Origin of the sequence: Jeotgalibaca dankookensis, from assembly GCF_002005405.1 — a bacterium.
Classification (GTDB): Bacteria; Bacillota; Bacilli; order Lactobacillales; family Aerococcaceae; genus Jeotgalibaca; species Jeotgalibaca dankookensis.
Genome location: NZ_CP019728.1, coordinates 1,095,757 through 1,153,427 on the forward strand (window position 1 = coordinate 1,095,757; position 57,671 = coordinate 1,153,427).

The window sequence follows — 57,671 nt, forward strand, 5'->3', positions numbered from 1 at the left end:
ATCTGTAATGAATGGCATTCTATTCTCTCCTTTTTGAAAACAATTTTTATGTTTTACATATTAATTTTAGACAATTACCTTAGTAATTGCAACAAAATCTTCTAGTCGTTGCTTATTTAACGATTAAAGACGAACCTGTCATATCTTCTGGTTTTTCAATATCTAGCAGTTCAAGCATCGTAGGTGCAATGTCAGCTAACTTCCCATCTTTGCGAAGTGTGACACCCTTTTTCGTCACAATAACCGGAACGGGTACTGTTGTGTGAGCTGTGTGTGGTTTTCCTTCAGGCGTGATCATTGTATCTGCATTCCCATGATCAGCAAAAATAATTGCATAACCATCATGTGCTAAGATATTATCAACGACTTTTCCTAAGTTTTCATCCACTGCCTCAATCGCCTTAATGGTTGGTTCTAACATTCCTGAGTGACCCACCATATCCGGATTAGCAAAGTTTAAGATAATGGCATCGTACTTATCTTCATCAATTGCTGCATTCAGTGCGTCACCTACTTCATAGGCACTCATTTCAGGTTTTAAATCATAAGTAGCTACTTTTGGTGAAGGAATTAAAATTCGGTCTTCACCTTCAAACGGCTCATGTTTACCACCATTCATAAAGAAGGTAACATGCGGATATTTTTCGGTTTCCGCGATATGCAATTGTGTTTTTCCTTCCTTACTTAGAACTTCAGCTACAACATTTTTCAATGGAATAGGCGGGAAAGCGACATCTGCAACAACAGACTCTTGATAAAGGGTCATGGTCACAAATTTAACATTATTCGGAGTTGCACCACGATCAAATTCTGAAAATTGTAAGTTTGTAAAGGCGTTTGACATTTGAATCGCACGGTCCGGACGGAAGTTAAAGAAGATGACAGCGTCATTATCTTTAATAGTTCCAACAGGTTGACCATCCTTTACAATGACACTTGGTAAAACAAACTCATCGGTAATGCCATTGGCATAGCTATCTGCAATAACTTCTTGAGCCGTATTAAACATTTTCCCTTGACCATGAACAATGGCATTATAAGCCAATTCAACACGCTCCCAGCGATTGTCACGGTCCATTGCATAATAACGACCTGAAACCGATGCAATTTCTCCTAAACCGACTTCTGCCATTTTGTTTTCAACTGCTTCGATGTAGCCAGGTGCGGCGTGAGGATCCACGTCACGGCCATCTAAGAAAGCATGTAAATAAAGTTTTTTAACACCTTTTTTACTAGCACTTTCAATTAAAGCAAAAACGTGTTGCAACTGACTATGCACACCACCATCTGAAACAAGTCCAAATAGATGTAAGGCAGAGTCGTTACCAGCGGCATGGTTATAGGCTCCGACTAATGCTTCGTTAGTTAAGTATTCACCATCTTCAATCGCTTTATCAATACGTGTCAAACTTTGGTAAACCACGCGTCCTGCACCAATATTGGTGTGTCCAACTTCTGAATTACCCATTTGACCTTCTGGAAGACCAACAGCTAAACCTGAAGCAGCAAGTGTTGCATGAGGATATGAATTCCAATAGCGGTCAAAATTAGGTTTTTTTGCTTGTGCAACCGCATTTCCCATCACTTCACTGCGACAACCGAAGCCATCAAGAATAATAATTGCTACGGGTTTCTTCTTCATTATTTTACTGCCTCCAATAATTTCAAGAAAGATTCTGGTTCTAGACTTGCGCCACCTACTAATGCGCCGTCAATGTTGTCTTTGGCCATATATTCTGCAATATTTTCAGGTTTTACACTACCGCCATATTGGATACGTACCGCATCAGAAACCGCACGGTTGTAAAGATCCGCTACTGTTTCGCGAACGACACCACAGGTCTCATCGGCTTCTTCTGCTGAAGATGATTTCCCTGTTCCGATTGCCCAAATTGGCTCGTATGCAATAACTAGATTAGATACTTGTCCTTCTGTTAAATCTTTCAAAGCATTTGTAATTTGTCCTTTAATCCATTCAGCAGTTTCACCAGCTTCACGTTGTTCGAGTGTTTCACCACAACATACGATTGGTGTCATTCCATTACGGAAAACAGCATGAACTTTCTTATTGACATCTTCGTCTGTTTCATGAAAGTATTCTCTTCTTTCAGAGTGTCCGAGAATCACGTAATCAACGCCTAATTCTCCTAAAGCATATGGACTTACTTCACCTGTAAACGCACCAGAATCTTCAAAATAACTATTTTGAGCAGCTACTTTTAATTCAGTACCTTTTGTATCTTCAACCATTTTTTCTAAAAATAAAGTTGGAGCTCCCACTACAGAATCCACATTGTCATTACTTGGAATCTTATTTTTTACAGCTTCAATAAAAGCATGTGCTTCTTCAGCTGTTTTATTCATTTTCCAGTTACCTGCAATAATTGGTTTACGCATATTTCTCCTCCTAGTTTTACTATTATTTATCAGAAATTGAAGCTACACCTGGTAAGGTTTTACCTTCTAGATACTCTAGAGATGCACCACCACCGGTAGAAATATGAGTAAAGTCATCTGCATAGCCTAGTTGCATTGCTGCTGCTGCTGAATCGCCACCACCGATAACTGTGATTGCATCGTCAAGTTTCGCGATTGCTTCGCAAACACCAATTGTTCCTTTAGCAAAGTTTTCAAGTTCAAAAACGCCCATTGGTCCGTTCCAGACAACTGTTTTTGCACCTTCTAGCTCTTTAGCAAAAAGTTCAACTGTTTTTGGTCCAATATCTAACGCTTCCATATCAGCTGGAATATCATCTATAGACACAACGCCTTCTAATCCTTCATTACTGAATGATGACGCAATGGTTGCATCTACTGGTAAGATCAACTTATCGCCAGCACGCGCCATTAAGTCTTTAGCAAGATCAATTTTGTCTTCTTCGAGAAGTGAATGACCAATTTCTTTTCCTTGGGCTTTCAAGAATGTATAAGCCATTCCGCCACCGATAATGATTTTATCTGCTTTTTCAAGTAGATTCTCGATAACACCAATTTTGTCACTTACCTTTGCGCCACCTAAGATTGCTACAAATGGACGCGCTGGTTCGTCAACTGCTCCACCGATGAATTTGATCTCTTTGTCCATCAAGAAGCCTGCTGCTGTTTCTAAGTTTGATGAAATTCCTACGTTAGAAGCATGCTCACGGTGAGCTGTACCAAATGCATCATTCACAAACAAATCACCGAGACTAGCCCAATACTTACCGAGTTCTGGATCATTTTTACTTTCTTTTTTGCCATCAATATCTTCAAAACGCGTATTTTCAAATACTAATACATCGCCTTTTTCCATAGAATCGATAGCAGATTCAAGTTCTTCACCGCGTGTTTCGGCTACAAACTTCACTTCTTTATTTAATAGTTCACCCAAACGTGTTGCAACAGGACGAAGGCTCAAAGAAGCCTTGTCTGCTTCTGTTTTAACTTTACCTAAGTGTGAAAACAGAATAACTTTGGCATTATTCTCAATTAAATATTCGATAGTTGGTAAGGCTTGAACGATACGGTTATCATTCGTGATCGCTCCGTCTTTCATTGGTACATTAAAATCCGCACGAAGGAGTACTTTTTTTCCTGAAACATCTAAGTCTGTAACTACTTTCTTTGTCATATGAGAACCTCCACTCAAATTTATAAAAAAAAGCAGGAAGCGCGTCGCTTCCCGCCTATTTTACGAGTACATTCAAAATTATTTTGCAGCCATATAAGCTAGTGTACTTACCATGTTTGCAACGAAACCATACTCGTTGTCATACCATGCTACAGTTTTAACCAATTGGCCATTTTCACCTTCGATGATTTTTGTTTGTGTTGCATCGAAGATAGAACCAGCTGGAACACCAATAACGTCAGAAGATACAATTTCATCTGTTTCATATAGGAATGCATCAGATGAAGCTTCTTTCATTGCTGCATTGATTTCTTCAACAGAAGTTTCTTTTGAAAGTACTGTATAAAGTTCAACCATTGAACCAGTAATAACTGGAATACGTACAGCAGTTCCATCAATTTTACCGTTCAATTCTGGAATTACTTTGCCTACTGCTTTAGCTGCACCAGTTGATGCTGGAATAGCATTTGCTGCACCAGCACGGTTTTTACGTCCGCCTGGAGAGTCTTGTAGAGCTTGAGTTGCAGTGTATGCATGAATTGTAGACATCAGTGCACTTTCAATTCCAAATTTGTTGTTTAATGTGTTAGCAAGAGGTGCTAAACAGTTTGTTGTACATGATGCTGCAGAAACAATTTTATCTTCTGCTGAAATTTCTTCATGGTTAACACCATAAACGATTGTTTTTAGATCGCCTGAAGCTGGTGCAGAGATAAGAACGCGTTTTGCGCCTGCATCAAGGTGCGCTTGTGATTTTTCTTCACTAACGTAGAATCCTGTACATTCTAGGACAATATCAATTCCAAGGTCTCCCCATGGTAATTTGCTCGCATCTTTTTCTTCGTAAGATTTGATTGTTTTACCATCTACAACTAGGTCGTCACCTTCAACTGATATAGAGTATGGGAAACGTCCTTGTGCTGTATCATATTTTAGTAGATAAGCTAAGTCTTCGTTACTTGTTAAGTCGTTAATTGCTACAACTTCCATACCTGTATTTGATTCTAGAATACGACGAAGTGCTAAACGTCCAATACGTCCGAAACCATTAATCGCTACTTTTACTGTCATGTTTAAAAAATCCTCCTTCAGGATAATTAATTTATTTTAAAGGGTTTACCCTTTTAAAATCAAGTTAGCTGCACCTTCATCTGTCACTAACCATGTATGATCAGGTGCAATGTGTGAAAAAGCTTTAATTGCGTTACTTTTTGAACTTCCCCCTGCGATAGCTATGGCATAAGGGATTCGAGCAACGTCTTCAATTTGCAAGCCAAATCGTGATAATCGATGGACAATTTTACCTTGTTTATCAAAATAGCATCCGAACGCTTCACCAACTGCTTGCTTGGCAATCAATTCATTCTTTAAATCATCTGCCAGTTTTCTTCGTTCCATCATAATCTTAGCATTTCCGACACTATATAACAAACAATTCGCTTGCTTCATCATATCTAAAGTATGACGAATAGTCGGTTCGTCTTTAAGAAGATTAAGAACTGCTTCACTCAAATTATCGGGTACAAACAAAGCGGTATTAGCGCCGCCCGTTTTCTGAGCCATCAAATCACTAATGGAGTTAGCTTGGATAGACATTAAGTCTCCTAACCCTCCCCTAGCTGGAACAAAGGTAAAGTGCCTGTTATCAGAAAGTTCAAAGGTCATATTCTCAGCCATTGCGGCTAAAGAACTTCCTCCCGTTACTGCGACAACAAACTCACCTTCCGGCAAGAGTTCATTAAACATCCGAGCCGCTTGGATTCCTAATTCGTTTAAAACGGATAAAGATAAATCGCTATCACCCGGTACAATACGACAGAATTGGATATTTAACTTCTTAGCAAGCGTCTCTTCTTTTAAATCCATCTTCATTAATCTTTCTAGAATACCTTCCATTTGATTAAAGACTTGTTTGCCTTTTGATGTCAACGACATGCCGGATTTAGAGCTGAATAACAAACCCTGACTTCTCAAGAAGCTTGTTTCAGTTCGAAGCGTTCGTTCTGAAAGGTTCATTACTTCCGACAGCGCACGTCTACCAATTGGTTGGTGTAAAGAGATAACTTCCAAAATACGATAGCGGCTATTTAAAACAGCTAGCATGTCTGGAATAATATTTTGTAGAACAGAAATGGTATCTTTCATAATCAATCCTCAATTCTAGGTGTAGGTCCATAAATGGCCAACCAACCATAAAAGATTCGACTATCGTATAGCTTTTAAAACTATTCACTCAATAAAAAGTAAAATAGTAATATATGCCTTTGCCCTACTACAGACATTGTACCAACATAAGAAAAAATTTACAACTATTTTAGCACTTTTTTCTAAAAATCATTGCAAAACGTAGTAGGTCTTATAATGTCCCACATAACAAAGTTTAGCGCAGAAGGTTGTGAAGCGCTTTCAATTTAATCTTAAATAAAAGAGGTCAGCCTATTAAAGGTTAACCTCTCTTGTGAAAATATTTTATTAATGTAAATTTTTAGAACTTTCCATCACTTTATCAACAATACCGTATTCTTTGGCTTGTTGCGCAGTCATATAGTTATCACGATCTGTGTCTCTTTCAATAACTTCTAGCGGTTGACCTGTTCGTTCAGCTAAAATTTTATTGAGACGTTCACGTGTGGCTAAAATATGACGAGCAGCAATTTCAATTTCAGTCGCTTGTCCTTGTGCTCCACCTAACGGTTGGTGAATCATAATTTCAGCGTTTGGTAATGCAAAGCGTTTGCCTTTAGTTCCTGCTGTAAGCAAGAAGCTACCCATTGACGCTGCCATCCCCATTGCAATTGTTTGGACATCAGCTTTAACAAAGTTCATGGTGTCGTAGATTGCTAGTCCTGCAGAAACAGATCCGCCTGGAGAATTGATATAAATATAAATATCTTTTTCTGGATCTTGTGCATCTAGAAATAAGAGTTGTGCAATAACTGAGTTTGCCACATTATCGTCAATAGGACCACTCAGCATAATAATACGGTCTTTTAATAAACGTGAATAAATATCATAAGCACGTTCGCCACGAGATGATTGTTCAATTACTGTAGGTATTAGATTCATTTAAGTTCCTCCTGAATTTAAAATAATTTACTTTACAAAATAAATTGTACCCCATTGGTCAATAAAGGTCAATGATAATGCTTAGAATGTGTTTACCAATTCTTTATAGCAATCTGGATAAAAACCCCCGCTCTAGTAGATTAGAACGAGGGTTTAACTCTGCTTATAACGTCGCCTGAGGGAATCGAACCCCCATTGTAAGAACCGGAATCTTACGTGATATCCATTACACTAAGGCGACAAGAGTACTGCTATTATACCACTAAACTATAGGTGGGAGCAATACTTTTATTCATCTACTTCTTTTTAAAGTCTAATTAAATAAGAATTCCACTCAACTGCTACTGACTGATGTAATCGGTAATATGGTGCCACGTTTCAGGCTTGAAAATGTCAAACGTACTCTGTCCACCTACCACACCATAACCAATCATTAAGCCGACAGCAAACAGAACGACTGCTAGTACTATAAATAATGCAATCCAAAAGAGTGCTCTAAATATAGGTTTCGAGTTGAATTTCATAGGAAACGTCCTTTACGATTAATTTATTTGAAAATATCTTTATGGTCGTAACTATTCGTTTATACGAATAAAGCATCTAACTCTTTAGCAGAGAGAGCTTTCTCGGAATCTTCGTTGATACGCTCAACGTCGGCTCCTAAATTACGAAGCTTTTTATCAAACTCATAATAACCACGATCCAAATGTTCTAAAGCAGTTACACGGGTATAGCCTTCTGAGACAAGACCTGCAATAATTAAAGCTGCAGCGGCACGTAAATCTGTTGCTGCTACTTCTGCTCCTTGAAGTTCAGAGTTTCCATAGAGTAAAACTGTTTGACCATCGATTTTAAAGTTGGCATTCATACGACGCATTTCTTCTAAATGCATAAACCGATTTTCAAAAACTGTTTCAGTCATGGTGCTAGTTCCTTGAGAAACAAGTTGTGCAATTGTCATTTGTGCTTGCATATCAGTAGGGAAACCTGGATGTGGCATCGTTTTAACGTCTGTGGCTTTTAGTTGTTCTGGACCGATAATCCGCAAACCATTTGCTTCTTCTTCGATACGAACGCCCATCTCTTTTAGTTTAGAAATAAGTGGTTTGTTGTGTTCAGAAATAGCATCTTCAATTAATATATTACCATTGGTTACAGCAGCTGCAACCATAAATGTTCCCGTTTCAATCCGATCAGGAATGATTGAATGCGTTGTTCCTACCATTTCTTCTACGCCTTCGATACGAATCGTTTCTGTACCGGCACCATAAACTTTAGCACCCATATCATTTAGGAATCTTGCTAAGTCCACAATTTCTGGTTCACGTGCAACGTTTTCTAAAATGGTTGTTCCTTCGGCTTGCACCGCACCCATCATCAAGTTTTGTGTTGCGCCAACGCTTGGGAAGTCGAGGTAAATGCGTGCACCCTTTAGTTTATCAGCATATGCTTCAACAAAGCCATTTTCAATTTTTATGGTTGCTCCCATTGCTTCAAAACCTTTTAGGTGAAGGTCTATTGGACGTGTTCCAATCGCACATCCTCCAGGTAAAGCTACTTTTGCTTTACCTAACCGAGCTAGTAAAGGACCCATAACTACAATCGAGGCACGCATTTTACTAACATACTCGAATGGGGTTTCCCAGCTAACATCTCCAGTTGCATCTGCTACAAAGACATTACTTGCTTCATCAAACTCTACATCAATATTAATATTATTTAGTACGTTTTTAATAGTATAAACATCTGATAATACCGGTACATTTTTAAGAACCGTTCTACCTTTAGATGCTAGGATTGTTGCAGCAACGATAGGCAATACAGCATTTTTGGCACCTTCTGCTTTTACTGTTCCTACGAGTCGGTTGCCACCTCTAACAATCATTTTTTCCATTATGTTATCCCTCCGAAATTGTTTTACCTGTGAGTCTAAGCGATTTTCATTTAATTAGCCATTTAAAGTTTACCTTTGTTCATATCTTTTTTTTAATTGGCGAATAGGAACGCTAAACTTCGGGATAGTGACGTAAATTCTAAAAAAAATGAACTTACATTGTATCCTAAAGCAATTGCTGTGAAAAAATAAAGCAATCTTGCTTGTGGAATTTTATTTTTCCTTATCCACATCTCAATTCGCGTTGCTCGCAATGCCCAAAAAGACAAAAAAATAAATACCATGTGGGAGATAATTTCTAGTATACCGAGTGAAAGTAGTATGTTCATCTTTCAAACCTCCTCATAGTCTTAGCCCATACTACCATAAAACCGAACAAATAAAAATAAGAAACTCTTTAATATCAGTATAAAGGTGTTTTATTCCATTAAAAAACTTAACTATAAAATTTTAAGTAAGTGTTTTCAAGCTACTAATCACTAGTTTCCTATTAAAAAAAATTAGAAGAAATCAACGAATTGATTTCTTCTAATTTTTTATTTTTTGATTTGTCAATTTAAGCTAGACAAAGTAGATTCATTTATGTAACTCAAAAATACTTCCAGCGGCGTCTGGTATGCCAAGGATTTTCGTGGGATATTATTTCGCTTGTTCGCAACCGATGAGACAAATGTTTGGTCCACTTGATTGAAGTCCATTTCTTTTGGCAACCCATCTTTTCGCAGCAATCCGTTGGAGTTTTCATTTAATGCGCGCTGTGATGGCGTTCCAGGATCGGCAAAATAGATGGCGATATCATGTTGGTTGCTTAGGTTTTTCCAATTGGAGAATTCTTTTCCACAATCAAAGGTGATGGACTTAAATAGATGTCTAGGAATCGATTCAAACCACTGATTCAGTGTATTCTCGATATCGTTTGCCTTTCGCCCATGGGGCTTCAAGGTGATAATGACTTTGGAAAGTCGTTCTACCAAGGTGATGACGGCACTTTTGTGATGGACACCAACAATAGTATCACCTTCGATATGACCAAATTCTTCCTTGAATACCGGATAATCCTTTTCCCTTTCAACGATATTCCTCTTGAAAGCCTGTTTTCCCCGACGTTCTTGATGGCCGTTTGGTTTCCGCTTTCCCTTCATGGGTAAAGTTGTTTCATCGAATATCTTTTCTTTGAAGCGACGATAGAGCGTCCGCATGGAACATGCGATTGGCATTTCTTGGCGACCAATGATGACATCTGGCGTCCATCCCTGTGCAATTTTTTTATTGATGTACACTTGTTGTTCCTCGGGCAGGATTATCTTGTGCCGTCCACAACGCGCCTTGTTTTTCTTATATTGTCGGTAATAATCCAAGGCCGTATGGCCTTTCTTCAGGAAGTTGATGACGTTGTAGATGGTCATTCTAGAACGTTTTAACTGAGCCGATATTTTTGTTACAGCGATATTTTGGTGGTAGTAAGCCTCTATCATCACTAGTTCATCCATGGTAAGATGGGTGTAGGTCATTCGTGATCACTCCTTTGTATTCTTTGGTAGGAATTACAATTTGAGTGTACCACGAATGGCTTATTTATTTGTCTAGCTTAATTTTACAATCGGCGTTTTTAATACTTTTTATTATAGACTCCAATACGGTTAATCGCTTTTGCAAGCGACGCACGGGCACGTTGGAATTCTTTAGTATTTTGTGTTTCACGTATTTCAGCTAAGGCGTCTTCAGCCTCGCGTTTAGCTACTTCTGCTCGGTCTAAATCAATATCCCGTGATCGTTCAGCGGTATTCGCAATAATGTTCACTTGATTATCACGCACTTCCATAATACCACCACCGACAGCAATATAATTTTTATCATATCCCTCTGTCAAACGCGTCACTACCAGCTCACTAATTGCTAGCGGAACAATGATTGGTGTGTGGTTGGCTAAAATGGTAATACCGCCATCAGGTGTTCGAGCATCAACTGCTTTCGCGCGATGTTCAAAAACAGTTCCATCCGGTGTGATAACTGATACGTGTAGTTCAGCCATATCCTTACACCCCTTTATAACCTAAATTCTTTGCCTTTAATAATACATCATCAATCGTACCAACATTTCGAAAGGCTTCTTCAGGGACATCATCATGTTTCCCTTCAATAATTTCCTTAAAGCCTCTTACCGTCTCTTCAACGGTTACATAAGAACCTGGTATACCTGTAAAAGACTCGGCTACGTGGAAATTTTGTGATAAGAAAAATTGAATTCTTCTAGCACGGCCTACGATTTCTTTCTCATTCTCAGACAATTCGTCCATACCTAGTATGGCAATAATGTCTTGTAACTCATTATAACGTTGGAGAATAAATTGTACTTCCGTTGCAACATTATAGTGCTCTTCACCGACAATTTCTGGAGAGAGACCACTTGAAGATGAACCTAATGGATCAACGGCTGGATAAATCCCTTGTTCGGTTAAACGACGCTCTAAGTTTGTAGTAGCATCTAAATGGGCAAAAGTAGTGGCAGGAGCTGGGTCTGTGTAGTCATCCGCCGGTACATAGATCGCTTGAATCGATGTAATCGATCCATTTTTTGTAGAAGCAATCCGCTCTTGCAGTTCACCCATTTCAGTTGCTAGTGTAGGTTGGTACCCAACAGCTGAGGGCATTCTTCCGAGCAGCGCGGAAATCTCTGAACCAGCTTGTGTAAATCGGTAAATATTATCGATAAACAAAAGCACATCTTGTTTTTCTTTATCGCGGAAATGTTCTGCCATGGTTAAACCAGTCAAAGCCACACGCATACGTGCTCCTGGTGGTTCATTCATTTGACCAAATACCATCGCTGTTTTTTTGCCCACTCCAGACTCTTGCATTTCATTGTAAAGGTCATTTCCTTCACGTGTACGCTCACCAACACCGGTAAAGACCGAAATCCCACCGTGTTCTTCAACGATATTATGAATCAGTTCTTGGATTAAAACTGTTTTCCCTACCCCAGCACCACCAAAGAGACCAACTTTACCACCTTTTAAATAAGGTGCTAATAAATCTATCACTTTTATACCTGTTTCGAGAATTTCATAATTACTACTTAATTCATCATAAGTTGGTGCTAACTTATGGATTCCTTCGCGTGGATAGTCATCAGGAAATTCAGACTTCAAATCGATTGTGTCTCCCAGGACATTAAATACTCTTCCTAGTGTTTCTTCCCCTACAGGAACCCGAATTGGTTGCTTGGTATTCAAAACTTCTTGCCCACGCTGTAATCCGTCCGTTGACTGCATCGCAATCGTCCGAACAGATCCTTGTGCAATCTGTAAGGCTACTTCTAAAACAACCTTTTCAACGGTTCCATCTGGACGCTCTTTTTTTATTACTAAAGCATCATGGATTTTTGGTAGTTCTGTGTCTAGGGGAAAGTCGACATCAACGACAGGCCCAATAACTTGAACGATATGTCCTTTTTCCATTTCTATACGCATCCCCTTTATTTCTCTTCTTGTGCACTTGCACCAGAAACAATTTCCGTCAATTCTTGCGTGATAGCAGCTTGACGCATTCTGTTTTGTTGCAAGGATAGTCGTTTAATTAAATCACCCGCATTGTCTGTCGCGCTCTTCATCGCTAGCATGCGAGAAGCATGTTCCGATGTTTTAGCATCGATGATCGCACCATAAATCAGACTTTCTGCATATTGCGGCAGTAATACTTCTAAAATATCTTCTTCTGTTGGTTCAAATAAATACTCGACTTCATATTCTTGCGTTTCTGACGTATCGAGGTCAGACAATGGTAACATTTTTTCAGCTCGAAATTCTGAAGACATTGCGTTGATATGATGCGTATAACAAACGTATAGTTCATCAAACTCGCCATCTCTATAGTAATCGACGAGTAGTGTCACAATATCTCGAACGTCTCCAAATGATGGTTGGTCTTTTAAATCTTCAACCACATGAGCAACATGAATGTCACTTTTTTCTAAATCTCTCGCTAATGTTTCACCGATTGTAATAACCATATACTCTTTAGGTAACTCATGGTCGTCTAAAATCATTTTACGTGCATGTTTAAAAATAGACGAGTTATAACTTCCAGCTAGACCTTGATCCGTTGAAATAATTAAATAGCCAGTCTTTTTCACTTCACGTTCAATTAATAAATCATGAAAATTTATTACTTGTTGACTTTGTGCAACTGCATGGCCACTTTCTTCTAATAAAGATAACTGGCCGCCTGCGATATGAGTCACCATTTCTCTAATTTTACTTGCATACAGCTGGTATCGCTTGACCTTCTCTTCTGACCGATTCAGTTTTGAAGCGGATACGAGGTGCATAGCATTAGTGATTTGACTTGTTTTTTTTGTAGAAGCAATGCGCTTCTTTAATTCAATTAATGACGATGCCATTTCTTCACCTCTTAAAGACTATGTGGTATAAATCCGGATGCAAATGCTTTGATAGCCGCAAACAACTCAACTTCTACCTCATCTGTCAATTTTTTGGTTGTAACAATTTCCTCAATGACATGCGGAACAGCGAAATGTAAATTGGTCATTAATTCTGACTCGAAACGAGGAATATCTCTAACTGGCACAACATCTAAGAACCCTTTTGTAAGAGCGTATAAAATAATTACTTGCTCTTCCATAGGCATCACTTGGTGCAGACCTTGTTTTAATACTTCAACTGTTCGGTGGCCACGGTTTAATCGTTGTTGAGTAGAGGCATCTAAATCGGAACCAAATTGCGTAAAGGCTTCTAACTCTCGGAAGGTTGCTAAATCTAAACGGAGTGTTCCAGAAACCTTTTTCATGGCTTTCGTTTGTGCAGATCCACCTACACGAGATACTGATAAACCTGCGGAGATAGCCGGACGTATTCCAGAAAAGAATAATTCACTTTCTAGGAAAATTTGACCATCCGTAATAGAAATAACGTTGGTAGGAATATAAGCAGAAATATCACCCGCTTGTGTTTCCACAATCGGAAGTGAGGTAATGGAACCTCCTCCTAAAGCATCACTCAGTTTTGCAGATCGTTCTAGTAAGCGTGAGTGTAAGTAGAAAATATCTCCTGGATAGGCTTCTCGACCAGGTGGCCGTTTGAGAAGTAAGGACATTTCGCGATAAGCTGCCGCTTGTTTAGATAAATCATCATAAACAATTAAAACATGTTTCCCTTCATGCATGAACTCTTCTGCGATTGCAGTTGCTACATAGGGTGCAATATACAGCATAGGTGCTGGGTTAGAAGCACTCGCTGATACAACAATCGTGTAATCAAGCGCTCGGTATTTCTTAAGTGTCTCGGTCATATTCCGAACTGAGGATTCTTTTTGACCAATTGCTACGTAGATACAAATAACATCTTTGCCACGTTGGTTTAAAATAGTATCCATTGCAATGGTTGTCTTTCCAGTCTTACGGTCACCAATAATCAACTCACGTTGTCCTCTACCAATTGGCACAAGCGAATCAATCGCTTTAATCCCAGTTTGTAAAGGCTCTTCTACTGGCTGTCTGTCCATAACACCTGGCGCTTCATTTTCAACTGGACGTTTTTTGGAAGTCTTAATAGGGCCTTGGCCATCAACAGGATTTCCAAGTGCATCTACTACGCGTCCAATTAAGGCATCCCCAACAGGAACTTCCATGATATGTCCGGTCCGTCTAACTGTTTCCCCCACACGAATATTAAAGTATTCACCAAATATGACAATTCCGACGTCTTTTCTTTCTAAGTTTTGGGCCATACCAATGGTCCCATCTTCAAACTCGAGCAGTTCCCCACTCATAACATTCTCTAAACCAGTCGCACGAGCAATTCCATCTCCTAGATAGGTCAGTTTTCCAATTTCCTCCATTTCTGAAGTCGATTGAAAAGAGCTGATTCTTTGCTTGATCAAAGAATGTAAATCTTCTTTGTCTAATGCCACATTCTTCACCTCTTCAATCTTATTGGTCTTGTAATATATGTTTCTTCATTTGTGATAATTTATTACGTAATGTGTTGTCGTAGGAAAAATTATCTGATTCGAGGTTTACTCCGCCGAGTACAGACTCATCGACAACTTCAATAACTTCGTATTCATCCGTGTAATTTATCTTATTGAGGAAAGCTGTAACGATGCGTTCTTTTTGCTCAGGACGTAATGGAACGGCTGATGTCAACTTAATAATTTTAGACTGATTTTCAGGTTCAAGTTCATCTAAAAATTCGTCAATGTAACTATCAATAAGAGATTCTTCAATTTTGTCCATATTATTTTTCCAGTCCTTCGATAAACTCATTAACCAATCGATCTTGATCTTCTGAACTCAATTCTCTGCCAATTATCTTTTCAGCAAGTGCAATCGATAACCCACTAATTTCAGTTCGCATACTTTGGAGCATACGTGTTCGTTCAAGTTCAACTTCTTGTTCAACTTGTTTTCGAATCCGTTGTGCATCTTCGTTTGCTGTTTTGATAATTGTTTTTTGTAATTCTTTACCTTCAATTTGTGCTTTACTTAATAATTCATTTGCACTATTACGTGCTTCTCGTAACTGCGCTTCTGTTTCGGCACGATCTCTCAAAGCAATTTTTTTTGCTTCTGATGCTGTATCTATGTCAGAATTAATCGTCTTTTCTCTTTCTTCCAATACATTCATTAGTGGTTTCCAAGCAATACGCTTTACTAGCCAAAGTAATAATAAGAATGAAACAAGAGTAACGATTGTATTTCCCAGTGCTGTGGAAGTAGCTCCCAGCAACATTAGTGGTTTCATATAAACCCTCCTATTTATGTATCATTCTTTTTTTATTGAAAAATTAGTAAGAATGCGATAACGACTGCCATAATTGGAACAGCTTCAATCAGTCCGACACCGATAAACATTAGGGTCTGTAAGCGACTTTGTAATTCAGGTTGTCTGGCAATAGCTTCAATTGTTGTAGAAATAACTCTCCCGTTACCTAATGAAGCACCAATTGCCGCACCGGCAACTGCTATGGCTGCTGCTATAAAATTCATTTCGATTTCCCCTTTTTATTTAAATTAATGTTCGATTTTATGAGATAAATAAACCATTGTTAAAGTTGTAAATACAAAAGCTTGAATAGAGCCAATGAATACTGAGAATCCTTGCCAAACCATTTGTAGAGGAATACCAATAATCCAAGTCCACGGTCCAAAACTTAATGCCAGTGATGCTATTAAACCGAGTAAAATTTCACCCGCAAAAACGTTACCGTATAAACGCAGAGCTAAAGTAAGCGTATTTGTGAATTCTTCCAAAATTTTAATTGGGAATAATGCTGGCACAGGACGTATGTAGCTATTCATAAAGTAATCTTTAAAACCTTGTTCACGTACTCCATAGTAATGTGTCATTAAAATAACCAATAGTGCAAGAGCTAATGTGACAACCGGACTAGCGGTAGGACTCTTAAAGTAAGAAAAACCACCTATGTTTATAACCAAAATTAATCCTACGATATTTGCTACCCATATGAATAAAAAGAGAGTAAAACCTAGTAGATAAAATTGTTCGCCAACTTTCCAATCCATTGAACTGGAAATCATATTCTTTACAAAATCTGCAATATATTCGATAGCGAGCTGTGCTTTCCCAGGCTTAACAGACAATTTTCTTGTCGTGATATAGGAAAAAAGAAGGATAATTATACACGTTACAATAACACTGATGATGATACTCAAATCAAAACCAATTCCCATAAACTCAACAATAACAGATTCGTGTTCCAATCGTTTCACCTCTTTTCAACCAAATTAAAACAAACCATAAAAAGACACACTAAATAAAAGCGGCTTGCTTGCTTGCTCAATGATATCATCTTGTCGTAACATTTTCAAAGTTTTTTGAAAAAATTAAGAAAATTTCTTTACTATAACATATAATAATATTGTTTAAAAGCATTGTGACAAGGTTATTTGTAATTTTTATCTGCAACATCATTTCAATCCACTTCATAATGTGGATTTAGTCATAGCTATTTAATGACATTATCATTTATTGACAAAATAAAAAAGAGGGAAAGAATCGCTTTTTTTCCTCTTCGATGTTTAACTATTTCGTTCCAAATAGACGGTCACCAGCATCTCCCAGACCTGGAAGAATATAACCAATTTCATTTAATCGATCATCCAAAGCAGCAACGACGATTTCTACATCCGGGTAAGCATCATTAAGTGCTTTAACTCCTTCAGGTGCTGCAACAAGACAAACAAATTTAATATTTGAAGTTTTAGCTCCTCGTTTTTCAAGCGCTTCGATTGCAGCAATAGCTGATCCGCCTGTAGCTAACATAGGGTCAACAACGAATAATTTACGTTCAGAAATGTCTGCTGGTAATTTTACGAAATACTCATGTGGTTGAAGTGTTTCTTCATCTCGATATAACCCAACATGGCCTACTTTCGCAGCTGGTAACATTGCTAAGAAGCCGTCGACCATCCCAATTCCCGCACGGAGAATAGGAATAATAGCAACTTTTTTACCACTTAACGTTTTTTCTACTGATTTTACAAGTGGTGTTTCAATTTCAATATCCTCTAAAGGCATATCACGGGTGACTTCGTATGCCATTAGCATCGCAATTTCACTTACCACTTGGCGAAAGTCCTTTGTTCCTGTTTCTACTCTACGAATAATTGTCAATTTATGTTGAATCAACGGATGATCCATTACTGTTACACGTCCCATTTGTATTCCCCTCTCAGTTTTCACTTGTTACATTGTATAAGATTACCAGCCATTTTGCTAGGTATTATTTACTTTTTTCGTATAAGCTAAAATTCTCTGTTAATTCATGTACGGAATTTCTGATGGCTTCTAATTGTTCGGGCTTATCTCGATTTTCTAGTGTCTCAATCATCAATTCGGCAACTTGCACGGCTTCTTTCCTACCAAATCCGCGCGTAGTTATGGCTGGTGTTCCAATTCGAATACCACTTGTTTTTGATGGTGGTAATGTATCAAAAGGAATCGAATTTTTATTAACAGTGATTCCTACTGAATCAAGTAACGTTTCTACTTCTTGACCATTTAATCCAAACTCTGAGACATCCAGTAACAGCAAATGATTGTCTGTTCCGCCACTAATCACTCGGAATCTGGACTGTTTTAAAACTTCTGCCATTGCCTTAGCGTTTTCGACTACTTGACCGATATATTCCTTAAAGGAAAGGTCCATTGCTTCGTTGAACGCTACTGCTTTTGCGGCAATTACATGTTCCAAAGGCCCGCCCTGGATTCCTGGAAAAACAGCGGAGTTTAATTTTTTCCCATATTGTTTTTTGGCCATAATAATTCCACCACGTGGACCTCGTAAGGTTTTATGAGTCGTCGAAGTAACAACATCGGCATACGCTACCGGATTTTGATGGTGTCCTGTTGCGCAGAGTCCAGCAATATGAGCCATATCAACAAGTAATTTAGCGCCTACTTCATCTGCTATTTCACGAAATTTTTTGAAATCAATTTGGCGGGAATAAGCACTAGCACCTGCAACAATCAATTGCGGTTTTTCTTGGATCGCGATTTCTTTTACTTTTTCATAATCGATAACTTCTGTATCTTTATCAACCCCATACGATACAAAGTCATACGTTTGTCCACTAAAATTAACTTTAGACCCGTGCGTTAAATGTCCACCATGATTAAGGTCCATCCCTAATATTTTACTACCTGGTTCCAGAAGCGCCCGATAGGCGGCCATATTCGCTTGACTGCCAGAATGGGGTTGTACATTGGCATACTCTGCTTGAAATAGTTCTTTTAATCGATCGATGGCTAAATTCTCAATCACGTCCACAAACTCGCAGCCACCATAGTAACGTTTACCTGGATAGCCTTCTGCGTATTTATTCGTTAAAATACTTCCTTGCACTGCCATTACCTCTTCTGAAACAAAATTTTCGGATGCAATCAACTCAATCCCATTTTCTTGTCTTAACTTTTCATTTTCTATTGCTTGGAAAACTTGCTTATCATACATCTTATCACTCCTGAAATAATCATTTTATTAAAATACGATTAGAGCTCGTGCCAAGTATAGCACAGAACCTATTCTGGATAAATGGTTGTTGCAGCTTTTTCTAGTCGATTCATAACGGCAATTCCAATTCCCTCTTTAGGATAGACTTCGGCTAAGATGATATCAACGTCTTGACCATCAAAATAACGTAACCCTGCATACAATTTTTTCGAAGCTAGCATCGGTTCTTTTATAGAACCTAGTGAATAAACTGACAGTTCTGATTTTTCTGTCAGTTCAGCTATTTTTTCATCAGAAGCTAGAATACCAATTCTTTTATTTTTTTGCAGGAGCTCCTTAATCTTTCCTTGCCAATCACTTTTTATTAAGACGACAGGTTGTTCTGGTGAGTAATGGATATATTTCATTCCAGGTGCTTTGGGGGCACCTTCTTGATTTTTCTGGCTTACTTCGTGATTCATCCAAACTTTCTGATCAATAACGATTTGAATTTGTTCTCGAGTAATGGCTCCTGGGCGCAAAATAATTGGCCCTCTTGAATCAGTCAAATCAAGAACAGTTGATTCCACACCGATATTGGTCTCACCGCCGTCTACAACCCCTACAATTTTTCCTTCAAGGTCGTGTAATACATGTTCTGGTTTAGTCGGACTGGGTTTTCCTGAGGTATTCGCACTTGGCCCTACTAGGGGAAATCCAGCTTCTTTAATTAATTGTAAAGTCATTGGCTGATCAGGCATACGCAAAGCGACTGTTGTTTGATTGCCAGTTACAGATGGCGCAAAGATATCTGGTTTAACATTGAAAATCAATGTTAAAGGACCGGGCCAATAAGCACGCATCAATTTTTTTGCCATAGGAGAAACCTCGGCCACATAAGAGGCAATGTCATCTGAAGCAACATGAACAATCAAAGGGTTATCACTAGGTCTTCCTTTTACTTGGTATACTTTTTTTACAGCAGCATCATCTGAAGCAATTGCTCCCAGCCCATAAACTGTTTCGGTTGGAAAAGCGACTAACTCCCCTGCTTTCAAATAATGACTCGCTTCCTCTAAATTTTCAGAATGAAACAATTTTGTTTTCATTTTTCTTAGTCCTTTCTCAAAAAAAAACCAAGACAAATGTCCGGCTTTTTTATAGTGCATCATTTTACAATTAACATACGATCTAATCCGTTAATGTCTTGTTGGATCAAAACTTCTTTATCTGGAAAAGCTTTTTTATAGAGTTCTAAGAGTTTTTCCCCTTGTTGAAAACCTATTTCCATAAATAAACAACCATCCGTTTTTAAAGAAAATGGCAATGAATAAGCTAGACGCTCATACAAGCTCATTCCTTCATTTCCGGCAAAAAGTGCTGAATGTGGTTCATACTCTAACACAGATTCATCCATTAATTCCGTTTCGCTATAACTGATGTAAGGTGGATTGCTAATAATACAATCAAAGGTTTCCAAAGAAACTGGTTCTAGTAAATCGCCTTGTAAAAAACGGATATCTAATTGATGATTTCTAGCATTTTCTTCTGCGACTCGCAAGGCTTTCTCAGAAATATCAGTTGCCGTTACACTATCTTGGTTTCGCTCATGTTTCATCGTAATGGCAATTGCACCGGAACCAGTCCCAATGTCTAATGTCTTTAGAGGTTGCGTTCCCACTTTTTTATTCAGGTGTGTCAGTGCTATTTGGACTAACTCCTCTGTTTCAGAGCGCGGAATGAGCGTATCCGAATTAACCTTTAGAGGGAGGCCATAAAACCATTCTTTTCCTACAATATACTGTACGGGTTTTCCTTCAATAAATTGGTTCAAATCGTCTAAATATTGTAAAAATATATCTTCGGGCATCTCTTGGTTCAGATGCTTAATAAAGTCTGTTTTATTCCAATCCAAACGATCTAATAACAAGCGTTCAGCTACGTAGGTATGTTTATTATTTAATTCTAAATAACGCGCACCTTGTTGAACCGTTTGTTGATAGGTTCGCTTCCTAAGAATTTCCATCGTTAATCTTCTCCAACTTCTCAGCTTGATCTGCTAATATTAGCGCGTCAATAATTTCATCTAACTTACCACTTAGTATTTGGTCTAATTTTTGAATCGTCAGTCCAATTCGGTGATCGGTCACTCTATTTTGTGGGTAGTTATAAGTTCTAATCCGTTCAGAACGGTCTCCTGTCCCAACGGCTGACTTTCTACTAGCATCGTACTCAGATTGTGCCTCAGAAGAGAGCTTGTCTGACACGCGCGCGCGTAGGACAGTCATAGCCTTTTCGCGATTCTTTAATTGTGAGCGCTCATCTTGCATAGCAACAACAATACCTGTTGGAATGTGCGTTAATCGTACAGCAGAAGCAGTTTTATTAACGTGTTGTCCACCCGCTCCTGAAGCGTGGTAAATATCGACCCGGATATCTTTATCCGCTATACTCACGTCTACTTCTTCCATTTCCGGCATAACCACAACCGTTGCAGTTGACGTGTGCACCCGTCCTTGTGATTCAGTTGAAGGGACACGCTGAACGCGGTGTGCGCCACTTTCGTATTTCAATTTTGAAAAGACATTTTGGCCGGTAATCATTAAAGTGATTTCTTTATACCCACCAATACCAGTAATATTGGCATCCATCACCTCAACTCGCCACCCTTGGGATTCAGCAAATTTGCTATACATTTCAAACAAACTCCCAGCAAATAAAGCGGCTTCGTCTCCACCTGCTGCGCCACGGATTTCCATGATAATGTTTTTATCATCATTTGGGTCTTCAGGAAGCAACATAACTTTAATTTGTTCTTCAAGCTCTTCTATTTCAGTTTTTAAATCACTTAGTTCTTCTTTAGCTAATTTGGCCATATCGTCATCTAAGCTCTCTGACAATAATTCTTCTGTTTCCGCCAGTTCTTCTTGGATTCGTTGATAACGACGAAACACTTCAACTTTTGGTCGGAGATCGGCCTCTTCTTTTGTAAGTTCCATTAAGCGTTGGGTATCCGAAATAACTTCGGGATCACTTAGTAGCTCGGAAAGTTCTTCATACCGAATAATAAATGTATCTAGTTGCTCAAACATATTTTTCAAAACCCTTCTAATTTTCGAATACTGGCATCTTTCAGCTTACTTCACTTCAGTGGTGGATGGAAGTAGTGGTTACGACAAACGGGTATGTAGGCTTCATTCCCACCAATTTGAATTTGTTCACCTTGGTAAACAGGCTTGCCGTTTACAAGTCGCATATTCATAATTGCTTTCTTATGGCAGTACCAGCAAATTGTTTTAATTTCTTCAATTTTATCTGCATACAAAAGTAAATATTTTGACCCTTCAAAGAGTTCATTAGAAAAATCATTTTTTAAACCAAAAGCCATAACAGGTATATGCAGTTTATCAACAATATTAGCTAACTGTAACACATGTTTTTTTTGTAAGAATTGCGATTCATCAACCAATACACAAAAAGGGGTAGTAGTTTGTTCTTCTACAATTGCATACATATCTGTTTCCGAATAGACCGGAATAGCTGCTCGTTTTATGCCAATACGGCTCGCTACAACGCCTATTTTATCACGGTCATCAACAGCGCTGGTAAAAATTAAAACTGTTTTATCTTGCTCTTCATAATTGTGGGCTACTTTTAAAATTTCAATTGTTTTCCCACTATTCATTGCTCCGTATTTAAAAAATAATTGCGCCATTTTACACCTCGTTACCATTTTCGGTCAATCTTATCTTGTAATATAATAGTAATAAATACTCTTAAAGTCAATCATCCAGTCTGTCAGAGTCAGGCGCTTTTATTAAATTTTATTAAAAACGAACGATTATTACCAATTATAAAGAAGAGGGACTTCCAGATGGATTGCCTTTTATGCTATGATGTCTAAGAGAATTTTTTTTACATAGAGGAGAGATAGATTTGAGTATTAGGGGAGCTTTGGCCGTCACAGTTGGAAAAGGAACACAGTGGGCTTTACGTACATTTACAAAAGGTGGCACAAGCCTACCAGGCAAATTGGCAGCTAAGATTGACCCTGGTGTGCTCGCTCAACTCGCAAAAGATTATGAAGTTGTTATTGTAACAGGAACCAATGGTAAGACACTCACAACTTCATTAACCTACCACGTTCTCAAACAAAAATATCCAGACATCGTGACAAATCCGACCGGTGCGAATATGGCCCAAGGAATTGTCTCAACCTTTTTAGAAAAAACGTCAGGATCCGGGAAGAAAATTGCAATTTTGGAAGTAGATGAAGCCAGTTTGATTCATGTGACAAAATATATTAAACCGCGTTTTATTGTAAATACCAACGTTTTCCGTGATCAAATGGATCGCTTTGGTGAAATATATACCATATACGATAAAATGGTAGAAGGTGCAGCCTTAGCACCAGAGGCTGTAATTATAGCCAACGGCGACAGCCCTATTTTTAACTCAAGAAAATTAGTAAACCAAAGTATTTATTTTGGATTTAATCACACTGATGACGGGGAAACGATGGCTCATTACAATACAGATGGCGTTCTATGTCCAAACTGTCATAGTATCTTACATTATAAATTTAATACTTATGCCAACCTAGGTAAATACTATTGTCCAAACTGTGATTTCAAACGTCCAGAACTAAAATACCAAGTAACGGCAATCGAGAATCTCGATTACAAATCTTCTAGTTTCCAAATCGATGGGTATCCTTTCCACATAAAGGTTGCAGGACTCTATAATATTTATAATGCATTAGCAGCCTACTCAGTTGGACGCGAATTTGGTTTATCACCTGAAGAGATTCAAGCAGGTTTTACTGAAACCCAACAGAAATTTGGCCGACAAGAAACGATTAAAGTTGGCGACAAACTCATTATTTTAAACTTGATTAAAAACCCAGTTGGACTGAATCAAATTATTGCCTTACTTAATTATGAACGCGATCCATTTTCTGTCAGTTTGATTTTAAACGATCGCCCTGCTGACGGTACCGATATTAGTTGGATTTGGGATGGGGAGTTCGAGCGATTAACTGATTTTAATATCCCTTATGTAGGTGTGAGTGGTATTCGTCGTGATGATATGGAATTACGCTTAAAGGTCGCTGGTATATCTGAAGCAACGATGGAAAAAACAGAATCCATCGGTGACGTCATTAATTCTTTCCAGCATGCTCCAACTGAAAAGATATATGTCATGGCTACTTACACTGCTATTTTGAATTTACGCAAAGAATTAGCCGATCAAGGCTATATCCAAGAGAGGATGAAATAGTTGAAACTCAAAATTGGACACTTGTATGGGAACTTGTTAAATACCTACGGCGATAATGGAAATCTATTGATGTTACAGTATATCGCTCGTCAAAAAGGTTTAGAAGTGGAAACTGAAATTGTAAGTTTAAACGATTCATTTAACGCAAGTGATTATGATTTAGTATTTTTTGGTGGCGGTCAGGATTATGAACAACTGGTCGTTTCCCACGATATTCAAAATAAAGCGAATGCTATCAAAACTTATATTGAAAATGATGGGGTTCTTTTAGCGATTTGTGGTGGCTTTCAACTTCTTGGTCACTACTATATTAACTCAGCTGGTGAACGCTTAGAAGGAATTAGCGCTCTTGATCACTATACATTAAACCAAGAAAACAGTCGTTTTACAGGTGATATTACCATTTATGATGAAAAAACTGGAGATACTTATCATGGTTTCGAAAATCATAACGGTCGCACTTTCCTAGGGGAAGGGGCTCAGCCACTTGGTATTGTCAAAAAAGGAACGGGTAACAATGAAAAGGACAATACGGAAGGTGCACGCTATAAAAATGTCTTTTGTTCTTATTTCCATGGACCTCTATTAGTCCGCAATCAACATTTAGCAGAACGATTAATTGAATTAGCTATAAAAAATAAAGAAAAAAAAGCTGGGGAGTAGTCTAAAAAACTACTTCCCAGCTTTTTTTAAGAAGCTTCGGCATCGGCAAACTGACTGTTATAAAGATCAGCATAGAAACCATCTTGCGCCATCAGCTCATCATGTGTGCCTGTTTCAATAATATCGCCATTATCCATAACGATGATATTATCAGCATCCCGAATGGTGGACAAACGGTGTGCCACAACAAAACTAGTCCGTCCTTCTAGTAAACGACGCATTGCTTTTTGAATCAATACTTCGGTTCGTGTATCGACACTTGAAGTTGCTTCGTCTAGAATCAACATTTCTGGATCAGTGATAAAAGCACGTGCGATTGTCAACAATTGGCGTTGACCTTGCGAAATATTGCTACCATCCTCATTTAAAACGGTATGGTACCCTTCCGGCAAGGTTCTAATAAACTCATCGGCATGTGCCATTCGTGAAGCTGCATATACGTCTTCATCACTTACTTCACCGCGTGCACCGTATTTAATGTTATCGAATATGGTTCCATTAAATAACCAAGTATCTTGCAAGACCATGGCAAAGCGTTTGCGTAATTCATCGCGGTCTATATCTCGGACATCTTGTCCCTCTAAACGGATGCTCCCACCTCTTACATCATAGAAGCGCTCCAATAAATTAATAATTGTTGATTTACCAGCACCGGTTGGCCCCACAATGGCAACCATTTGTCCGGGCTTCACGCGTAAGGTAAAGTCAGTCATTAAATCAGCATCTTCATTATAGCCGAAACGAACGTGGTCAAAGGTAATCTTATCATCAGTCTCTATAATTGGTTGACCGGTCGAGACATCTTTCATCTCTTCTTCGTCGAGTACTTCAAAGATACGTTCGGTTGAAGCGACAATTGATTGGATGGTATTTAAAATATTAGTCAGTTGCTTCATAGGCTCGGAAAATTGGTTGGTATAAATTAAGAAAGCTTGAACTTCTCCCAGTTTTAACACACCATTTGCGACTTCAAACCCACCCATGACTGCCACAAAAACATAACCAAGGTTTTTAACCATATTCATCAGTGGCATCAGAATTCCTGAAAAGAATTGTGCTTTCCAAGCGACATCAAATAACTTCTTATTTTGATCATCGAATACTTGCATGGCGTTTTGTTCACGGTTAAAACTAATGATTTCAGTATGACCGGCAAAGCTTTCCTCAATATGCGCATTCAACAAACCTAACTCACTTTGTTGCGCTTTAAAAAGCTTGCGCGATGTAGGAGCAATTCTTGAAATGATAAATGCACTTAGCGGGATGGTAATCAAGGCAACAATACTTAATTTCCAACTAATCGTCAGCATCATGATTAAAATCCCTACAAACTGCACGACACTCATCAGTGCCTGATTGATGGTTTGCACTAATTGCCGTGCAATATTATCAACATCATTAATGGCACGACTCATAATGTCCCCATTACTATGGGTATCATAGTATTCAATAGGTACACGAGACATTTTTTCTTTAAAGTCTTGACGTAGGTCAAAGACCGTTTTTTGTACAACCCGAACAAGTGTAAATTGCGATATATATCGTAAGGTTACCGTTGAGACGTACAAAATTGCTGCCGTAATTAAAATACGGCGAATTGCTGCAAAATCAATTGGGAATCGTCCATTGTTCATCCCTTCTGTAACACCATCATAAATAACGGTAGTTGCAGAACCTAAAACTCGCGGTGTAAATATTTGAAAAACTGTTGCAACAGCAGACAGAGCGAAAGCCAAGAACATAAGCCAGCGTCTGACCGACATATAATTTAATAAACGTTTAAGTGATCCCCAGAAATTTTTCGGTTTTTCAACTGCTTTCGGTGCGTTTCTCATTGGCCTTCCCCTTCCCTGAATTGAGAGTTCATGATTTCCATGTATGTCTCATTATTTTCTTCTACTAATTCTTCATGGCTACCTTGCCCCACGACGCGTCCACTATCTAAAACAATAATTTCATCTGCGGTCATCACACTGCTAATACGTTGTGCAATAATAACCACAACAGCATCAGTAATTTTTTCCTTTAGGGCATAACGTAAGGCTGCGTCGGTTTTAAAATCTAATGCAGAAAATGAATCATCAAAAACATAAACCGCTGATTTTTTCACAATTGCACGCGCAATACTTAATCGTTGTCTTTGTCCACCAGAGAAGTTACTACCACCTTGTTCGACTTGGTATTCTAATCCCCCATCTAGCTTTTCAACAAAGTCTTTTGCTTGGGCAATTTCAAGTGCTTCCCAAATCTCTTCATCAGTAGCATCTGGTTTCCCATCTAACATGTTGGTGCGAATGGTTCCTGTAAATAAGTTTGCTTTTTGAGGCACATAGGAAATTCGCTCACGAATGTCATATTGTTTTAAATCTTTTACATTTTCGCCATTTAGAAAAACACTACCTGTTGTAGCATCGTATAGTCGCATAATCAAATTAGCCATGGTTGATTTACCTGAACCAGTTCCTCCGATAATAGCTAATGTTTCACCTGCTTGCATATCGAAGCTTACATCGCATAAGACTGGTTTCTCTGCATCGTGAAATTTATAAGTCACATCGTCAAAAGTCAATCGTGCGGATTCATCTGTAAAATCTGTTGTAGGAAAGGTTTTTGAACCATCTGTAATGGTACTTTCCATGGCTAACACTTCATTAATCCGTTTGGCTGAAACTTGTGCTTGCGGAATCATAGTTAGCATAAATGAGAGCATCATGAAACTAAACAGTAACATAGATGAATAACTAATAAAGGCTACAAGATTTCCCACTGGCATATCACCAACTGCTATATACTCGCCACCAATCAAAACGATTGCGATATTAGTAGAACTTAATACCAATATCATAACAGGCATCAGTAAGCTTGTTATAGACATCGCAATAATATTGTTACGCATGAAATCAAAGTTGGCGCCCTTGAATCGCTTCTCTTCATAATCACTTTTATTAAAAGCACGGATAACACGAACGCCGGTTAGGCCTTCACGGAAAATTAAGTTTAAACGGTCAGTCATTTTTTGAATCTTTTTAAATCTTGGAACGGCTGCACTCATAATAATAACCAAGAAAACAATTAGAACCGGTACAGAGATAAAGAAAATACGTGCTAATCGCGGACTTTGAACATAAGAAAGTGTTGCAGCTCCTATCCCCATGATAGGGGCAAACGTCAACATTCGTAACATCATCATAAATACAAACTGAAGTTGCTCAACATCATTTGTGGACCTTGTAATTAGAGACGCTTGGCCGACTTCATCAATTTTATCTTTTGATAGGTACATGACTTTTTCAAAAATATCACTACGCAATGCGCGCCCTACCTTTTGTGACTCACTAGCTGATATATACACACCCGCAATGGCTGCTAAAATCGTAATAACAGTTAAACCAAGCATAATCGCTCCTGTTCGCCAAATATAATTAAAGTCTCCTGTTGCAATACCATAGTTAATAATGTTAGACGTCATATTTGGTAGGTTTAACTCTGCAAAAACTTGGATGACAATAAACAGTATTGAACCAAAAACAGCTTTTTTAGAAATACGTTTTGCTAATTTTAACAATGAAATAGCCTCCTTTATTTAGTAATTCCGTTTTTTAACCAAGATAATTGCTGGTTGACAATCCGTTTTGCTTCTTCTTTGGATAGATTTTGAAGGAAAACGCGTGAGATGGACCAGTGAATCATTTGGAAGGTATAACGGATAAACTCTTGTAACTCTGAATTTGAATCAAAATTTAACTTGGTTTTGTCGATAATCGCTGTTAAATCCTGCAAATTTTTCTCATAGTGTTGAACCGTTTGGGTATGTTGGGCATCAGTATAAATATTACGACTGAGTCGATAAGTCATATTGACAAAAAAATGATGGTAAAACTCTTTATTTTTACCACAAAAATAAGTGTCAAATAAATAATCAAAGGTTCTTTCTAACCCTTTAAATAAATCTCCATTTTCCTTTTTAAAACAATTTTCTACATTTTCTTTTTCATTACTTTTTAGGAGATGAAGGCAGTAGAAGTAAAGGTCTTCCTTATCTTCAAAATATTGATAAAAACTCCCTCTTGAAATGTCGGACTCATGGATAATAGCATTTATAGAAGCATTTTCTAGGGAAAATTTTGAAAATTCTTTGTAGGCGGCTCGCAACAAACGTTCTCTTTTCTCTTTGGATAAATTAAAAAAAGTTTGTTTTGGCATTCTATCACCTTCTTTCAGAATTGATAATAACTTATTTGAATATGACAGGGTGTCGTAATTCGTTTTACAATTATATGACAGCCTGTCACCTGTGTCAATTATAATGCCTTCTAAAAAAATAAAAAAGTTGAGTAAAAAATCTACTCAACTTTTTTTAGAATTATTCATCCGCTTCTGTCTCTATTACTGGTGTCTCTTCTACCTCTTCGTTATAAAGGCCAGATTCTGACTTATACCATTCAAACCCATGCGTAAAGATAACTTTTAAAACAGCATAACCAGGAATTCCTAATACAAAACCAACTAGGCCAAATAATTTCCCTGATGTCAATAAAACAATCATGATGGTAACGGGATGAATGGATAAATTGCTTCCTAACACTTGGGGAGAAATAAAACGTCCTTCCAAAAATTGCTCAATACTAAAGACAATAATAACTTGAATGAGCATCCAAGGAGAATCAACTAAACCAATGATCAGAGCGGGTAAAATTGCAATAAAAGATCCCAAATAAGGAATAATATTTAAGAATCCTGCAATAATGCCCAAAGAAATACCATAATTCAACCCAATAATTGAATAACCAATGACAAACATAATTCCTACACAAGTAGCTACAATAACTTGCCCTTGCACATATTGGCTCACTTGACTATTAATCTCTGCTAATAAGTGACCAAAGGACTCACGTTGTCGATTTGGTAAAAATTGCAGGATTGCTTTCGGTAATTTATGTCCTTCTTTTAATAAGTAGTACAAAATAATTGGCATGGTTATCAATCCAACGAAAACGTTGGTGACGACTCCGACTACCGAAGATAACCATCCACCTGTGTTGGAAAGAGCACCATTTGCCCAATTAGTAATATAGTTTAAAACTTCTGTGTTAATTTCAAGAAGTTGTTTTTGGATATTTCTAAACCAATTATACTCTAGTAAATTAGATAACATTTGATTAATAGTAACCCAATATTCAGGAAACTCTTCAATAAATCCGGAGACTTGTTCTTGAATAACAGGTATCAAAATTGCAAAACCCCAAATTAATAAGACGATAAATATTAAAAAGGCGAATACAATAGCCATACTACGACTAAGGCCTCTACGTGTTGCCCAATTAACAAAAGGATTCATTAAGTAATAAAGAATGCCACTCAAAACGAGTGGAAATCCTAGAATACTAAAAAAACTGGCAATTGGTTGCAACAGATAGGAGACTTTTGAAAAAACAAGAATGATTAATAATATAAGTAAGACAATAATTAGAGACGTTACAAACTTGTTATTGAGTATCCACTGTTCAAACCAAGACAACTTTTTGGGATAGTTTCGGACTTTTTTCATAGTTACGCTCCTTTATTTCTTTAAAGAGATGACTGATAGGTAATAGTCATACCAGTCACAACTTCTGGTAAGTTATAAGGGCTCAAATAAATACTTGTTTCAATTATATTTTGTGGATCGAAAGGTTTAAATACAAAAGTAACATGTCCCAGCGACATTAAATTCGCACTTACACTCTTACCAACATGTGTAATTGTATAGACTTGGTCGCCAAAATAAATGTGGTCACCAATTTGGAGCTGAAAATCACGGATATCTTCTTCAAATCTTTGCAACAATGAGACATCACGAATTGCATCCGTTGCATCTTCACCAAATAAAATGAGGATAGGTTCTTTACTAAATGCATCCTTACCTACATGTACAATTTTACTCTTCATTAATTAAATCCGCCTCCTTGTAATAATAGCTTCATTTTAGCATATCTGTCGTTTAAAGTAAGCTTTGTTTGCTATACTAATATTAGAGGACTTAGAACTATTATTAGGAGGAATTCATAATGTTACACACCTTATACTTAGGATCTTATACGAAACGTGAAAGTAAAGGCGTTCATCAAACTATACTTGATACAGATAAAAAAGAATTAAGTGCGGTTCAACTGATTGCTGAAGTTAATTCACCTACTTATATTACTTTAAATTCGGACAAATCCTCTCTCTATACCGTTTCTAAAGAAGAAGAAGGAGCAGGTTTAACAGCTTTTACACGACAAGAAGATGGACAGTATAAAAGACGTTATAGTAATACAACTGAAGAAAATACACCTTGTTATATCGCTTTAGACGAAGAAAATAATTTGTTATTTACTGCTAGTTACCATGATGGTTATGTGTCAGTTTATAAGGAAACAAAATCAGGGATTGAATTAACGGACCGTGTTCAACATGTTGGTAGTAGTGTTCATGAGAATCAAGATGGTCCCCATGTCCACTATACTGACTATACTCCCGACAAAAAATATTTACTGGTTTGTGATCTGGGGACAGATGCGGTTTATAGTTATAGTGTGTCACAACAAGGTAAGTTAAAGGAGGTTGCACGCTATCAAACCAAACCTGGTTCAGGTCCGCGTCACCTTGTTTTCCATCCAAATGGGCACACGGCTTATCTTTTAGACGAGTTAAGTTCAGAAGTTGAAGTGTTAGAATACCAATCAGAAGATGGAAGCTTGACTTATCAAAGTCGCATATCTATGATTCCCGACAGCCATACTGACTTTAATAGTGGCGCAGCAATTCGTGTAAGTGCGGACGGTAAGTTTGTTTATGCTTCTAATCGGGGACATAATTCCATTGTTGTTTATAAAGTAGCTGATGATTTTTCACTCTCTTTAGTTGAATACAAACCCAGCGAAGGAGATTTTCCACGAGATTTCAATTTAACACCGGACCAAGTCTTTTTAGTTGTTGGACATCAAAATTCTGACCAACTGACACTCTTTGGTCGTGACGACGAAACCGGTAAATTAAATCTTTTACAAAAAGATGTTTATGCACCAGAATGTGTGTGTGTTACTTATTAATAAAAAGAGGTGGTTGGGATTTAATTCCCAATCACCTCTCTTTATTTTACATTTAATTTTTTACGACCGTTCCAACGACACTGTGAGCTTCTACGTTGCCGCTCGCAGTCAGATCAAAACTTTCGACTTTATCCATGTTCGTGATAACAACTACCATCGCGTTATCTTTACCGGCTTCTGCCAATGCTTCCAAATCACAAGTTGCTACGAGTGTTGTTGCTGATAAGACATCGCCCTCACTCACGTGCGTTTCAAAAGGTTTACCATTCAACTCTACTGTATCCAATCCCATATGGAGTAATATTTCAATTCCATTGTCCATTTGAATCCCTACAGCATGCTTAGTTGGAAAGACACTCATCACTTTACCATCTACTGGTGAGTAAATTTGCCCATCCTCTGGTATAACCGCATAGCCATCTCCCATCATTTTTTGTGAAAAAACAGGATCTGCTACTTCAGTAACTGAAATAACACGACCGTTTACGGGTGCATATAAATTTTTCTTTTCAGCTGTTTTAGTTTCTTCTTTTTGTTTCTTCTTGAAAAAATTGAACATACCTAACGCCACCTTTATAATTTTAAGTCAAATTGTTGCATTGTTTCTTATATAGATAATATACCATAATGACAGCATTTTTCCTACCAGCTTGGGTTTCTACTTAAAAAATTATAGCCACTATTAAAAAAAGCATTGTAAACAACTTGAACGGACTCTGCTTCTTTTGCAGCATTTATCCCAAATATGATACTAATTTCCGAAGAACAATGCGTAAATTTGGTTGAGCTATCAGTATGATTTAGCGAAAGAATGAGCTATACTAATCTAGACATGACTATAGAGGGTGAATTTAGATGAATATGAAAAGAATAAGTAAACAACTATTAGTAGGTTTATCTCTAGGTATCGGTATCTTACCAATCATGACCAAAATGAATCGTTCCGCATTGAAAAAAAAGCCACCTACTCCGCTTTCATTATATGACTTATGCGGTGAGTGGTTATCAGCAGATGAAAATACCCTCTCAATTGATAATGAAGCACGTGTATTTTTTAACTTAGAACAGATTCACTTAATTAAAATAAGTGGGCAAGCGAATACACTTGCGCTACAAGATAAGTTTGGTTACTTTATTACAATCGAGAAAACAACTGAGGATACTTTAATTTACTACGATGAGGCCGAGGATGTATCCATTACTTTTATGCGAAAAAGAAGCAGTTAGGACTTTTTTTGTCCTAACTGCTTCTTTTTAAAAATTATATTAAATTAAATCTTCTGGTTCACGTTGTGCTCCTAGTTTCCATATTTCATCCGCATAACGTTCAATTGTATAGTCAGCCGAGAACGGTCCAGAACTTGCAATGTTTAAGAGCGCACGACGGTTCCAAGTTTCACGATTACGGAAATCTTTATCAATTTGCTTGTGCGCGTTAATATAGCTATCAAAATCTTTTAATAAGTAATACTCATCATTGTATTTTACTAAGCTGTCAAAAATATCTTGCCCTTCATCTTCTAACCCTGGAATGGAACCATCGATTAGCATGTTTAATACGCGTTTAACAGCCGGATTCTTTTCATAAATTTCTCGCGAGTTATAAGAGTTAGCGGCATTTAATTTTTGCACTTCTTCATTACTCATACCAAAAATATAGATGTTCTCTTCGCCAACATAGTCATAAATTTCAACAGTTGCGCCATCCATTGTTGCAATCGTTAAAGCACCATTTGCCATTAACTTCATGTTACTTGTTCCAGAAGCTTCTTTACCTGCAAGTGAAATTTGCTCACTGACATCTGCAGCTGGAATAATTAATTCAGCTAAAGAAACACCATAGTTTTCAACAAAGACTACTTTAATTAGATCATTGAGTGATGAATCATTATTAATCATTTCAGCAATTGCATTGATTAACTTAATAATTTGTTTTGCATAGTGATAACTTGGCGCAGCTTTCGCTCCAAAAATAAAGACGCGTTTCGGGATATCCACTCCTGGGTTATCCTTGATATATTGGTAACGATCCAAGATATGTAACACATTTAGCAGTTGACGCTTATAGGCGTGCAAGCGTTTGATTTGAACATCAAAAATAGCGTTTGGATCAATTTCAATATCCATCTCTTCTGACACATACTTGGCAAATCGTTTTTTATTTTCAAGTTTAACAGCATCAATACGCGCTAGTACTTCTTTATCTTCTGCGTATGCTTTTAAAAGGATGATATCATTTGCATTCGTTTTCCATTCCGTCCCAATGGTTTCATCAAGTAAGTCTGTTAAACCAGGGTTTGAAATTTGTAACCAACGACGCATTGTAACGCCATTTGTTTTGTTGTTAAATTTATTCGGATACATTAAATAGAAATCATGTAAGGTATGATTAATCAAAATATTAGTATGGAGTTTTGCAACGCCATTGATACTATGACTCCCAATAATTGCTAGATTAGCCATTTTTATTTCACCGTTAGCTACTATAGCTGTACGATTCGTTAAATCCTCACCGTATAAAGGTGTCTTCTTTTCGATATGACGACGATTAATTTCCATAATAATTTGAGTAATACGTGGCAATAAGAGGTTCATCATATCAATTGACCAACGTTCCATCGCTTCTTGTAAAATTGTATGGTTGGTATAACTTATGGTCTTTTTAGTAATTTCCCAAGCTTGTTCCCAAGACAAACCTTCTTCGTCCATCAAAATACGCATAAGTTCTGGAATCGCTAGGGTTGGATGCGTATCATTGATGTGAATTGCGATTTTATCTGGTAAGTAGCTCCAGTCTAAATTCAGTTGTTTGAAATAGCGAACGACACTTTGTACACCAGCAGAAGAGAAAAAGTATTCTTGTTTTAAACGCAAGAGTAAGCCTTCATAGTTGGAATCATCTGGGTATAAGTATTCAGTGATTTGTTTTACACCATTTCGCTCTTCTTCAGTCGGGAAGAGGTATTCTTCACCATAAGGGATTTCTGCTGACCACAAACGTAAGTTATTTACGGTACCATTCTGGTAGCCTACCATTGCCGTATCATAAGGAACAGCAAGAATATTTTGGGTATTGTGATAAGTCACATGCATATTACCTTCATTATCTGGTTCTAAACTGACTTGTCCGCCAAAACGAACAGTAACAGCTTTGTTTTCACGGCGAACTTCCCAAACATTTCCATTACGCAACCAGTTTTCTGGTAACTCAATTTGGTGTCCATCTATAAATTTCTGTTTAAAAAGGCCATAACGATAGCGAATTCCATTCCCATTTCCGGGCAGTCCCGTTGAAGCTAATGAATCCATAAAGCAAGATGCTAAACGGCCTAATCCACCATTACCAAGAGCCGGATCCATTTCGCCACTAGCTACTTCGTCAAGGTCTAGACCTAGCTCGGCAAGTCCTTCTTGGACAACATCTAAAATACCTAGATTTAATAGATTACTTTTCAGCATTCTTCCTGGTAGAAACTCCATTGAAAAATAATAGACTTGTTTTTGTTTGTTTTCTTGATACGTATCAACTGTTTCTTTCCAATCTGATGAATATAAATCTTTAACTAGATGACCTAATGCCACAAATTGTTCCTGTTTCGTAGCATTTTCGTAGTTAAAAGCAAATCTCTCTTGAAACTTCTTTTTGTATCTATCTTTAAATTGTGAAACATCCATTTTTTGCATGTATTTCCTCCATTTTACCAATTAAGGCGAATATTTATGTCAGTGATTTGTATAGAGACAAGTATGATTGCGCTGGTTTTTCCCATGAAAAATCAATACTCATCGCCTGTTTCATTAGTTTATGCCATTGCTCTGAATCATTTTCGTACACATCAAGAGCTCGGTATATCGTTCCTAGTAGATTATAACCATTAAATCCGTTAAAACTGAAGCCTGTTCCTTCACCAGTAATAGGATTATAAGGAATAACCGTATCTTTTAGTCCACCAATTTCATGCACAAGAGGCAAGGTTCCATACCGCATCGAGACCATTTGGGATAATCCACATGGTTCAAAAGCAGAAGGCATTAAAAAGATATCAGATCCAGCATAAATTTGTTGTGCCAAATTGATGTCAAAATCAATCACTGCACGAAATTTATTATGATAAGCATAATCAAAATACCGGAAAGAATTTTCAAAATTAGCCTCACCTGTTCCCAAAATCACTACTTGAACATTGCGATTACCCATCAATTCCTGAATTTTTTCTTCTACTAATTGAAATCCTTTTTGTGATGTTAATCGGCTAACAGCACCAATAAGAGGGATATCTGGATCAACAGGCAAGCCAAGGCGTTCTTGTAGTGCCTTTTTATTCGCTATTTTCCCACTAAAATCATGACTGTCATAATGATAAGCTAAACGTTTATCGGTTTTAGGATTATTAATATCGTAATCAATCCCATTAATAATGCCATGTAACTTCCAATCATTATACTGCAACGTACCTTCTAAACCTTCCCCAAATTCCGGTCTTTTTATCTCTTCTGCATAAGAAGGACTGACGGTTGTAACTATATCGGAAAAATTAATTCCGCCTTTAAGGAAGTTAACATTATCGTGAAATGCAACGCCGGATTCATGAAAAATATTATAGCCAGTATTAAAAACATTACTCAAAATATCCTGTGTATAGATACCTTGGAACAAAATATTATGAATAGTCAGTACTTTACGAATTCCTCTATACGCTTCAACCCAATGATATTTATCAACAAGTAACACTGGAACCATGGCAGTTTGCCAATCATTTACATGAATAACATCGGGAATAAAGCCAATTTTTTCCATCATCTCGATAATTGCCATGGAGAAGAAACCAAACCGTTCTCCATCATCCCACTCGCCATATAGGCTTTGACGATTGAAATAATCTTGATTATCGATAAAGTAATACGTTACGCCATCTAATTCCAGTGTCTTAATCCCGCAATAGACATGCTTAGGTCCTACTTCCATATAAAAATAAACAAGATCTTCCACTAAGTCCTTATACTCTTGCGGCATACTACTATAGTAGGGCAAGACAACACGAATATCTACACCCTGTTTTTTTAATTCTTTCGGTAAAGCACCGGCGACATCACCTAATCCACCAGTCTTGAAGAAAGGTGCTGCTTCAGCTGCTGCATATAGTACTTTCATATTGCCCTCTTTTCTAGGCTCTTACGGTCTTATTTTTTTCAATAATGATTAAGTTGTCTTTCGACCCTTTTAGGACCACGCCTGGTTCAATTGTCACATTTTTATCTAAAATACAGTATTCAAGAATCGCGTCTTTACCCACTTTAGATCCTTGCATCACAATAGAATCGCGAATGACTGCACCTTTATCTACTGAAACTTTCCGGAAGATTAAAGAGTTTTCTATTTCTCCCGAAATAAAGCCGCCTGTAGCTAGAATCGTATTTTTAACGTTAGCATCGCAACTATAATATGTTGGAGCCTCGTTCTTCACTTTGGTAATGACTCGACGTTCACCATGGAAGACTTTGTCATAGTAATCTTTATTCAGTAAGGACATATTTGCTTCGTAATAAGCCTGAATAGAATCCAGATTAACCATAGTCCCTGTGTACTCATAAGCATCTACTTGGTAGAATTGCGAATAATAGGTAACCAAACGATCGATATCCATGTGAATACTTTCTTTTTCTGCTCGTCCGATAATTTCTAATATTTTATCTACACTGAGTAGATAGGTATTTAAATTAAGCGCTACGGTGTCATCTTGATAGTCATAGTCTTGGCTTGGAACCAACTCTAGTACGTCTTTATCTTGATCTAAACGAACTACTCGCTCATACTGATGACCCTGTACTTCTTGTTTTGGAACCATTTTATAAGTTAATGTAATATCTCCACTATTTTTAAGATGGAATTTGAGGACATCCTGAAAATCGAGGGAGGTAATAATCTTACCGGCACTTACAACTACGTATTCAGATTTTGACTTGATGAGGAACTCTTTTTGGTCGTTATAGAAGTCATTTTCCTCATTATTTCTTTCTCCCATAAATTGTTTCATATAAGTTTGTGAGTATGTAAAAATCCCACCAGCTAAATCCGATTCTAAGTTCCATACCGCACCACTACGAATGTGGTCATAGATAGAACGTCCAGACCCACCTATAAAGATTGCTACGGAATCCATCTCAGCATGGCTGAAGTTTGATAGGTGAAAGTCAATGGCACGATATCGGCTTGCCATAGGCAGTGCCGCTACTGGTCGCATGGTTGTTAATGGTTGCATATCTCGTGTGCTTGGTTCAGTCAAACTTAAAATCGCACATATTTTATTCATTCTCATAATCATTTCCTCCTACCTCTTCTTCGTAACCAATAACGTGTATATCATCATGTGTTCCGATAATCTGAGCACCATCTTTAATATTGGCATATTCACCGATAATAGCGTACTCAATTTTAACGTTTTTACCAATTTTCGCATTCGCCATAATAACACTGTCTTTTACAGTACTATTTTCTCCTAAGGAAACATTTTGAGAAATAATTGAATGCGCTACTTTTCCTTCGATATAAGCACCATCAGCCATCATTGATTCTTTCACTTCACCATTTTTTGATACAAATTGAGGTGGCGCAATCATATTGCGAGAATAGATTCTCCAGTCATCATCGCGAATATTTAAACTATGGTTTGGATCTAAAAACTCCATATTCGCTTCCCATAAGCTATCAATTGTTCCGACATCTTTCCAATAACCATTGAAAGCATAGGCATATATTTTTTCATTATTTTCTAGAAATGCTGGTATAACATCATGCCCAAAATCAAGCATTTCTTTATTTTCTTCATTTGATTCTTTGTCTTCTAATAGATATTTACGTAGTTTTTTCCAATTGAAAATATAAATACCCATTGAAGCAAGATTACTCTTAGGTTCAGCTGGTTTTTCTTCAAATTCAATAATTCGTCCTGTATCGTCGGTATTCATAATTCCAAACCGAGAGGCTTCTTTAATATCAACCGGAAGGACACCCACTGTTAAATCTGCACCTGTTTCGATATGTTTTTTTAACATAGCATCGTAATCCATTTTATAAATATGATCTCCGGATAAAACTAAAACGGTATCTGGATCTCTTGAATCAATAAAACTCACGTTTTGTGTGATTGCATTTGCTGTCCCTTTAAACCAGTTTTCTCCTTGGGAGTTGGTGAATGGTTGTAAGATAGTCGCGCCTTTTCCGTGACCACTAAGACCCCAGGGCTCACCATTTCCAATATGAACGTTAAGCTCTAGCGGCTCATATTGTGTAACAATTCCCACTTCTTTGATATTAGAATTTGCACAGTTACTTAGTACGAAGTCGATAATACGGTAGCGGCCACCAAACGGAACAGCCGGTTTAGCTGTCTCACGTGTTAACTTACCTAAACGTGTTCCTTGACCCCCCGCTAAGACCATTGCTAACATTTTATTTTTCATATGTATCAGGAAGAACGCGTAGTCCTTCCCTTCCCCTCCTCATATCGTGCTTATTTTTTATTTAATCCGTAAATTCTTTTGGGACGTAAATAAACGGTTCCCAGGGCCGGTACAGTTAACTCAACCGTGTAATCAAATTGCTTAAATGGTTCTTCTTGCGTTTTCATATCTGGCAGGCCATGTGTCCAAGTTCCACCAAACGCTTTCATTTCTGTATTTAATAATTCTTCGTAAGTTCCTCGGTAAGGAACACCTACTTTGAAGTTTCGACGCTCTACGGGTGTAAAGTTTGTGACAATCACTAAAAAGTCCCGTTCCTTATCTGATTTTCTAATAAACGAGAGCACAGACTCCACATTATTATCCGCATCGATTAATTCTATTCCAGCATAGGAATCATCTATTTCGTAAAGGGCTTTTTGATCTTTGTATAAGTGGTTTAAATGTTTTATAAACTGTTGATATTCAGAATTAAATGGTTGATCCATAATGCCCCACTCTAATTCTTCATAAAAACGCCACTCTAAAAACTGTCCAATTTCGTAACCCATAAAGTTTAATTTTTTACCAGGATGCGCAAATTGATAAGCTTGCAAGGTCCGCAAAGCTGCAAATTGATTGTAGCGGTCGCCAGGCATTTTTCCTAATAAGGAGTTTTTACCGTGAACAACTTCATCATGTGAAAATGGCAACAAGAAATGTTCATTGAACGCATACATAAATGAGAAGGTAATTAAGTGGTAATTGTCTTTACGTAAAAGCGGATCCATTTCAAAAAATCTTAATGTATCATTCATCCAGCCCATATTCCATTTATAGGTAAAACCGAGGCCTCCTGAAGTTACTGGTTCTGTAACATCCTTCCATGAGGTGCTCTCCTCAGCAATCATCAGCATATTTGGATCTTGTGCTAATAGAACTGAATTCATTTTCTGTAAAAATGCAACACCTTCGCGGTTATGGTTACTACCATCTTCATTTGGCGTCCAAGGTCCTTCATCATAATCAAGGTAGATCATATTTGAAACAGCATCTACTCGAATACCGTCTACATGAAACTCTTTCATCCAATACATTGCATTCGATATTAGGAAGCTATGAACCTGCTTCTTACCTAAATCAAAATTATTGGTTCCCCACCGATTGTTAATTGCGCGATTCGGATCTTGATATTCATAAGTAGGCGTCCCATCGTAATACGGTAATGCGTAATCATTTTTACAAAAATGACCTGGTACCCAATCCAAGATAATTCCTATATTATTTTTATGTGCTTTCTCAACAAAATCACGGAATTCTAAAATATTGCCAAAACGAGCGGCAACTGCAAAATAACCTGAAATTTGATACCCCCATGAAGCTTCTAGAGGGTGTTCCATAACGGGCATAATTTCAATATGTGTATAGCCCATTTCCTTTACGTATGGAATTAACGTTTCGGCTAATTCATCAAATGAATAAGGAGTGCCATCTGCATGTTTTCGCCAAGAAGCAACATGGACTTCATAAATGTTAAGCGGTTTTTTATTAGAGGTTTTACGCTTCTTGTTCGCAAGCCAAGCGCCATCTGTCCACTTCTTATCTGGTAAATCTTGAATAATTGAAGCGTCTTTGGGAGGCACTTCATAAGCGAATGCGTAAGGATCAATCTTGTATTTTTTAATACCATCAGGGGACTCTATTAAATATTTGTAACACTGGTGTTCCTCTGCTTCCGGGGTAAAAACTGACCAAGTTCCTGTTGTTCCCACCATTTCCATAGGTACTGGGTTCCAGTCAGAAAAATCGCCTACCAAGGCAACCGATTTTGCATTTGGAGCCCAAACAGTGAAACGCCAACCATCTTGGCTGTTTTCATAACTGCGTTTACTTCCCATAGTACGATAACTTTCAAAAAGTTCACCATTATTAAATAAATACAGTTCTTTTTCAATATCTTCATATATTGATGTCTTCATCAACTATCATCCTCCTCTACCTCACACATACCCTTAACAACTTATTAGATTAAAATTTAATGAAGTAACTCTCATTACCATAATAACATGTTAGACATTTTCACGCCATTTTAAGCATGTCAATATCAAAATATTTATAAAGTATTTTTTTCAAAAAAATACTTTATAAATATTTAATAAACAATTTAAATGAATACGTCTCTTAATATTTTCCCGTCAGTTTTATGATTAAATGAAAGGCCAATTGCGTGCAGTAGTGTTGGTGCTTCATCTAAGAGACTTGCTTGTCTTATTCGAGCTTGTTCATTGATACCTGGGCCAGACAAGAGCAACATCGTTGTATAATTTCTTTTTTCAGGATGAAACCCGTGATTGGCTTTTAACAACGTTCTTCCTGCTACGTTCTTTGCAGTTGTCTCCATAAAAGGATAGCTGAGTTCATCACTAAAATAATATCCCTTTTTCGCTTCCAACATAAACAAAGCCGAGGTATTCGCTTCTTTAACTTGGTTACTATCTCTTGTAAATATATGCTTAATACGTGGGTAGATCCCTTTTAGTGCTTCTAAAATTTCACTCTCTGTTATCGCGTTATCTTGACGATAGATATATGCAGCACCACCTGCTGATTTGACAATAACCTTCCAATCGCAAATACGCTGCTTTCGATTTACCGTTATCCAGCCCTTCTCAACGAAAAGATGATTCGGTCGAATGACCGTATGCGTATCAATTTGATAATGATCACCCAGAATAGCTAAAACAGTGTCTTCCCTAATCCCCATCTTTTCCACAGCTTCAAGAATGTCACCTAAGTGCTGATCCATTCGAATAATGGCGGCTCTTGCTTGGTTACTTGAAATGCCATTTGCATGTCGCATGGCATCTAAATCAACCAGATGAATTGCCATTAAATCTGGCTTTTTATTTAAAATAGTATCGACGGCTACTGCTGTTACAAAGTTATCTAGCTCCGGTTGTTCGATTCCTTTCCGGAGATGTTTAAATTTCTTATCCATTTCTAGCGCATATGACAGCGTTGATGCGTATCCAGAAACCATGATTTGGTTTTGCCAAGGTCGATTAGGAAAAATTTCTGCTAAGTTATAATCAATAACCTTACTCCTTCCAGTCACAGGCCAGAGTAAGGTACAAATTTTATAATCAGACTGTTTGGCAATATCAAATATAGTAGGTGTTCGAATTGAATTTGCATACCAGAACCAGTCGGGATTCACTCGATTAGGTTGGAATTGTGTATTATTTACGATTCCGTGTTTTTGGGGATGCATACCTGTAACAATTGATGTATGAGCAACATATGTTAACGAAGGATATACTGTTCTTATTCCCGTAACTTGTGCACTCTGATTGAGTATTTTTTTAAAATGAGGTAACGTCGCCGCAAACTCTAAATCAGAATCACCAAATGCATCTAAAGATATGATATACAGTCTATTCTTTTTCACAGCTGCCCCTCCGTCTTATCTCTTTTTCTTTGCAATGAAACGTTTGTAAAGAACAATAAAAAGAGTAATTAAAAAGCCAAGAATAAGAATATAAGGTAAGGCGTAAATCAACCAAACAGCGACATCTTGCATCCAATAATAGAAACTGTACAAGGAGTCTAATAGAGCATGTTTAACACGTTGCCAAAATGAAACTGCCTGACCCGGGTTTTGAGAGAGACGTTGCTTTTCTGAAAGTTGGACATAGACTTGCGTATAATCGATTAAATCATCGATGTTATCAAGTTGTGATTGTAAAATTTCCCTTTCTGCAATTGTTTCACTCAAGTTATCTTCTATTAATAGAAGTTGCTCCACAGTTTCAGCATCTTCCAATAACTCTTGCAAACGAACCTCTTTTTGATTCAAAACGCTTATTCTAGCTTCTATATCTCGGTAATTCTTAGTAGCATCTTCAGCCCCAATCTGTTGACTCGTTTTTACTGCGTTCATACCAGATAAAGCATCTAAAAAGGCATTTAAATTTTCAGTTGGAACCCGTAAAGTATAGTGGACCTGACGTAGAGGCACACGATTGTTAAAGGTTTCGTTTTGTAACCCATTGTTAGATTCGGTAGAGTATTCAATGTAGGCTTGGAAGTCTGCAATTTTTTCTAACAGATATTTTTGCGAATCTTCATAAGCAAGTGTTTCATAATCTAGGTAAACTGTCTTAATAACTTTTTCGCCTATTAAACCTAGGTCAGTTTCTTCTCTCATATCCCCTTGCTCATTTAGAGTCATTTCATTTACTTCAGCCAAACCTTCCGTTGAGTTCACAGTATCTTCTTGTAGGTTTGACGAACACCCTGCAAGTAATAATATAAAAAATAATAATAATTTCTTCTTCATTTGTACCCCTCCTTATACAATCGCTTAGCCCTATTTTATCAGTCTTTCGCTATATTTGAAAGGGCTTACTTTTTATAACAAACAAAATAGAAAGAGCTGTACTCCCGAAGGAATACAGCTCTTTCTGCGGCATGATTTCTCATGGATAAAACCTCGTTCACACCGAGTTTTTATCAAACATCCACTTACCGTGGTTGTGTTAAACACGTATGTCCCGCCTTAACTGCAATCACAAAAGGATTGCAAGTCGCCTCGTCGCATGTATAAAAGAATAACATGCTTATAAACATTTAGCAAGCTTTATTTAGCGATCTTGAACAACTTCTATTTTATAGCCATCTGGATCAATTACAAAGTAATAGCGAAATTCTGAGTTCGGTAGTCCTTTTAAATCGGTTACTTCAAGATTTGCAGCTTTATGTTTTTCATGCATTTGCGGAACATCAGAAACTGCAATGGCGATATGGCCATAACCGTCTCCAAGATTGTATCCAGGATGATCATAATTGTAAGTTAACTCTAGTTGGTAATCGTCTCCTGGTAAGGATAAGTATACGAGGGTAAATTTATTATCAGGAAAATCTTTTCTATTAACCTCTTCAAAATTGAATGCTTCTTTGTAAAACGTTAATGACTTCTCTAAATCTTTAACGCGTACACAAGTATGAACCATTTTCATAAATCCTTCACTCCTTCTATCTTTGTAATACTATGGTATCATCTTTTAGAGGAGATGTCTTACAATACGCAACTAAAAAATAGCTTGTGATAAATTTGAAACTAGATTATGCTAGTCATATTGGATTAAAAAAAGGAGTAATAAAATGAAAAAATGTTTCTATTGTCAAAGCACCATTCCCGCCGATGCAGCCACTTGTCCGATGTGTGGACTTGATTTAACTGAAGTGGAGACGAGTGAAAATCGTACCCAAAAAGTTTCTCGAAAAGAGAAGCATCAATTTAGTTTTAAAAAAATTATGGCGCCTTTCTTAAGTTATGTCAGGTACATGGCAGCTCATGTCCGTACGCCTTTTAAAACTTCTTATCCCAATGAAGTTTACTCTTTACACGGGTACATAACAGTTTTACTATCAGCTCTGTTTTCAGCTGGGATTGTAACGCGAGTAGTAGCCGCTCTTGATCAAACTTATCAATTCTTCATATCAATCTCAATTTTACCCGCTTTAGTCGTCAATTTTAATGGGTTTGAATGGTTTTTAAAACTAAGTATTTTCTTCTTTTTTAATATTATTGTCTTAACTGGACTCTCTTACTTGTTCAAAAGTAAAGACAAAGCGCAAACCGCTACCTTTAACCATTGGCTTGCATACTTTACTAGTATTAATACGCTTTACCACGTTTTACTCATTGTTTTCTTTATCGTAGCGATGATTGTGCCTATTGGGTTAGGGGTGCCCGCTCTTCTATTTGTTTGCCTTTATCACCTCTCCTATATAATTAGTTACATTTTTACTTTAGAAAATGAAAAAACAAGTAAAAAATTCTATCAAGCATTGATTAGCTTGAGTGTTTATTATATAGTCATGGCTCTTATGGGATATTTATTAATCAGAATTTAAAACTAAAGAAGAAGCGATTTTTTTCGCTTCTTCTTTAGTTTAATTATTTAAGGAGTCAAATGCATAAGGCACTAATTCATCGATTGTAACGCGCTTAATCTCATCTTTTCCATTCGTTAAAAATACCGGTGTGTCAGCGTCGCATAATTCCACCATTACCTGGCGACAAATACTACAAGGTGTAATATAACCTTCCATATTAGCAGACACAGCAATTGCAGCCACATCTTCTTTCCCGTATCCTTTTGTTACGCCTGTAAAGAGTGCCGTCCGTTCAGCACAATTTGTCGCACCAAAAGAAACATTCTCAATATTTACCCCTGTAATAACATCCCCATTTTTATAGAGGATAGCTGCCCCCACTGGAAAATGTGAATAAGGAACGTAGGCCTTTGTCTTAATATTTTTTGCATCTGAAACGAGTGCATTGATTTGTTCTTCTTTTAAATCCATTTTTTTGCCTCCTTATGAAACGATTTACCTTATTATACCTTAATTTTTTTATTTTTTGTTTTTTTAACTTTCACTTACTTATTTATATGGTATGCTCTTTACGGACTATTTTGAAAAGGAGGTTACCATATGTTTCAAATTCTCTTGCAACAAATGTTAACCATGCTAACGCTCGCCATATTCGGTTTTGCACTTATAAAAAGTAAAACACTTGATAGTGAAGGTACGAGGCAAATCTCGACTATTTTAACCATGTACGTTATGCCAGCCGCAATGATCGCTTCATTTCATACTGACTTTGACTTGTCCCGTTTAAAACTATTTGGTTGGGCTGCTATTGCAGCATTTTTAACGGTCCTCAGCCGAATTTTCTTAAACTATTTTATTTTTGATAAAAATGATCGAATCGCTAAATACAGTGTTACTTTTCCAAACTCAGGTTTCTTTGGAATTCCTATTGTAACGGCTTTAATTGGAATAGAGGGCGTTTTTTTCATGACTGCCTTTATTATGGTCACAAATGTCATGCAGTGGACTTATGGACAAACGCTTATTTCTGGAAATCGACATTCTATGAGTATTAAAAAGTTATTTCTAAATCCTGCCATGATTGGTGCCACAATTGGTTTGTTTCTATTTATTACCCAAATTGCTCTTCCACCTTTTATTTGGAAAGCTGTTGATAGCATAGCGGCTTTGAATACGTCACTCGCGATGATTGTTATCGGTAGTTATTTGGCGAACAGTAACTTCAAAGAAATTTTTACAAGTAGACCCGCTTATAAAGCAGCAACTATGCGGCTACTCATTACACCGCTCTTGGCGTTTATCATTATTAAATTGTTACCCATTAATAATGCAGAAGTCGAACTCGTCTTAACAATTGCTTCAGTAGCACCTGCTGCAGCAAATACTGCTATTTTAGGTCGTCTATTCGGTGGTGATTATAAATACGGGGCACGTATTGTCGTTTTAACTTCCCTTATATCCATCCTAACCATTCCTTTTATGATTCAATTTGCGCAATTTATATACGCACTCTAATCACAATAAAAAACAGTTCCCATTAGTGGGAACTGTTTTTTTAGTTGAATAAATTACGTATGGATTGCCATACTTCCTTAAAGAATGTTCCAATCCGATCAATGATGCGGCTCTCTTCTGCTTGATCGATTAAACCTGACACTCTATTTTTAACCTCTTCTGACAAATCTTTCAGTTGTTCCTTCACTTGGGCGGAATCAATGGCAGAGGTACTTTGATATTTTTCAAATAAATCTAATAACCGTTGAAATTGCTCTTGGGTCACATAATCTTCTAATTGATTGTTGGCAAGGGCATCGTTAATAATACGCTCAATGTCTTCACGGGTTGCTAAATTGCCAACTTGATCCTTTAAGTCAGCAAGCTCTTGCTTAATTTCAATAATCGCCTGATTCAGTCGATCTGTTTCAAATCCTTCTTGATCTTGATTTTCTTGCGCAATGGCATTGGTTGTCTCAAGTTCTTCTTGGGCAACTTCCATTCGATCCTGCTCTAATCCTTCACCATTGACATCAAACGCTTTATAGATACCGGTTAAGGCACTTTCACCTGTTACTCGGCTAACACTCGCAACTAATATTTGTGCGTCAGAAACCCCAGCTGTAATCGCAGCATTTGTATACTGTTCTTCAGTGATTTCTGTAATATTTTCGGGAGTTTTAATTAAAACTTCAACACCGGTACCACTATTTTTCTTTTGAACCAGAACTGAAGAGATCATAACGGATGTATCCGCCGCTCCTTCATTCAAATAATTAGCCAAATCTTCTCCCGTCACGGGCATGCTATTAGCATTATTTATTTCTTCAATATCTAACAGCTTTATCGTGTTATCTATTTGCGATTCGGAAAGACCTCCACCATAAACGAATGTTGGTTTTCCCCATTTTTCATCGATAACCGTTGTATCAATCCTCTTCTCACTCGCCTGTACATTTTTTGTTGATAAATTGATACCAGCAGTTAGCATTAATAAACTCATCATAGTCAATAATACTTTCCTAATTTTTAGCATCCATCTAACCTCCTATTTATTCAGTATAAAGCTACAGGATAAATTTTTCCATCCACCCTGAGACCGATTTAATTTTTTTCTACCGCCCGCCAAACAATACGAGCTAGTTCTAAGTCTACCATACTATGAATAATCGTTCCCAGTCCAACCAAGCCCATTACTGAAAAAAGTAAACCTTGATCGTAATAATTTGCGGATAAGTTACCGGCAAAATAAGCAAATATAACATGGCTCATGGCTCGTAAACTAATGACAATGGGAAATCCGCCAAGTAAAAAACCAAATGCCGTTCCAATTGCGACTGCAATTGCAACAGTAGGCGAAATAAACATGGCAATGAAAGTGGCAACATGGCTAGCCAAAGTAAAAGAAGCTGGCTCTAGAATAATTTTTAATGGTGATACCATAGGGATTAAAATCCCAATTGCTATTAACAATGCTGCGATTGTTAGGGTACGTGTTCTCGTTTTCGTTTTCAAAATAATGGCACTCTCCTGTGTTATTTACTTATAATCAATGACAGGTGTCTTGACACCTGTCATTGATTATAAGTTTTTATTTTGTAAAGTCAACTGTATAAAATTCCTAATCCATTTAGTTCTTTTTTAATTTCTTCAAAAGTAGAATAATCTGGACATTTGATCGTATGAATATGAATGCCATCGGTGAGGGTTGCTAACATTTTAGTTTGTCCTTTTTTAAAATCTGCCATAAAATTTTCAATATCACTTCTAGTCCTAATTCTTAAGCTACCTGATAGTAGACCATATAGTGGATGTTCCACGCTGACATCAAGAACCTCTCCCCCTTTGTCTACAATCGTATACAATTCTATTTCCGTTTCTTCTGGTTTGTGCTGACAAACAATTTTTCCAACGAACCCTTGAAGTTCAGCTTCTTCTTTAGCTGGAATCACGTAGCCACGTGGAGTTGATTGTATTTCAAACCCTTCTGCACGCAATAACGCAACATCTCCAACAATCACCTGTCGACTGACTGAAAACTTTTCAGCAAGTACGCCTGCACTCACTGGCACTTTATTTTGTTCTAAAGTTGCCAGAATTTTTTTTCTACGTTCAGAAGTAGTCATAGACGTTCTCCCTTCTTATTTTCATAAACATATTCTAATACCTTATCACTGACATTTCCTTCTTACTCAATTATACTATTTATAAGTGTTTAGTCACTTGTTATTATTTTAATAGTTTAAAAAAGAAATTGAGGGATGTAAATGGATTTAGTGTTATACCAAGCATACAAAGAGTGGCGTAAAGAGATGTTTTTGTTCCAAGATGACTTAGATTGGGATAATAATAGTGAAGCTGATTTTGCATTATGGGACGCAGCTGATCATAGTGCTCGGGATGATTTTAATTTATTTCTAGCAACACGTACATTGGACCAAGTCAGTTTCTTAGAAATGAAGGAAATGGAAATGCGTTATGAGGAAGAAAATTAAAAGACGCATCAACACGTGAATGTGTTGATGCGTCTTTTTCGTTCTTATTGAATAAAATCATATATTTCTTCATAACGTGTTACTTGCCAACCTTGTCCATCATTCCAAGTTAGATAAACTTTATAATAACGTTGCGTTGACGTTTCTAGTATAGTTGATGTTACTTTGTCTTCAGCGCCACCATCACTGCCAACCCAATATTCTATCATATCATCTTCAGAAACTCCTGTTACTTGAGATGTTGCTCGTCTAATCTCAATACGATCGGCACTTCCATCTTCATAATTGGTTACATGTGGTCCACCTTGACTCGTTTCTACCGGTTCCCACTCCCCCGAATATGCTTTAATAACATTGGGGTCATCAGATGCTACTTCGATAATTTCATCTTCTTTTTTTGGTTCTTCTTTTGGTTTTTCTTTTGACTCTTCTTTTGATTCTTCTTTTTTTGCTTCACTTTCAGATTCTTTCGTTTCGATAGATTCAGGTGAACTAGAAGATGCCATGACAGAAGATGATTCTTCTTGTTGGTCCATGCCCGCTAAGATATCTCCTTCAGGATCTTGGTTGGAACCTGGATAAAAGAATTCAAACATTAATATAATAAGTGCCATTGCTAAAAGACCAATTGATAATTTCAGGATTAAATCAGAACGGTTATTTTTTGTTTTATTGCGCTGAACGCGCGATTTTTTATTTTCAGACACGTCTTCTCCCCCTCTTGACAATTGTATCATTTTTTCGTTACTACCAGCTACTAGTTACATTACAAATCTATTACAGTCTCACTTTAATCTTCTTTTTTATTGAATTTAATAAAATTCAATCGTAATTTTAAGCTAATCAAGGAATCCACTAGAAATATTGCCACAGCAATCGCTCCAGAAATCAATAAAGCGCCATTTAAATGAACTGTCGCACTACTATAATCACTTTCGATAAACGCAAAGACGGCCCGGTAAACACCTTCACCAGGAACTAATGGAATAAAAGCAGGTAAAAAATACACTGTCGCTGGTGTTTTTAATACTCGCGCAAAGTATTGAGATAATAAAGCAATTGTTAAGCTCGCAAATAAAGTTGCCACAACCTTGTCCACATAAGGAACGCTCAATAAATATATGAACCACCCTACTGCTCCCGTTAAGCCAATCTGAAACAAAGAGCGCCTCGGTGATTTTAAAAGGACCGCAAAAAAAACATCTGCGACAAAAGCTACGAGCGATTGTACAAGAATATCATCCATTAAATAATCGGCCTCCTAACACTAACCCAGTTCCGATTCCGATTGCAATAAAAATAGCAATGAGAAAAGCCTCTAATATTTTTGCACCTCCGGACATATAATCCTCACGGAATATGTCTCGAACACCGTTCGTCATAGCTGTTCCTGGTAATAAAGGAGTAATAGCCGAAACAATCATAATGTTTTGCGAAAGAGGCGTTTGAATGAGTTTAGAGATACCAATTGCTAAAATCGCTATTAAGAAACTTGCTACCATATCCAACACAAAAGGTTTAATATGCCAACGATTTCCAAAATATTGTACGAATGCTACGCTGATAGAAACGGGTATAATCGCAATAAATTCTGTTAATCCACCTTGATAGAGAATTACAATTGTCTGGATAAACCCAATGATGGCTATCGCTTGCGTCCAGGGATTATATTGGATGCGATTAATTTCCTTTAATAGCTGAAAGGCTTCCTCAATTGGAAGCAGGCCACTGGTTACACGTCTAGAAATATCATTAACACGCGTAATATTTCCTAGATTTGTATTTCGATTCGAAATACGTTTAACAACTGTAATCGCGTGCATGTCGTAGTTATCAAGGGTTGCTACCAGCCCTGTCGTTATAGCTAAAGCATCAATCATTCCTAATTCGGTTAGAGCAAGAATACGCGTAACCGTCTCTTCAACCCGATAGGTTTCCGCATTGCTCTCAAGCATAATTTGTCCAGCCAATACGGCCGTATCCATATATAGTTCGTAATCCATTTCTGTCATTTAACTTTCCCCTTCCCTCAGCTTCTAGTCTATCTAAGTATAACTGAAAACTATTTTCAATTCTTTTCTTTTCTAGAAGTAAATACTCATTACGTGTTTACTATTTAGTCTAACACTTTTAGACGAGTATCATACCAAATAAATAAGTCTAGACTATTATTTGACTTTAAAGGCGTTACATTTTACGATGACACTAGCATCTATTATAGAGGGGGTTATATTGTGTCTTCAATCTTAATAACCGGCGCAACTGGTAATATCGGCGTTGTTTTAGTTGAGCATTTAAAAAAGGATCATCAATTGACACTTGTGGATATCGATTTTTCAAAAATGCCAGAACATTTAATGGATGGTTCTACCATCAAAAAAGCAGATCTCATTAAACCTGAGAACTGGAGTGGTTTATTAGAGGAGACTGACTATGTCATCCACCTAGCTGGCGATCCAAGTCCGGATGCAGGTTTTTATGATTCTCTTCTGGATATGAATTTCAAGCTAACTTATAATTTATTTGAGGAAGCTAAAAAAGAAACCAATCAGGTTAAACGTATTATTTTTGCTAGCTCCGTTCACGCTATTGATAACTACCCAGATAATGTACAAGTTAAGACTTCTGATTATCCGAGGCCAGCGGATTTATATGGTGTATCTAAGGTATTCATGGAAGCCTTGGCTAGCTATCACGCTTACACAAACGGCCAAGAAGCAATTGGTATTCGAATAGGCGCCTTTAATGGCGACATTTCCCCAGATATCTCCAACGCAGACGCTTTTTCTGTTTATTTATCTGAACGCGATCTGTGTCACCTTATCGATTGCTGTTTAGAAGCAACTCTAAAAGAGCCTTTTCTTTTAGTAAACGGCGTATCGAATAATCGTTTTCCTAGAATGGATATTTACCAAGCGCATGTCGATATCGGATATACACCACAAGATGATGCTTTTGAAATGCAAGGAAGTGGCGTTTATGATTTCAAAAAAGAGCCTGAAATTGATATGGATTTTGAATAAAATTAAGATTTTTTTGTCTTTATTTAAAAAGTATGCTAAAGTATCATTAATTGAATCATTACTTATCACAAAGGGGGGCCATTTATTGGCTGAGACTGAATGAACTATTCTAACCCTTCGAACCTGTTTCGTTAATACGAGCGTAGGAATTGTGTGAGTTGAGGAAACCTTTTAAGTATCCTCCTCCTTTGTTGTAGGTTTTTTGAGATTCTACCACAGAAGGAGGAGTTTTTATGTCAAAAAATTTATCAGTTTGGATTGAAGCAACTATTATAGCCGCTCTAGCGACTGCTTTGTCTTTTATTCCGCTCAATATTGGACCGAGTTTTTCGATAACCGTTGGGCAACCTGTTCTGGTCTTATATGCTTTGCGTCGTGGATTGAAACCAGGACTTGCGGCTGGTTTTTTGTGGGGGGTTCTGCATATTTTAGTGGGAACTGCTTATATTCTTACCCCTCTTCAAGGGTTTATTGAATATTTCGTTGCCTTTGGATTTACTGGTTTTGCTGGTTTATGGGCAAATAAAATGAGAGCAGATTTAAATAACAATGATGCAAAACACTCTGTTTTAGTTATTATTTTAGCTTCACTTGTTGGTACTTTTGCACGTTACTTCTGGCATACAATTGCTGGTTACTACTTTTGGGGACAATTTGCCCCAGAAGGATGGAGTCCTTGGTTTTATTCGATTACCATGAACAGTATTAGCGCACTTGCAACAGGTACCTTTACGATTGTCGTTCTGCTCATTGTTTTACGTACAACGCCACAACTATTTATTCCTAAAAATAACCGACAAGGCTATTAATAATGAAGTTGAAACGGAAAAGATGCTAGCTTATGCATGAGCATCTTTTCTTTTTTTATTGACAAAGACTACAATCAGAATTATACTATAGTAGTTCTGTTAATTCTTAAGCGGTCATGGCGGAATGGCAGACGCGCCAGCTTGAGGGGCTGGTGGGAGAAATCCCGTGGAGGTTCAAGTCCTCTTGGCCGCATCATTATTTTATTATTTAAAAAGCTATCCCTAGGCGAATGATTCGCTTGGGGATAGCTTTTTTTTACTCTATATTTTAATGTTCTTTCAGTTCATCATGAATTAAATTAATATTATAATTTAGATACTTCATATAAGTATCTACTTCTTCCCCTGGTTTCCCAATTTCGTCAGAGTAGATTGGTTTTTCGGAAAATGGAACGCCTGTTTCCTTAGAAACAGTTTCCATAGGTCTGGTATCTACATTTGATTCAATAAAGAGAACAGGTACATTGTTATCTTTTACAAAAGCAATCAATGATTTAATTTGTTCTGGTGAACCATTTTCTTCGGTATCAATTGCCCAAATAAACCCTTCTTTTAATCCATATTCATCAGCCATATACTGGAAAGCACGTTCACTTGTTACAAGGATACGTTTTTCTTCAGGAATATCATTAATACGTTCGCGGTATTCTTTTTCAACTTCTTTTAATCTTTCTAGATAAGCTGTAGCTCGTTCTTCATAATTTCCTTTGTTTTCTGGATCTTTTTCTATGAAAGCATCACGCATATCTTCAGCCATCTTAATACCAACAGCAGGGTTAATAAATGCGTGAGGATTTATTTGATCTTTTTTACCATCTTCACCACTTAGGTACATTGGTTCTACACGTTCCGTTAAACTATACAAGTTATCCATATCTTGATTAACAGAATTAATCATTTTAAAGAACCAGCCATCTTCTCCACCTTCAAGGTTTAGACCATTATAAAATAAGATATCAGCGTCTGTTGCTTTTTTCATATCCAATGGAAGTGGTTCATACTCATGTGGATCTGTTCCGGTTGGAACTAAGTTATGAATGGAAACATCATCGCCACCGATTTCTCTGGCAAGGTCTTGAATAATGGTAAAGCTCGAGACAACCTGTAATTTATCATCACTATTACTTGCTTCGTCTGTTGTTGCCTCGTTGCTTCCACACCCTATCAGCAGCATAAGAGCCGCACTAGGTGCTAATAAATATTTAAATATTTTCTTCATTTGTTTTGTTTCCTCCTAATTTTTTTATCTATTAAACAGTAACCTCTTTTTTCTTACTTAACATTGGCCATAATAAACCGCGTTTTGGTGAAAAGAGTAAAGCAATCAAGAAAATAGCGGTGGTTGCAAGCGCAATGACTGGACCAGATGGAAGGTCATGAACGTAGCTAAAATAAATACCCGCTACGGCTGCTATTGCTCCAAAAATGGACGCGAGTACAATCATGATTGACAATCGATCTGTCAGTAAATAGGCAGTTGAAGCCGGTGTAATCAGCATCGATACTACCAAGATAACACCAACGGTTTGAAGTGAAGCAACCGTTACAAGTGTCAAGAGAACCATGATACTATAATGTATAAAACGCGTATTCAATCCGTAAACAGATGCCATGGTTTCATCAAAACTTGAAATAAGCAGTTCCTTATAGAAAAGAATGACAGCTAACAAGACAACAGCCCCTACGCCCATCGTAATCCACATATCTGATGTTCTGACATGCAAGACGTTACCAAACAAGATTTGTGTCAGGTCTGTTGCACTTTGCGCTTTGGTGATTAAGATAATCCCAATAGCGAAGGCAGATGAGAAAACAATCCCAATAGCTGCATCTGTTTTTATACGGCTATTTTGACTAATAGCACCAATTCCAAAGGCAGTTAAAATTCCTACTACTACCGCACCATAGAAATAGTTAATCCCAAGTAAGTAAGAGATTGCTACCCCTGGTAAGACCGCATGAGAAATTGCATCTCCCATCAAAGACATTCCTCTTAAAACAATAAAACTTCCAATTACCCCACAAATAATACCGACCATTACGGATGTTACTAGGGCTTTCTGTAAGAATCCATAGGTCATTAAATCATTTATAAAATCCATTATCCTTTCACTCCCATCGTTTCAAGTACTGATAATGGTGTCTTAAATGCTGCTTCCATAATCTCAGGTGTAAAGACATCCTCAACCGGACCAGCTCCAAACAGTGCTTTATTTATCAAAATGATATCATCAAAATATCCTTCGACTTTACTTAAGTCATGGTGAATCACAAAAACTGTTTTCCCTTGATCTCTCAATTCTCTTAGAATATCCACAATAATTTCTTCACTCGAAACATCAATTCCAACAAAAGGTTCATCTAAGAAAAAGACGTCTGCATTTTGAGCCAAACTTCTCGCAACGAAGACACGTTGTTGTTGGCCACCTGATAGTTCACCTATTTGCTTCTCAGCAAAGTCTTCCATCCCAACTTTTTCAAGACACTTTAGTGCCCACTCCTTATCTTTTTGACTTGGTCGTTTAAATAAACCAAGTTTTGGGTAGGTACCTAAAAGAACAGTATCTTTTACTAGAATTGGAAAATCCCAGTCAATATTAGACCTTTGCGGGACGTAGGCGATATCCTTTCGCATTTCATCAACTGATTTTCCGTATATGCTAACGTCACCACTATCTTTTGATATGAGACCCAACATTGCTTTTATTAATGTCGACTTCCCTGCTCCGTTAGGACCAAGTATTCCAATTAGCTTTCCGGACTCAAGTGAGAAATTAATATCTTGCAAGACTTTATTTCCAGAATATGAAACATCTAGGTTTTTCACATCAATTGTTTTACTCACACTTTTACCTCCACATAATTATTTAAATAGTAACCTAAAATAGTTTAGGCGCACCTAAACTTATATCCCTACTATACCAAAAAAAATACAGATATGCTAGCTTGCTGTTTAATTAAAAAAATAGATAAAAAAAAGAAAAGCATAAAGATGCCTTTCCAAAAATTGTTTATTTTTCTCTTACAAAAGCAATAGCTAAACTCTCAGGTCCAACGTGTGTTCCAATCACGCCACCTATTGAGAATAGTTTGGAATGAGTTAACTGGTATTTTTCTTCTGTTTCTTTTCTAAATTGGTAACCCTCTTCTTTGTTGAGCGTATATCCAAAATAAACCGGGAAATCAGGATCTAATTTTTCTTTTTCTAATTCTTTTTGAAGGGATTTTTTCCCGGCTTTTCTACCGCGTTTTTTTGAAAGTTCCTTTAATGATTTGTCTTCAAGAATAATGATTGGTTTGATATTTAATTTTTCACCAATAAATGCCAAACTTTTTGGTATTCTTCCGCCCATTTTTAAATATTTTAAGGTATTAACTAAACCACAAACGACAACACGATCTTTCAAATCATTTACTTTTTCTGTGATTGTTTCTATTTTTTTTCCCGAATCACGTAATTGAACCGCGTATTCGACAAGCATACGTTGTGTTAAAATCGCTTGCTCTGTATCAATAATAGTAATTTTTACTTTATAAGGTGACATCTTTTTCGCTACCATAGCACTTTCATAGGTACCACTTAGCCCACTAGAAAGGGTTAAGACTAGAACATCGTCACCTTTTTCTTCGGCTTTTTTAAAATATTCTAAGTATTGTTCTGGTGAAGGCCGGCTTGTTAATGGCAAAGCAGTGGCAGTCATCAATTTTTGATAAAATAAATCAAAGTCTTCGGTCTTTTCTTGCTTTATTTCATCTTCATTAAAGCTTATTTTCAAAGGTACAATATCAATATTATTTTTTTTGGCTTCTTCTAGTGTTATATCTGCTGCACTGTCTGTAATAATTCGTATCATCTCTGCGTCCTCCTATTTTACTTGTAAGAGGAGGATAACAAAGGTATATGAACTCAAGATGAACTTTCGTGCGGGAGGGTAATCGTAAAGCTAGCGCCTCTTCCGCGACTACTCGCAACTTGAATCGTTCCATGGTGCAACTCTAATATGCGTTGTACTAATGGGAACCCGAGTCCGTTTCCACTTGTTTTCCGACTATTATCTTCTTGAAAAAACTTTTCAAATATTTTTTGATGGTGTTCCTCTTTAATTCCTACACCCGTATCGCTGATAACAATCACTACTTGGTTGGCAAAATTAGTTGCTTTAACGGTAATGTTACCTTTTAGATTGTTATATTTAATAGCATTTTCAAATATATTTAACCAAACTTGGTAGAGAAGTTCTTTATTGCCGGAATAAGTAATCTTTTCAATCTGGATATCTAAAGTCAATTCTTTTTCTTCCCATTTTGGTTGAAGAAACAATAAACTCTCCCGTATTTGTTCATCCAATCGAAATTTTTCTTTCTCATATCCCATCGTTTGGGTTTCAAGTTTCGTAAGTTGGAGAATATTATCTGTTAGAGTAATTAATTGTTGATTCCCTTCATAAATACGTTTGTAATAGCTCCTTCGTTCTTCGTCTGGGATGGATTCACTTTGAAGAAGTTGGATATAACCTTGTATGACCGATATAGGTGTTTTAAATTCGTGCGAAACATTTGATATAAAATCATTTCGCAATGTTTCAATGCCACCCAGTTCTCGAACCATTAAATTAAAATCTGAATACAATTCTTGCACTTCTTCGGCAGCCTTTTCTTCTTCAATTTGTACTGAAAAATCTCCTTGCGCCACAAGTCGCATACTTTTCCGCAAGGCCACAATGGGTTGTAGAAATTTTCTACCTACCAGAGATGAAATACCACTACTTATTAAAGCGAGAAATAAAGCAATAAAAATAATGAGATAAACGCTCCCTTTGTCCTTAGGAATAATATCAAAGTAAGTGGCTATTAGTAAAATTAAGGCCACCCCTAGGGCTGAAACAAGAATCAGACTAAAAACAACCAGTGAGAAATAGAGCCACACATTTGCTTTAATCTTATTTTTCAT

61 protein-coding genes, 2 tRNA genes and 1 riboswitch (2 of these 64 only partly in view) are annotated in these 57,671 nt (G+C 37.2%); of the genes, 10 read left to right on the forward strand and 53 right to left on the reverse strand.

Annotated features, from left to right (window positions below):
- The 26 genes from eno to BW727_RS05525 all read right to left on the reverse strand — a co-directional run.
- Nucleotides 1–18, reverse strand: partial view of a phosphopyruvate hydratase gene (gene eno / locus BW727_RS05400; protein WP_062467855.1) — the beginning only. It extends 1,281 nt beyond the left edge of the window; only the first 18 of its 1,299 coding nucleotides appear in the window; its start codon is at nucleotides 16–18; its stop codon lies off the left edge, out of view.
- A 94-nt stretch (nucleotides 19–112) separates the two neighbouring features.
- Complete coding sequence (gene gpmI / locus BW727_RS05405; protein ID WP_062467854.1) at nucleotides 113–1,642, reverse strand: 2,3-bisphosphoglycerate-independent phosphoglycerate mutase; 1,530 nt, start codon at nucleotides 1,640–1,642, stop codon at nucleotides 113–115.
- Nucleotides 1,642–2,397, reverse strand: a complete 756-nt coding sequence (tpiA, locus tag BW727_RS05410) for a triose-phosphate isomerase (RefSeq protein WP_062467853.1) — start codon at nucleotides 2,395–2,397, stop codon at nucleotides 1,642–1,644. Before tpiA ends, gpmI begins: the two co-directional genes overlap by 1 nt.
- A 22-nt stretch (nucleotides 2,398–2,419) precedes the next feature.
- Nucleotides 2,420–3,610, reverse strand: coding sequence for a phosphoglycerate kinase (locus tag BW727_RS05415; RefSeq protein WP_062467852.1), 1,191 nt, complete (start codon nucleotides 3,608–3,610; stop codon nucleotides 2,420–2,422).
- A gap of 78 nt (nucleotides 3,611–3,688) precedes the next feature.
- Nucleotides 3,689–4,681 carry a type I glyceraldehyde-3-phosphate dehydrogenase gene (gene gap, locus BW727_RS05420; protein WP_062467851.1) on the reverse strand — a complete coding sequence of 331 codons (993 nt, stop codon included), beginning with the start codon at nucleotides 4,679–4,681 and terminating at the stop codon, nucleotides 3,689–3,691.
- A gap of 45 nt (nucleotides 4,682–4,726) precedes the next feature.
- Nucleotides 4,727–5,755: a sugar-binding transcriptional regulator gene (locus BW727_RS05425; protein WP_062467850.1), complete on the reverse strand. Its 1,029-nt coding sequence runs from the start codon at nucleotides 5,753–5,755 to the stop codon at nucleotides 4,727–4,729.
- A gap of 327 nt (nucleotides 5,756–6,082) precedes the next feature.
- Nucleotides 6,083–6,676, reverse strand: a complete 594-nt coding sequence (clpP, locus tag BW727_RS05430; protein WP_062467849.1) for an ATP-dependent Clp endopeptidase proteolytic subunit ClpP — start codon at nucleotides 6,674–6,676, stop codon at nucleotides 6,083–6,085.
- A 169-nt stretch (nucleotides 6,677–6,845) separates the two neighbouring features.
- Nucleotides 6,846–6,917, reverse strand: a tRNA-Arg gene (locus BW727_RS05435).
- Between the two features lie 100 nt (nucleotides 6,918–7,017).
- Nucleotides 7,018–7,200, reverse strand: a complete 183-nt coding sequence (locus BW727_RS05440) for a DNA-directed RNA polymerase subunit beta (RefSeq protein WP_062467848.1) — start codon at nucleotides 7,198–7,200, stop codon at nucleotides 7,018–7,020.
- Nucleotides 7,201–7,259: 59 nt separating this feature from the next.
- Nucleotides 7,260–8,570: a UDP-N-acetylglucosamine 1-carboxyvinyltransferase gene (gene murA, locus BW727_RS05445; protein ID WP_062467847.1), complete on the reverse strand. Its 1,311-nt coding sequence runs from the start codon at nucleotides 8,568–8,570 to the stop codon at nucleotides 7,260–7,262.
- A 92-nt stretch (nucleotides 8,571–8,662) separates the two neighbouring features.
- Nucleotides 8,663–8,899, reverse strand: coding sequence for a DUF1146 family protein (locus tag BW727_RS05450; RefSeq protein WP_062467846.1), 237 nt, complete (start codon nucleotides 8,897–8,899; stop codon nucleotides 8,663–8,665).
- Between the two features lie 222 nt (nucleotides 8,900–9,121).
- Entirely contained in the window at nucleotides 9,122–10,081 is a 960-nt protein-coding gene (locus BW727_RS05455; protein ID WP_077795676.1) for an IS30 family transposase, read from the reverse strand.
- A 98-nt stretch (nucleotides 10,082–10,179) separates the two neighbouring features.
- Nucleotides 10,180–10,602: a F0F1 ATP synthase subunit epsilon gene (locus BW727_RS05460; RefSeq protein ID WP_062469120.1), complete on the reverse strand. Its 423-nt coding sequence runs from the start codon at nucleotides 10,600–10,602 to the stop codon at nucleotides 10,180–10,182.
- A 4-nt stretch (nucleotides 10,603–10,606) separates the two neighbouring features.
- On the reverse strand, nucleotides 10,607–12,028 hold the full coding sequence (gene atpD / locus BW727_RS05465; protein WP_062469138.1) for a F0F1 ATP synthase subunit beta: 1,422 nt from the start codon (nucleotides 12,026–12,028) through the stop codon (nucleotides 10,607–10,609).
- A gap of 17 nt (nucleotides 12,029–12,045) precedes the next feature.
- Nucleotides 12,046–12,969: a F0F1 ATP synthase subunit gamma gene (locus BW727_RS05470; protein ID WP_062469117.1), complete on the reverse strand. Its 924-nt coding sequence runs from the start codon at nucleotides 12,967–12,969 to the stop codon at nucleotides 12,046–12,048.
- Between the two features lie 11 nt (nucleotides 12,970–12,980).
- Nucleotides 12,981–14,498, reverse strand: a complete 1,518-nt coding sequence (atpA, locus tag BW727_RS05475) for a F0F1 ATP synthase subunit alpha (protein WP_062469114.1) — start codon at nucleotides 14,496–14,498, stop codon at nucleotides 12,981–12,983.
- Nucleotides 14,499–14,517: 19 nt separating this feature from the next.
- Complete coding sequence (locus tag BW727_RS05480) at nucleotides 14,518–14,823, reverse strand: F0F1 ATP synthase subunit delta (RefSeq protein WP_062469110.1); 306 nt, start codon at nucleotides 14,821–14,823, stop codon at nucleotides 14,518–14,520.
- A gap of 1 nt (nucleotide 14,824) precedes the next feature.
- On the reverse strand, nucleotides 14,825–15,331 hold the full coding sequence (atpF, locus tag BW727_RS05485) for a F0F1 ATP synthase subunit B (protein ID WP_062469107.1): 507 nt from the start codon (nucleotides 15,329–15,331) through the stop codon (nucleotides 14,825–14,827).
- A gap of 32 nt (nucleotides 15,332–15,363) precedes the next feature.
- The gene (gene atpE / locus BW727_RS05490) at nucleotides 15,364–15,576 is read right to left on the reverse strand and encodes a F0F1 ATP synthase subunit C (RefSeq protein ID WP_062469104.1); all 213 of its coding nucleotides are present in this window, start codon (nucleotides 15,574–15,576) and stop codon (nucleotides 15,364–15,366) included.
- Between the two features lie 24 nt (nucleotides 15,577–15,600).
- A complete protein-coding gene (atpB, locus tag BW727_RS05495; protein WP_062469101.1) occupies nucleotides 15,601–16,311 on the reverse strand; it encodes a F0F1 ATP synthase subunit A in 711 nt (236 codons plus the stop codon).
- 322 nt (nucleotides 16,312–16,633) lie between these two features.
- A complete protein-coding gene (gene upp / locus BW727_RS05500; RefSeq protein WP_062469099.1) occupies nucleotides 16,634–17,269 on the reverse strand; it encodes a uracil phosphoribosyltransferase in 636 nt (211 codons plus the stop codon).
- A 64-nt stretch (nucleotides 17,270–17,333) separates the two neighbouring features.
- On the reverse strand, nucleotides 17,334–18,563 hold the full coding sequence (gene glyA / locus BW727_RS05505) for a serine hydroxymethyltransferase (RefSeq protein WP_062469096.1): 1,230 nt from the start codon (nucleotides 18,561–18,563) through the stop codon (nucleotides 17,334–17,336).
- Nucleotides 18,564–18,631: 68 nt separating this feature from the next.
- The gene (locus BW727_RS05510) at nucleotides 18,632–19,651 is read right to left on the reverse strand and encodes an L-threonylcarbamoyladenylate synthase (protein ID WP_062469135.1); all 1,020 of its coding nucleotides are present in this window, start codon (nucleotides 19,649–19,651) and stop codon (nucleotides 18,632–18,634) included.
- Between the two features lie 59 nt (nucleotides 19,652–19,710).
- A complete protein-coding gene (gene prmC / locus BW727_RS05515; protein WP_062469093.1) occupies nucleotides 19,711–20,568 on the reverse strand; it encodes a peptide chain release factor N(5)-glutamine methyltransferase in 858 nt (285 codons plus the stop codon).
- A complete protein-coding gene (gene prfA / locus BW727_RS05520; RefSeq protein WP_062469090.1) occupies nucleotides 20,555–21,634 on the reverse strand; it encodes a peptide chain release factor 1 in 1,080 nt (359 codons plus the stop codon). The genes prmC and prfA overlap by 14 nt, the downstream gene beginning before the upstream one ends.
- 50 nt (nucleotides 21,635–21,684) lie before the next feature.
- Nucleotides 21,685–22,257 (reverse strand): thymidine kinase, encoded by a 573-nt coding sequence (locus BW727_RS05525; RefSeq protein WP_062469087.1) that lies wholly within the window; start codon nucleotides 22,255–22,257, stop codon nucleotides 21,685–21,687.
- Nucleotides 22,258–22,478: 221 nt separating this feature from the next.
- On the opposite strand from BW727_RS05525, the gene BW727_RS05530 reads away from it, so the two are divergent.
- Both BW727_RS05530 and BW727_RS05535 read left to right on the forward strand, forming a co-directional pair.
- Nucleotides 22,479–23,822 carry a Mur ligase family protein gene (locus BW727_RS05530; protein WP_062469083.1) on the forward strand — a complete coding sequence of 448 codons (1,344 nt, stop codon included), beginning with the start codon at nucleotides 22,479–22,481 and terminating at the stop codon, nucleotides 23,820–23,822.
- The gene (locus BW727_RS05535) at nucleotides 23,823–24,485 is read left to right on the forward strand and encodes a type 1 glutamine amidotransferase (protein ID WP_062469080.1); all 663 of its coding nucleotides are present in this window, start codon (nucleotides 23,823–23,825) and stop codon (nucleotides 24,483–24,485) included.
- Nucleotides 24,486–24,511: 26 nt separating this feature from the next.
- Here BW727_RS05535 and BW727_RS05540 read toward each other — a convergent pair whose 3' ends face one another.
- The 5 genes from BW727_RS05540 to BW727_RS05560 form a co-directional block, all read right to left on the reverse strand.
- Nucleotides 24,512–26,320 carry an ABC transporter ATP-binding protein gene (locus tag BW727_RS05540; RefSeq protein ID WP_062469077.1) on the reverse strand — a complete coding sequence of 603 codons (1,809 nt, stop codon included), beginning with the start codon at nucleotides 26,318–26,320 and terminating at the stop codon, nucleotides 24,512–24,514.
- Nucleotides 26,317–28,050, reverse strand: coding sequence for an ABC transporter ATP-binding protein (locus BW727_RS05545; RefSeq protein ID WP_062469074.1), 1,734 nt, complete (start codon nucleotides 28,048–28,050; stop codon nucleotides 26,317–26,319). Before BW727_RS05545 ends, BW727_RS05540 begins: the two co-directional genes overlap by 4 nt.
- Before the next feature lie 14 nt (nucleotides 28,051–28,064).
- Complete coding sequence (locus BW727_RS05550; RefSeq protein WP_062469071.1) at nucleotides 28,065–28,688, reverse strand: TetR/AcrR family transcriptional regulator; 624 nt, start codon at nucleotides 28,686–28,688, stop codon at nucleotides 28,065–28,067.
- A gap of 160 nt (nucleotides 28,689–28,848) precedes the next feature.
- Nucleotides 28,849–30,033: an AI-2E family transporter gene (locus BW727_RS05555; RefSeq protein WP_062469068.1), complete on the reverse strand. Its 1,185-nt coding sequence runs from the start codon at nucleotides 30,031–30,033 to the stop codon at nucleotides 28,849–28,851.
- 20 nt (nucleotides 30,034–30,053) lie between these two features.
- Nucleotides 30,054–30,413: a PTS glucitol/sorbitol transporter subunit IIA gene (locus BW727_RS05560; protein WP_062469065.1), complete on the reverse strand. Its 360-nt coding sequence runs from the start codon at nucleotides 30,411–30,413 to the stop codon at nucleotides 30,054–30,056.
- A 119-nt stretch (nucleotides 30,414–30,532) separates the two neighbouring features.
- Here BW727_RS05560 and BW727_RS05565 point away from each other — a divergent pair, with 119 nt between their 5' ends.
- Complete coding sequence (locus tag BW727_RS05565; RefSeq protein ID WP_062469062.1) at nucleotides 30,533–31,558, forward strand: lactonase family protein; 1,026 nt, start codon at nucleotides 30,533–30,535, stop codon at nucleotides 31,556–31,558.
- Between the two features lie 52 nt (nucleotides 31,559–31,610).
- Here BW727_RS05565 and BW727_RS05570 read toward each other — a convergent pair whose 3' ends face one another.
- Nucleotides 31,611–32,117, reverse strand: coding sequence for a PTS sugar transporter subunit IIA (locus BW727_RS05570; protein ID WP_062469059.1), 507 nt, complete (start codon nucleotides 32,115–32,117; stop codon nucleotides 31,611–31,613).
- Nucleotides 32,118–32,413: 296 nt separating this feature from the next.
- On the opposite strand from BW727_RS05570, the gene BW727_RS05575 reads away from it, so the two are divergent.
- Nucleotides 32,414–32,785, forward strand: a complete 372-nt coding sequence (locus BW727_RS05575; RefSeq protein WP_062469056.1) for a DUF4828 domain-containing protein — start codon at nucleotides 32,414–32,416, stop codon at nucleotides 32,783–32,785.
- Nucleotides 32,786–32,824: 39 nt separating this feature from the next.
- Here BW727_RS05575 and BW727_RS05580 read toward each other — a convergent pair whose 3' ends face one another.
- The 8 genes from BW727_RS05580 to gloA form a co-directional block, all read right to left on the reverse strand.
- A complete protein-coding gene (locus tag BW727_RS05580) occupies nucleotides 32,825–35,233 on the reverse strand; it encodes a glycogen/starch/alpha-glucan phosphorylase (RefSeq protein ID WP_062469132.1) in 2,409 nt (802 codons plus the stop codon).
- 43 nt (nucleotides 35,234–35,276) lie between these two features.
- Nucleotides 35,277–36,710: a glycogen synthase GlgA gene (gene glgA, locus BW727_RS05585; RefSeq protein WP_062469053.1), complete on the reverse strand. Its 1,434-nt coding sequence runs from the start codon at nucleotides 36,708–36,710 to the stop codon at nucleotides 35,277–35,279.
- Nucleotides 36,711–36,723: 13 nt separating this feature from the next.
- Complete coding sequence (gene glgD, locus BW727_RS05590) at nucleotides 36,724–37,875, reverse strand: glucose-1-phosphate adenylyltransferase subunit GlgD (protein WP_062469050.1); 1,152 nt, start codon at nucleotides 37,873–37,875, stop codon at nucleotides 36,724–36,726.
- Entirely contained in the window at nucleotides 37,862–39,019 is a 1,158-nt protein-coding gene (locus tag BW727_RS05595; protein WP_062469047.1) for a glucose-1-phosphate adenylyltransferase, read from the reverse strand. Before BW727_RS05595 ends, glgD begins: the two co-directional genes overlap by 14 nt.
- Nucleotides 39,020–39,069: 50 nt before the next feature.
- A complete protein-coding gene (gene glgB / locus BW727_RS05600) occupies nucleotides 39,070–40,977 on the reverse strand; it encodes a 1,4-alpha-glucan branching protein GlgB (protein WP_062469044.1) in 1,908 nt (635 codons plus the stop codon).
- A 185-nt stretch (nucleotides 40,978–41,162) separates the two neighbouring features.
- Entirely contained in the window at nucleotides 41,163–42,446 is a 1,284-nt protein-coding gene (locus tag BW727_RS05605) for an alkaline phosphatase family protein (protein ID WP_062469041.1), read from the reverse strand.
- A gap of 15 nt (nucleotides 42,447–42,461) precedes the next feature.
- Nucleotides 42,462–43,337, reverse strand: a complete 876-nt coding sequence (locus tag BW727_RS05610; protein ID WP_062469038.1) for a DUF4349 domain-containing protein — start codon at nucleotides 43,335–43,337, stop codon at nucleotides 42,462–42,464.
- Nucleotides 43,338–43,641: 304 nt separating this feature from the next.
- Nucleotides 43,642–44,016 (reverse strand): lactoylglutathione lyase, encoded by a 375-nt coding sequence (gene gloA, locus BW727_RS05615; protein ID WP_062469035.1) that lies wholly within the window; start codon nucleotides 44,014–44,016, stop codon nucleotides 43,642–43,644.
- 145 nt (nucleotides 44,017–44,161) lie between these two features.
- Between gloA and BW727_RS05620 the strand changes: the two genes are divergently transcribed.
- Nucleotides 44,162–44,917, forward strand: coding sequence for a zinc ribbon domain-containing protein (locus BW727_RS05620; RefSeq protein ID WP_062469032.1), 756 nt, complete (start codon nucleotides 44,162–44,164; stop codon nucleotides 44,915–44,917).
- A gap of 39 nt (nucleotides 44,918–44,956) precedes the next feature.
- Here BW727_RS05620 and cdd read toward each other — a convergent pair whose 3' ends face one another.
- Nucleotides 44,957–45,370 carry a cytidine deaminase gene (gene cdd / locus BW727_RS05625; protein WP_062469029.1) on the reverse strand — a complete coding sequence of 138 codons (414 nt, stop codon included), beginning with the start codon at nucleotides 45,368–45,370 and terminating at the stop codon, nucleotides 44,957–44,959.
- Between the two features lie 129 nt (nucleotides 45,371–45,499).
- Here cdd and BW727_RS05630 point away from each other — a divergent pair, with 129 nt between their 5' ends.
- Nucleotides 45,500–46,414: an AEC family transporter gene (locus tag BW727_RS05630; RefSeq protein WP_062469026.1), complete on the forward strand. Its 915-nt coding sequence runs from the start codon at nucleotides 45,500–45,502 to the stop codon at nucleotides 46,412–46,414.
- Nucleotides 46,415–46,454: 40 nt separating this feature from the next.
- Here the strand turns inward: BW727_RS05630 and BW727_RS05635 are convergent, their stop codons facing one another.
- The 3 genes from BW727_RS05635 to BW727_RS05645 all read right to left on the reverse strand — a co-directional run bounded on the left by BW727_RS05635 (nucleotide 46,455) and on the right by BW727_RS05645 (nucleotide 48,519).
- Complete coding sequence (locus BW727_RS05635) at nucleotides 46,455–47,429, reverse strand: DUF1002 domain-containing protein (protein WP_077795773.1); 975 nt, start codon at nucleotides 47,427–47,429, stop codon at nucleotides 46,455–46,457.
- Between the two features lie 68 nt (nucleotides 47,430–47,497).
- The gene (locus tag BW727_RS05640) at nucleotides 47,498–47,908 is read right to left on the reverse strand and encodes a hypothetical protein (protein WP_077795774.1); all 411 of its coding nucleotides are present in this window, start codon (nucleotides 47,906–47,908) and stop codon (nucleotides 47,498–47,500) included.
- A gap of 89 nt (nucleotides 47,909–47,997) precedes the next feature.
- A complete protein-coding gene (locus BW727_RS05645) occupies nucleotides 47,998–48,519 on the reverse strand; it encodes a transcription repressor NadR (protein ID WP_062469023.1) in 522 nt (173 codons plus the stop codon).
- A 141-nt stretch (nucleotides 48,520–48,660) separates the two neighbouring features.
- Here BW727_RS05645 and BW727_RS05650 point away from each other — a divergent pair, with 141 nt between their 5' ends.
- Nucleotides 48,661–48,888, forward strand: coding sequence for a hypothetical protein (locus BW727_RS05650; RefSeq protein WP_062469020.1), 228 nt, complete (start codon nucleotides 48,661–48,663; stop codon nucleotides 48,886–48,888).
- Nucleotides 48,889–48,932: 44 nt separating this feature from the next.
- On the opposite strand, the gene BW727_RS05655 is transcribed toward BW727_RS05650, so the two are convergent.
- From BW727_RS05655 to BW727_RS05665, 3 genes are all read right to left on the reverse strand, one after another.
- On the reverse strand, nucleotides 48,933–49,595 hold the full coding sequence (locus BW727_RS05655; protein ID WP_062469018.1) for a YrrS family protein: 663 nt from the start codon (nucleotides 49,593–49,595) through the stop codon (nucleotides 48,933–48,935).
- 83 nt (nucleotides 49,596–49,678) lie between these two features.
- Entirely contained in the window at nucleotides 49,679–50,134 is a 456-nt protein-coding gene (locus BW727_RS05660) for a threonine/serine exporter family protein (protein WP_062469015.1), read from the reverse strand.
- Nucleotides 50,127–50,900: a threonine/serine exporter family protein gene (locus tag BW727_RS05665; protein ID WP_062469011.1), complete on the reverse strand. Its 774-nt coding sequence runs from the start codon at nucleotides 50,898–50,900 to the stop codon at nucleotides 50,127–50,129. The genes BW727_RS05660 and BW727_RS05665 overlap by 8 nt, the downstream gene beginning before the upstream one ends.
- Nucleotides 50,901–51,122: 222 nt before the next feature.
- Between BW727_RS05665 and BW727_RS05670 the strand changes: the two genes are divergently transcribed.
- From BW727_RS05670 to BW727_RS05680, 3 genes are all read left to right on the forward strand, one after another.
- A complete protein-coding gene (locus BW727_RS05670) occupies nucleotides 51,123–51,911 on the forward strand; it encodes an NAD-dependent epimerase/dehydratase family protein (RefSeq protein WP_062469008.1) in 789 nt (262 codons plus the stop codon).
- A gap of 61 nt (nucleotides 51,912–51,972) precedes the next feature.
- Nucleotides 51,973–52,077, forward strand: a riboswitch (TPP riboswitch).
- A 67-nt stretch (nucleotides 52,078–52,144) separates the two neighbouring features.
- Nucleotides 52,145–52,720 (forward strand): energy-coupled thiamine transporter ThiT, encoded by a 576-nt coding sequence (gene thiT, locus BW727_RS05675; RefSeq protein WP_062469005.1) that lies wholly within the window; start codon nucleotides 52,145–52,147, stop codon nucleotides 52,718–52,720.
- 110 nt (nucleotides 52,721–52,830) lie between these two features.
- Nucleotides 52,831–52,913 (forward strand) — tRNA-Leu (locus tag BW727_RS05680).
- Nucleotides 52,914–52,988: 75 nt separating this feature from the next.
- On the opposite strand, the gene BW727_RS05685 is transcribed toward BW727_RS05680, so the two are convergent.
- Nucleotides 52,989–53,939, reverse strand: coding sequence for a metal ABC transporter solute-binding protein, Zn/Mn family (locus BW727_RS05685; protein ID WP_062469002.1), 951 nt, complete (start codon nucleotides 53,937–53,939; stop codon nucleotides 52,989–52,991).
- A 31-nt stretch (nucleotides 53,940–53,970) separates the two neighbouring features.
- Nucleotides 53,971–54,822: a metal ABC transporter permease gene (locus BW727_RS05690; protein WP_062468999.1), complete on the reverse strand. Its 852-nt coding sequence runs from the start codon at nucleotides 54,820–54,822 to the stop codon at nucleotides 53,971–53,973.
- Nucleotides 54,822–55,565 carry a metal ABC transporter ATP-binding protein gene (locus tag BW727_RS05695; RefSeq protein ID WP_062468997.1) on the reverse strand — a complete coding sequence of 248 codons (744 nt, stop codon included), beginning with the start codon at nucleotides 55,563–55,565 and terminating at the stop codon, nucleotides 54,822–54,824. Before BW727_RS05695 ends, BW727_RS05690 begins: the two co-directional genes overlap by 1 nt.
- A 166-nt stretch (nucleotides 55,566–55,731) precedes the next feature.
- Nucleotides 55,732–56,574: a DegV family protein gene (locus tag BW727_RS05700; protein ID WP_217994416.1), complete on the reverse strand. Its 843-nt coding sequence runs from the start codon at nucleotides 56,572–56,574 to the stop codon at nucleotides 55,732–55,734.
- 53 nt (nucleotides 56,575–56,627) lie between these two features.
- The gene (locus BW727_RS05705) at nucleotides 56,628–57,671 is read right to left on the reverse strand and encodes a HAMP domain-containing sensor histidine kinase (RefSeq protein WP_062468994.1); all 1,044 of its coding nucleotides are present in this window, start codon (nucleotides 57,669–57,671) and stop codon (nucleotides 56,628–56,630) included.
- Nucleotides 57,661–57,671 carry the 3' portion of a response regulator transcription factor gene (locus tag BW727_RS05710; protein WP_062468992.1) on the reverse strand. 670 nt of this gene lie beyond the right edge of the window, so only the last 11 of its 681 coding nucleotides appear in the window; the start codon falls outside the window, past its right edge; the stop codon is at nucleotides 57,661–57,663. Before BW727_RS05710 ends, BW727_RS05705 begins: the two co-directional genes overlap by 11 nt.

Excerpts from the sequence above, each read along its gene's own strand:
- gpmI (WP_062467854.1), bottom strand. The coding sequence starts at position 1,642 with ATGAAGAAGAAACCCGTAGCAATTATTATTCTTGATGGCTTCGGTTGT.
- tpiA (WP_062467853.1), bottom strand. The coding sequence starts at position 2,397 with ATGCGTAAACCAATTATTGCAGGTAACTGGAAAATGAATAAAACAGCT.
- BW727_RS05415 (WP_062467852.1), bottom strand. The coding sequence starts at position 3,610 with ATGACAAAGAAAGTAGTTACAGACTTAGATGTTTCAGGAAAAAAAGTA.
- gap (WP_062467851.1), bottom strand. The coding sequence starts at position 4,681 with ATGACAGTAAAAGTAGCGATTAATGGTTTCGGACGTATTGGACGTTTA.
- BW727_RS05425 (WP_062467850.1), bottom strand. The coding sequence starts at position 5,755 with ATGAAAGATACCATTTCTGTTCTACAAAATATTATTCCAGACATGCTA.
- clpP (WP_062467849.1), bottom strand. The coding sequence starts at position 6,676 with ATGAATCTAATACCTACAGTAATTGAACAATCATCTCGTGGCGAACGT.
- BW727_RS05440 (WP_062467848.1), bottom strand. The coding sequence starts at position 7,200 with ATGAAATTCAACTCGAAACCTATATTTAGAGCACTCTTTTGGATTGCA.
- murA (WP_062467847.1), bottom strand. The coding sequence starts at position 8,570 with ATGGAAAAAATGATTGTTAGAGGTGGCAACCGACTCGTAGGAACAGTA.
- BW727_RS05450 (WP_062467846.1), bottom strand. The coding sequence starts at position 8,899 with ATGAACATACTACTTTCACTCGGTATACTAGAAATTATCTCCCACATG.
- BW727_RS05455 (WP_077795676.1), bottom strand. The coding sequence starts at position 10,081 with ATGACCTACACCCATCTTACCATGGATGAACTAGTGATGATAGAGGCT.
- BW727_RS05460 (WP_062469120.1), bottom strand. The coding sequence starts at position 10,602 with ATGGCTGAACTACACGTATCAGTTATCACACCGGATGGAACTGTTTTT.
- atpD (WP_062469138.1), bottom strand. The coding sequence starts at position 12,028 with ATGGAAAAAGGACATATCGTTCAAGTTATTGGGCCTGTCGTTGATGTC.
- BW727_RS05470 (WP_062469117.1), bottom strand. The coding sequence starts at position 12,969 with ATGGCATCGTCATTAATTGAATTAAAGAAGCGCATTGCTTCTACAAAA.
- BW727_RS05480 (WP_062469110.1), bottom strand. The coding sequence starts at position 14,823 with ATGGACAAAATTGAAGAATCTCTTATTGATAGTTACATTGACGAATTT.
- atpF (WP_062469107.1), bottom strand. The coding sequence starts at position 15,331 with ATGAAACCACTAATGTTGCTGGGAGCTACTTCCACAGCACTGGGAAAT.
- atpE (WP_062469104.1), bottom strand. The coding sequence starts at position 15,576 with ATGAATTTTATAGCAGCAGCCATAGCAGTTGCCGGTGCGGCAATTGGT.
- upp (WP_062469099.1), bottom strand. The coding sequence starts at position 17,269 with ATGGGACGTGTAACAGTAATGGATCATCCGTTGATTCAACATAAATTG.
- glyA (WP_062469096.1), bottom strand. The coding sequence starts at position 18,563 with ATGTATGATAAGCAAGTTTTCCAAGCAATAGAAAATGAAAAGTTAAGA.
- BW727_RS05510 (WP_062469135.1), bottom strand. The coding sequence starts at position 19,651 with ATGAAAACAAAATTGTTTCATTCTGAAAATTTAGAGGAAGCGAGTCAT.
- prmC (WP_062469093.1), bottom strand. The coding sequence starts at position 20,568 with ATGGAAATTCTTAGGAAGCGAACCTATCAACAAACGGTTCAACAAGGT.
- prfA (WP_062469090.1), bottom strand. The coding sequence starts at position 21,634 with ATGTTTGAGCAACTAGATACATTTATTATTCGGTATGAAGAACTTTCC.
- BW727_RS05525 (WP_062469087.1), bottom strand. The coding sequence starts at position 22,257 with ATGGCGCAATTATTTTTTAAATACGGAGCAATGAATAGTGGGAAAACA.
- BW727_RS05540 (WP_062469077.1), bottom strand. The coding sequence starts at position 26,320 with ATGAGAAACGCACCGAAAGCAGTTGAAAAACCGAAAAATTTCTGGGGA.
- BW727_RS05550 (WP_062469071.1), bottom strand. The coding sequence starts at position 28,688 with ATGCCAAAACAAACTTTTTTTAATTTATCCAAAGAGAAAAGAGAACGT.
- BW727_RS05555 (WP_062469068.1), bottom strand. The coding sequence starts at position 30,033 with ATGAAAAAAGTCCGAAACTATCCCAAAAAGTTGTCTTGGTTTGAACAG.
- BW727_RS05560 (WP_062469065.1), bottom strand. The coding sequence starts at position 30,413 with ATGAAGAGTAAAATTGTACATGTAGGTAAGGATGCATTTAGTAAAGAA.
- BW727_RS05565 (WP_062469062.1), top strand. The coding sequence starts at position 30,533 with ATGTTACACACCTTATACTTAGGATCTTATACGAAACGTGAAAGTAAA.
- BW727_RS05570 (WP_062469059.1), bottom strand. The coding sequence starts at position 32,117 with ATGTTCAATTTTTTCAAGAAGAAACAAAAAGAAGAAACTAAAACAGCT.
- BW727_RS05575 (WP_062469056.1), top strand. The coding sequence starts at position 32,414 with ATGAATATGAAAAGAATAAGTAAACAACTATTAGTAGGTTTATCTCTA.
- BW727_RS05580 (WP_062469132.1), bottom strand. The coding sequence starts at position 35,233 with ATGGATGTTTCACAATTTAAAGATAGATACAAAAAGAAGTTTCAAGAG.
- glgA (WP_062469053.1), bottom strand. The coding sequence starts at position 36,710 with ATGAAAGTACTATATGCAGCAGCTGAAGCAGCACCTTTCTTCAAGACT.
- glgD (WP_062469050.1), bottom strand. The coding sequence starts at position 37,875 with ATGAGAATGAATAAAATATGTGCGATTTTAAGTTTGACTGAACCAAGC.
- BW727_RS05595 (WP_062469047.1), bottom strand. The coding sequence starts at position 39,019 with ATGAAAAATAAAATGTTAGCAATGGTCTTAGCGGGGGGTCAAGGAACA.
- glgB (WP_062469044.1), bottom strand. The coding sequence starts at position 40,977 with ATGAAGACATCAATATATGAAGATATTGAAAAAGAACTGTATTTATTT.
- BW727_RS05610 (WP_062469038.1), bottom strand. The coding sequence starts at position 43,337 with ATGAAGAAGAAATTATTATTATTTTTTATATTATTACTTGCAGGGTGT.
- gloA (WP_062469035.1), bottom strand. The coding sequence starts at position 44,016 with ATGAAAATGGTTCATACTTGTGTACGCGTTAAAGATTTAGAGAAGTCA.
- BW727_RS05620 (WP_062469032.1), top strand. The coding sequence starts at position 44,162 with ATGAAAAAATGTTTCTATTGTCAAAGCACCATTCCCGCCGATGCAGCC.
- cdd (WP_062469029.1), bottom strand. The coding sequence starts at position 45,370 with ATGGATTTAAAAGAAGAACAAATCAATGCACTCGTTTCAGATGCAAAA.
- BW727_RS05630 (WP_062469026.1), top strand. The coding sequence starts at position 45,500 with ATGTTTCAAATTCTCTTGCAACAAATGTTAACCATGCTAACGCTCGCC.
- BW727_RS05635 (WP_077795773.1), bottom strand. The coding sequence starts at position 47,429 with ATGCTAAAAATTAGGAAAGTATTATTGACTATGATGAGTTTATTAATG.
- BW727_RS05645 (WP_062469023.1), bottom strand. The coding sequence starts at position 48,519 with ATGACTACTTCTGAACGTAGAAAAAAAATTCTGGCAACTTTAGAACAA.
- BW727_RS05650 (WP_062469020.1), top strand. The coding sequence starts at position 48,661 with ATGGATTTAGTGTTATACCAAGCATACAAAGAGTGGCGTAAAGAGATG.
- BW727_RS05660 (WP_062469015.1), bottom strand. The coding sequence starts at position 50,134 with ATGGATGATATTCTTGTACAATCGCTCGTAGCTTTTGTCGCAGATGTT.
- BW727_RS05665 (WP_062469011.1), bottom strand. The coding sequence starts at position 50,900 with ATGACAGAAATGGATTACGAACTATATATGGATACGGCCGTATTGGCT.
- thiT (WP_062469005.1), top strand. The coding sequence starts at position 52,145 with ATGTCAAAAAATTTATCAGTTTGGATTGAAGCAACTATTATAGCCGCT.
- BW727_RS05685 (WP_062469002.1), bottom strand. The coding sequence starts at position 53,939 with ATGAAGAAAATATTTAAATATTTATTAGCACCTAGTGCGGCTCTTATG.
- BW727_RS05690 (WP_062468999.1), bottom strand. The coding sequence starts at position 54,822 with ATGGATTTTATAAATGATTTAATGACCTATGGATTCTTACAGAAAGCC.
- BW727_RS05700 (WP_217994416.1), bottom strand. The coding sequence starts at position 56,574 with ATGATACGAATTATTACAGACAGTGCAGCAGATATAACACTAGAAGAA.
- BW727_RS05705 (WP_062468994.1), bottom strand. The coding sequence starts at position 57,671 with ATGAAAAATAAGATTAAAGCAAATGTGTGGCTCTATTTCTCACTGGTT.